Annotated in this window: 61 protein-coding genes and 1 tRNA gene (2 of these 62 cut by a window edge); 53 read left to right on the top strand and 9 right to left on the bottom strand. The window is 37.9% G+C overall.

What is annotated here, in order from left to right; all coding sequences use genetic code 11:
• The 4 genes in view from mutS to hfq are tightly spaced (at most 41 nt apart) and all read left to right on the top strand, a layout consistent with a single transcriptional unit that may run on beyond the window.
• Positions 1-910 carry the 3' end of a DNA mismatch repair protein MutS gene (mutS, locus tag KUV80_RS05080; protein WP_222461578.1) on the top strand. Its footprint begins 1,685 nt before the window's first position, so the window shows 910 of its 2,595 coding nt (coding positions 1,686-2,595); its start codon lies off the left edge, out of view; its stop codon occupies positions 908-910.
• Positions 911-925: 15 nt separating this feature from the next.
• Positions 926-2,782 carry a DNA mismatch repair endonuclease MutL gene (gene mutL / locus KUV80_RS05075; RefSeq protein WP_222461577.1) on the top strand — a complete coding sequence of 619 codons (1,857 nt, stop codon included), beginning with the start codon at positions 926-928 and terminating at the stop codon, positions 2,780-2,782.
• A gap of 9 nt (positions 2,783-2,791) precedes the next feature.
• Positions 2,792-3,733: a tRNA (adenosine(37)-N6)-dimethylallyltransferase MiaA gene (miaA, locus tag KUV80_RS05070; protein WP_222461576.1), complete on the top strand. Its 942-nt coding sequence runs from the start codon at positions 2,792-2,794 to the stop codon at positions 3,731-3,733.
• Between the two features lie 41 nt (positions 3,734-3,774).
• On the top strand, positions 3,775-4,011 hold the full coding sequence (gene hfq / locus KUV80_RS05065) for an RNA chaperone Hfq (protein ID WP_066289634.1): 237 nt from the start codon (positions 3,775-3,777) through the stop codon (positions 4,009-4,011).
• A 48-nt stretch (positions 4,012-4,059) separates the two neighbouring features.
• On the opposite strand, the gene KUV80_RS05060 is transcribed toward hfq, so the two are convergent.
• Positions 4,060-5,034 carry a tyrosine-type recombinase/integrase gene (locus tag KUV80_RS05060; protein ID WP_222461575.1) on the bottom strand — a complete coding sequence of 325 codons (975 nt, stop codon included), beginning with the start codon at positions 5,032-5,034 and terminating at the stop codon, positions 4,060-4,062.
• Between the two features lie 101 nt (positions 5,035-5,135).
• On the opposite strand from KUV80_RS05060, the gene KUV80_RS05055 reads away from it, so the two are divergent.
• The gene (locus KUV80_RS05055; protein WP_222461574.1) at positions 5,136-5,714 is read left to right on the top strand and encodes a YhcN/YlaJ family sporulation lipoprotein; all 579 of its coding nucleotides are present in this window, start codon (positions 5,136-5,138) and stop codon (positions 5,712-5,714) included.
• A gap of 118 nt (positions 5,715-5,832) precedes the next feature.
• Here the strand turns inward: KUV80_RS05055 and KUV80_RS05050 are convergent, their stop codons facing one another.
• Positions 5,833-6,459: a YitT family protein gene (locus tag KUV80_RS05050; protein WP_222461573.1), complete on the bottom strand. Its 627-nt coding sequence runs from the start codon at positions 6,457-6,459 to the stop codon at positions 5,833-5,835.
• Positions 6,460-6,733: 274 nt separating this feature from the next.
• On the opposite strand from KUV80_RS05050, the gene spoVK reads away from it, so the two are divergent.
• From spoVK to KUV80_RS04995, 11 genes are all read left to right on the top strand, one after another.
• Positions 6,734-7,681 carry a stage V sporulation protein K gene (gene spoVK / locus KUV80_RS05045; protein WP_222461572.1) on the top strand — a complete coding sequence of 316 codons (948 nt, stop codon included), beginning with the start codon at positions 6,734-6,736 and terminating at the stop codon, positions 7,679-7,681.
• A 39-nt stretch (positions 7,682-7,720) separates the two neighbouring features.
• A complete protein-coding gene (gene hflX, locus KUV80_RS05040; protein ID WP_222461571.1) occupies positions 7,721-8,980 on the top strand; it encodes a GTPase HflX in 1,260 nt (419 codons plus the stop codon).
• A 1-nt stretch (position 8,981) separates the two neighbouring features.
• Positions 8,982-10,250: an aminotransferase class I/II-fold pyridoxal phosphate-dependent enzyme gene (locus tag KUV80_RS05035; protein WP_222461570.1), complete on the top strand. Its 1,269-nt coding sequence runs from the start codon at positions 8,982-8,984 to the stop codon at positions 10,248-10,250.
• 118 nt (positions 10,251-10,368) lie between these two features.
• Positions 10,369-10,761, top strand: coding sequence for a MerR family transcriptional regulator (locus tag KUV80_RS05030; protein ID WP_222461569.1), 393 nt, complete (start codon positions 10,369-10,371; stop codon positions 10,759-10,761).
• Between the two features lie 65 nt (positions 10,762-10,826).
• Complete coding sequence (gene glnA, locus KUV80_RS05025; RefSeq protein ID WP_222461568.1) at positions 10,827-12,161, top strand: type I glutamate--ammonia ligase; 1,335 nt, start codon at positions 10,827-10,829, stop codon at positions 12,159-12,161.
• Positions 12,162-12,637: 476 nt separating this feature from the next.
• Complete coding sequence (locus KUV80_RS05020) at positions 12,638-12,970, top strand: hypothetical protein (RefSeq protein WP_222461567.1); 333 nt, start codon at positions 12,638-12,640, stop codon at positions 12,968-12,970.
• 147 nt (positions 12,971-13,117) lie between these two features.
• Entirely contained in the window at positions 13,118-13,354 is a 237-nt protein-coding gene (locus KUV80_RS05015) for a hypothetical protein (protein WP_222461566.1), read from the top strand.
• Between the two features lie 230 nt (positions 13,355-13,584).
• Positions 13,585-14,907 carry an MATE family efflux transporter gene (locus KUV80_RS05010; protein WP_222461565.1) on the top strand — a complete coding sequence of 441 codons (1,323 nt, stop codon included), beginning with the start codon at positions 13,585-13,587 and terminating at the stop codon, positions 14,905-14,907.
• 336 nt (positions 14,908-15,243) lie between these two features.
• Complete coding sequence (locus KUV80_RS05005; protein WP_222461564.1) at positions 15,244-16,251, top strand: permease; 1,008 nt, start codon at positions 15,244-15,246, stop codon at positions 16,249-16,251.
• Between the two features lie 18 nt (positions 16,252-16,269).
• Entirely contained in the window at positions 16,270-17,217 is a 948-nt protein-coding gene (locus KUV80_RS05000; RefSeq protein ID WP_222461563.1) for a TIGR03943 family putative permease subunit, read from the top strand.
• 160 nt (positions 17,218-17,377) lie between these two features.
• A complete protein-coding gene (locus KUV80_RS04995) occupies positions 17,378-18,541 on the top strand; it encodes an NAD(P)-binding domain-containing protein (protein WP_222461562.1) in 1,164 nt (387 codons plus the stop codon).
• 69 nt (positions 18,542-18,610) lie between these two features.
• Here the strand turns inward: KUV80_RS04995 and KUV80_RS04990 are convergent, their stop codons facing one another.
• Entirely contained in the window at positions 18,611-19,792 is a 1,182-nt protein-coding gene (locus KUV80_RS04990) for a GTP-binding protein (RefSeq protein WP_222461561.1), read from the bottom strand.
• 420 nt (positions 19,793-20,212) lie between these two features.
• On the opposite strand from KUV80_RS04990, the gene KUV80_RS04985 reads away from it, so the two are divergent.
• The 16 genes from KUV80_RS04985 to KUV80_RS04910 all read left to right on the top strand — a co-directional run bounded on the left by KUV80_RS04985 (position 20,213) and on the right by KUV80_RS04910 (position 33,449).
• On the top strand, positions 20,213-20,797 hold the full coding sequence (locus tag KUV80_RS04985; RefSeq protein WP_222461560.1) for a GNAT family N-acetyltransferase: 585 nt from the start codon (positions 20,213-20,215) through the stop codon (positions 20,795-20,797).
• 177 nt (positions 20,798-20,974) lie between these two features.
• Positions 20,975-21,865: a class A beta-lactamase gene (gene bla, locus KUV80_RS04980; RefSeq protein ID WP_246625025.1), complete on the top strand. Its 891-nt coding sequence runs from the start codon at positions 20,975-20,977 to the stop codon at positions 21,863-21,865.
• 178 nt (positions 21,866-22,043) lie between these two features.
• Positions 22,044-22,430 (top strand): hypothetical protein, encoded by a 387-nt coding sequence (locus KUV80_RS04975; protein ID WP_222461558.1) that lies wholly within the window; start codon positions 22,044-22,046, stop codon positions 22,428-22,430.
• Between the two features lie 119 nt (positions 22,431-22,549).
• Positions 22,550-23,374, top strand: a complete 825-nt coding sequence (locus KUV80_RS04970; RefSeq protein WP_222461557.1) for an alpha/beta fold hydrolase — start codon at positions 22,550-22,552, stop codon at positions 23,372-23,374.
• 49 nt (positions 23,375-23,423) lie between these two features.
• On the top strand, positions 23,424-24,086 hold the full coding sequence (locus KUV80_RS04965; RefSeq protein ID WP_276516621.1) for a DUF998 domain-containing protein: 663 nt from the start codon (positions 23,424-23,426) through the stop codon (positions 24,084-24,086).
• 126 nt (positions 24,087-24,212) lie between these two features.
• Complete coding sequence (locus KUV80_RS04960; RefSeq protein ID WP_222461555.1) at positions 24,213-24,665, top strand: YciI family protein; 453 nt, start codon at positions 24,213-24,215, stop codon at positions 24,663-24,665.
• On the top strand, positions 24,643-25,908 hold the full coding sequence (locus tag KUV80_RS04955; protein WP_222461554.1) for an RNA polymerase sigma factor: 1,266 nt from the start codon (positions 24,643-24,645) through the stop codon (positions 25,906-25,908). Before KUV80_RS04960 ends, KUV80_RS04955 begins: the two co-directional genes overlap by 23 nt.
• A gap of 109 nt (positions 25,909-26,017) precedes the next feature.
• Positions 26,018-26,440, top strand: a complete 423-nt coding sequence (locus KUV80_RS04950) for a YciI family protein (protein WP_222461553.1) — start codon at positions 26,018-26,020, stop codon at positions 26,438-26,440.
• 85 nt (positions 26,441-26,525) lie between these two features.
• On the top strand, positions 26,526-26,867 hold the full coding sequence (locus KUV80_RS04945) for a DUF1801 domain-containing protein (RefSeq protein WP_222461552.1): 342 nt from the start codon (positions 26,526-26,528) through the stop codon (positions 26,865-26,867).
• Positions 26,868-27,114: 247 nt separating this feature from the next.
• Positions 27,115-27,585, top strand: coding sequence for a DinB family protein (locus tag KUV80_RS04940; RefSeq protein ID WP_222461551.1), 471 nt, complete (start codon positions 27,115-27,117; stop codon positions 27,583-27,585).
• 287 nt (positions 27,586-27,872) lie between these two features.
• Positions 27,873-28,412, top strand: coding sequence for a GNAT family N-acetyltransferase (locus KUV80_RS04935; protein WP_222461550.1), 540 nt, complete (start codon positions 27,873-27,875; stop codon positions 28,410-28,412).
• Positions 28,413-28,734: 322 nt separating this feature from the next.
• Positions 28,735-29,346 carry a uridine kinase family protein gene (locus KUV80_RS04930; RefSeq protein ID WP_425308227.1) on the top strand — a complete coding sequence of 204 codons (612 nt, stop codon included), beginning with the start codon at positions 28,735-28,737 and terminating at the stop codon, positions 29,344-29,346.
• Between the two features lie 42 nt (positions 29,347-29,388).
• Positions 29,389-30,315: a phosphotransferase enzyme family protein gene (locus tag KUV80_RS04925; RefSeq protein ID WP_222461549.1), complete on the top strand. Its 927-nt coding sequence runs from the start codon at positions 29,389-29,391 to the stop codon at positions 30,313-30,315.
• Between the two features lie 319 nt (positions 30,316-30,634).
• Entirely contained in the window at positions 30,635-31,312 is a 678-nt protein-coding gene (locus tag KUV80_RS04920) for a GNAT family N-acetyltransferase (protein WP_246625024.1), read from the top strand.
• A gap of 407 nt (positions 31,313-31,719) precedes the next feature.
• The gene (locus tag KUV80_RS04915) at positions 31,720-32,433 is read left to right on the top strand and encodes an alkylhydroperoxidase-related (seleno)protein (protein WP_222461548.1); all 714 of its coding nucleotides are present in this window, start codon (positions 31,720-31,722) and stop codon (positions 32,431-32,433) included.
• A gap of 512 nt (positions 32,434-32,945) precedes the next feature.
• Positions 32,946-33,449, top strand: coding sequence for a GNAT family N-acetyltransferase (locus KUV80_RS04910; protein ID WP_222461547.1), 504 nt, complete (start codon positions 32,946-32,948; stop codon positions 33,447-33,449).
• A gap of 18 nt (positions 33,450-33,467) precedes the next feature.
• On the opposite strand, the gene KUV80_RS04905 is transcribed toward KUV80_RS04910, so the two are convergent.
• Entirely contained in the window at positions 33,468-34,028 is a 561-nt protein-coding gene (locus KUV80_RS04905; RefSeq protein WP_222461546.1) for a hypothetical protein, read from the bottom strand.
• 269 nt (positions 34,029-34,297) lie between these two features.
• Between KUV80_RS04905 and KUV80_RS04900 the strand changes: the two genes are divergently transcribed.
• The 4 genes from KUV80_RS04900 (at position 34,298) to KUV80_RS04885 (ending at position 38,645) form a co-directional block, all read left to right on the top strand.
• A complete protein-coding gene (locus KUV80_RS04900; RefSeq protein ID WP_222461545.1) occupies positions 34,298-35,647 on the top strand; it encodes a S8 family peptidase in 1,350 nt (449 codons plus the stop codon).
• A gap of 173 nt (positions 35,648-35,820) precedes the next feature.
• The gene (locus KUV80_RS04895) at positions 35,821-36,444 is read left to right on the top strand and encodes a YdbC family protein (RefSeq protein WP_222461544.1); all 624 of its coding nucleotides are present in this window, start codon (positions 35,821-35,823) and stop codon (positions 36,442-36,444) included.
• Between the two features lie 33 nt (positions 36,445-36,477).
• On the top strand, positions 36,478-37,035 hold the full coding sequence (locus KUV80_RS04890; protein WP_222461543.1) for a GNAT family N-acetyltransferase: 558 nt from the start codon (positions 36,478-36,480) through the stop codon (positions 37,033-37,035).
• Between the two features lie 137 nt (positions 37,036-37,172).
• A complete protein-coding gene (locus tag KUV80_RS04885) occupies positions 37,173-38,645 on the top strand; it encodes a protein adenylyltransferase SelO (RefSeq protein WP_222461542.1) in 1,473 nt (490 codons plus the stop codon).
• A gap of 133 nt (positions 38,646-38,778) precedes the next feature.
• Here the strand turns inward: KUV80_RS04885 and KUV80_RS04880 are convergent, their stop codons facing one another.
• The 3 genes from KUV80_RS04880 to lexA all read right to left on the bottom strand — a co-directional run bounded on the left by KUV80_RS04880 (position 38,779) and on the right by lexA (position 40,700).
• A complete protein-coding gene (locus KUV80_RS04880) occupies positions 38,779-39,330 on the bottom strand; it encodes a cysteine hydrolase family protein (protein ID WP_222461541.1) in 552 nt (183 codons plus the stop codon).
• Between the two features lie 231 nt (positions 39,331-39,561).
• Positions 39,562-39,756 (bottom strand): hypothetical protein, encoded by a 195-nt coding sequence (locus KUV80_RS04875; RefSeq protein WP_222461540.1) that lies wholly within the window; start codon positions 39,754-39,756, stop codon positions 39,562-39,564.
• Positions 39,757-40,085: 329 nt separating this feature from the next.
• Positions 40,086-40,700: a transcriptional repressor LexA gene (gene lexA, locus KUV80_RS04870; protein ID WP_222461539.1), complete on the bottom strand. Its 615-nt coding sequence runs from the start codon at positions 40,698-40,700 to the stop codon at positions 40,086-40,088.
• A gap of 159 nt (positions 40,701-40,859) precedes the next feature.
• Here lexA and yneA point away from each other — a divergent pair, with 159 nt between their 5' ends.
• The 14 genes from yneA to KUV80_RS04800 all read left to right on the top strand — a co-directional run bounded on the left by yneA (position 40,860) and on the right by KUV80_RS04800 (position 53,122).
• Positions 40,860-41,126 (top strand): cell division suppressor protein YneA, encoded by a 267-nt coding sequence (gene yneA, locus KUV80_RS04865; protein WP_222461538.1) that lies wholly within the window; start codon positions 40,860-40,862, stop codon positions 41,124-41,126.
• A gap of 21 nt (positions 41,127-41,147) precedes the next feature.
• Positions 41,148-41,792, top strand: coding sequence for a YneB family resolvase-like protein (locus tag KUV80_RS04860; protein ID WP_222461537.1), 645 nt, complete (start codon positions 41,148-41,150; stop codon positions 41,790-41,792).
• A 62-nt stretch (positions 41,793-41,854) separates the two neighbouring features.
• The gene (locus KUV80_RS04855) at positions 41,855-42,094 is read left to right on the top strand and encodes a DUF896 domain-containing protein (protein ID WP_222461536.1); all 240 of its coding nucleotides are present in this window, start codon (positions 41,855-41,857) and stop codon (positions 42,092-42,094) included.
• Positions 42,095-42,209: 115 nt separating this feature from the next.
• Positions 42,210-42,494: a HesB/YadR/YfhF family protein gene (locus tag KUV80_RS04850; protein WP_222461535.1), complete on the top strand. Its 285-nt coding sequence runs from the start codon at positions 42,210-42,212 to the stop codon at positions 42,492-42,494.
• 166 nt (positions 42,495-42,660) lie between these two features.
• A complete protein-coding gene (gene tkt, locus KUV80_RS04845) occupies positions 42,661-44,664 on the top strand; it encodes a transketolase (RefSeq protein WP_425308220.1) in 2,004 nt (667 codons plus the stop codon).
• 152 nt (positions 44,665-44,816) lie between these two features.
• The gene (gene sirA, locus KUV80_RS04840) at positions 44,817-45,257 is read left to right on the top strand and encodes a sporulation inhibitor of replication protein SirA (RefSeq protein ID WP_222461533.1); all 441 of its coding nucleotides are present in this window, start codon (positions 44,817-44,819) and stop codon (positions 45,255-45,257) included.
• Between the two features lie 78 nt (positions 45,258-45,335).
• A complete protein-coding gene (locus KUV80_RS04835; protein ID WP_222461532.1) occupies positions 45,336-45,554 on the top strand; it encodes a YneF family protein in 219 nt (72 codons plus the stop codon).
• An 87-nt stretch (positions 45,555-45,641) separates the two neighbouring features.
• Positions 45,642-46,694, top strand: a complete 1,053-nt coding sequence (gene mnmH / locus KUV80_RS04830; RefSeq protein WP_222461531.1) for a tRNA 2-selenouridine(34) synthase MnmH — start codon at positions 45,642-45,644, stop codon at positions 46,692-46,694.
• Positions 46,695-46,811: 117 nt separating this feature from the next.
• Complete coding sequence (locus KUV80_RS04825) at positions 46,812-48,563, top strand: ABC transporter transmembrane domain-containing protein (RefSeq protein ID WP_222461530.1); 1,752 nt, start codon at positions 46,812-46,814, stop codon at positions 48,561-48,563.
• Positions 48,560-50,365 (top strand): ABC transporter transmembrane domain-containing protein, encoded by a 1,806-nt coding sequence (locus tag KUV80_RS04820; protein WP_222461529.1) that lies wholly within the window; start codon positions 48,560-48,562, stop codon positions 50,363-50,365. The genes KUV80_RS04825 and KUV80_RS04820 overlap by 4 nt, the downstream gene beginning before the upstream one ends.
• 141 nt (positions 50,366-50,506) lie before the next feature.
• Positions 50,507-51,355 (top strand): M15 family metallopeptidase, encoded by an 849-nt coding sequence (locus KUV80_RS04815; protein ID WP_246625023.1) that lies wholly within the window; start codon positions 50,507-50,509, stop codon positions 51,353-51,355.
• Positions 51,356-51,458: 103 nt separating this feature from the next.
• Entirely contained in the window at positions 51,459-52,169 is a 711-nt protein-coding gene (locus KUV80_RS04810) for a cytochrome c biogenesis CcdA family protein (protein ID WP_222461528.1), read from the top strand.
• A gap of 27 nt (positions 52,170-52,196) precedes the next feature.
• The gene (locus KUV80_RS04805) at positions 52,197-52,655 is read left to right on the top strand and encodes a Na(+)/H(+) antiporter subunit B (RefSeq protein ID WP_338083479.1); all 459 of its coding nucleotides are present in this window, start codon (positions 52,197-52,199) and stop codon (positions 52,653-52,655) included.
• A 2-nt stretch (positions 52,656-52,657) separates the two neighbouring features.
• Complete coding sequence (locus KUV80_RS04800) at positions 52,658-53,122, top strand: CcdC family protein (RefSeq protein ID WP_222461526.1); 465 nt, start codon at positions 52,658-52,660, stop codon at positions 53,120-53,122.
• Positions 53,123-53,695: 573 nt separating this feature from the next.
• Here the strand turns inward: KUV80_RS04800 and KUV80_RS04795 are convergent.
• Together KUV80_RS04795 and KUV80_RS04790 are read right to left on the bottom strand one after the other, a co-directional pair.
• Complete coding sequence (locus KUV80_RS04795) at positions 53,696-54,121, bottom strand: DUF2621 domain-containing protein (protein WP_222461525.1); 426 nt, start codon at positions 54,119-54,121, stop codon at positions 53,696-53,698.
• 25 nt (positions 54,122-54,146) lie between these two features.
• Positions 54,147-54,243 (bottom strand) — tRNA-Sec (locus KUV80_RS04790).
• A gap of 384 nt (positions 54,244-54,627) precedes the next feature.
• Here KUV80_RS04790 and selB point away from each other — a divergent pair.
• The 3 genes in view from selB to phnD are tightly spaced (at most 3 nt apart) and all read left to right on the top strand, a layout consistent with a single transcriptional unit that may run on beyond the window.
• Positions 54,628-56,517, top strand: coding sequence for a selenocysteine-specific translation elongation factor (gene selB, locus KUV80_RS04785; protein ID WP_222461524.1), 1,890 nt, complete (start codon positions 54,628-54,630; stop codon positions 56,515-56,517).
• A gap of 3 nt (positions 56,518-56,520) precedes the next feature.
• Positions 56,521-57,549 (top strand): glycosyltransferase, encoded by a 1,029-nt coding sequence (locus KUV80_RS04780; RefSeq protein ID WP_222461523.1) that lies wholly within the window; start codon positions 56,521-56,523, stop codon positions 57,547-57,549.
• A protein-coding gene (phnD, locus tag KUV80_RS04775) for a phosphate/phosphite/phosphonate ABC transporter substrate-binding protein (protein WP_222461522.1) crosses the window boundary here: on the top strand, positions 57,546-57,671 show its 5' portion. It continues 765 nt past the right edge of the window; only the first 126 of its 891 coding nucleotides appear in the window; it begins with the start codon at positions 57,546-57,548; its stop codon lies beyond the right edge, outside the window. The genes KUV80_RS04780 and phnD overlap by 4 nt, the downstream gene beginning before the upstream one ends.

Here is a 57,671-nt window from a genome sequence, read left to right as displayed (position 1 = left end):
AGTTTCTGAAAATGGGAACGTAAACATCGTAGGCGGCCGTCATCCTGTCGTTGAAAAAGTAATGGATGCACAAGAATATGTTCCGAACGATATCGTGTTGAACAGGGAAAGAAACATGCTGTTGATCACAGGACCAAACATGGCAGGAAAAAGTACGTATATGAGACAATTGGCTTTAACATCTGTCATGATGCAGATCGGTTGTTTTGTTCCAGCCGAAAAAGCGGAACTTCCATTATTTGATCAAATTTTCACCCGAATCGGAGCTGCTGATGATTTAGTCGGTGGTCAGAGTACGTTTATGGTTGAGATGTTGGAAACAAACTTTGCGCTGACGAGTGCGACACAAAACAGTCTTATCCTGCTAGATGAAATCGGACGAGGTACTTCCACGTACGATGGTATGGCTCTTGCTCAGTCCATCATTGAATTTATTCATGAGAATATCCAAGCGAAAACACTTTTTTCAACCCATTATCATGAACTGACTATACTTGAACATTCTCTATCCTCATTAAAAAATGTTTTTGTCAGTGCGGTAGAAGAGAACGGCAGCCTTGTCTTTTTGCATAAAGTGATTGATGGACAAGCTGATAAAAGCTTCGGAATTCAAGTGGCTGAACTTGCCGAACTACCGGAAGAGGTTATTAAAAGAGCGAAAACCATCCTGCAAACGTATGAAAAACAAGAAATGAAAGAATCATTACCTAATCTAGAAGTCGCTGCAGCAAAAGAAAAAGAGATCAATGAAAGCCAGCTAAGCTTATTCTCAGATAACGTTCCATCATCCAGAAAAAGAGATTCTAAAGAATGGGATGTCTTGAAGGAATTGAAGACCATAAATGTTCTAGAAATGACACCACTAGATGCCATGAATGCTTTATATAAGCTGCAGACTAAACTGAAATAAAAGGAGGCGATACAGATGGGCAGAATCATACAGCTGGATGAACATCTATCGAATAAAATTGCTGCTGGAGAAGTAGTGGAGCGCCCGGCCTCTGTTGTAAAAGAACTTGTTGAAAATTCAATAGATGCAAATGCGTCAAGAATTGAGATTGAAGTGGAAGAAGGGGGACTCTCCCTTATTCGAGTCTTAGATAATGGAGACGGTATTGAATCGGATGATTGTGTGCTTGCTTTTAACCGCCATGCTACCAGTAAGATCAAAAGTGAACAAGACCTTATTCAAATCCGAACGATGGGCTTTCGTGGGGAAGCCTTACCAAGTATTTCATCTGTATCGCAAGTCGAGTTAAAGTCTTCTACAGGAAATGGACCTGGTACGTATTTGTTCATTGAGAATGGAAAAATTCGTAAACAACAGCAGACGAATAGCAGAAAAGGTACAGATCTTACTGTCCGTAACTTGTTTTATAATACCCCTGCGCGTCTTAAGCACGTAAAAACAATACAGACTGAATTAGGTACAATCACGGATCTTGTTAATAGACTTGCGTTAGCTAATCCGAATGTTTCTTTTCGATTGAAACATAATGGCAAAGAATTGCTTCAAACATCTGGAAACGGTAATTTGCTGCAGATCATTGCTTCTGTTTATGGGATTCAGACGGCCAAGAACATGATTTCGGTTTCATGTACATCGCTGGATTATGAAGTTACTGGGTATGTCGCAAAACCTGAGTTGAACAGGGCATCTAGACAGTATATCTCGTTATTTATGAATGGCCGGTATATTAAAAACTTCGCTCTTTCAAAAGCGATCCAGAACGCTTACCATACCTTTTTACCGATTGGACGTTTCCCGATCGCGGTTCTCTCCGTTAAGATGGACCCAACGATCATAGATGTAAACGTACATCCCTCTAAACATGAAGCAAGGTTGAGTAAAGAAGCAGAACTTGTTCAACTCGTTGAAAACGAAGTACGGAAAACTTTGAAAGCTGAGCAATTGATTCCTGAAGTGAACTTTCAAAAAAAAGAACAAAAGCAAAAAGACATCGACGTCCAATCTGCGATTTCTTTTCAATATGGTCAAAAAGCAAAGGAATCATTTCCTGACGATAAAACCAAAACTCTATTCGATAAGCGTGAAGCAAGCCCAGTTGTAGCTGAAACGATTAATCAAAATGAGTCCGTTCACATAAAAGAAATGATGGATATTTTTTTGGAGGATCGAAATCAGTCTTCCTCAGCAACGGAAGAAGAAATGAAACACATAGAAGAAAAGAGTACAGAGAAGATACCCGTTTTGTACCCAATCGGACAGATGCATGGAACGTATATCCTTGCCCAAAACGAAAACGGCCTTTATATGATTGATCAACACGCTGCCCAAGAACGAATCAAATACGAATATTTTAAAAAGAAAGTCGGTGAAGTTGAAAGGGAAGTCCAGCTTTTAACCGTACCCTATACGTTTGAATATACAACCCAAGAAGCTCTTTTTATTCAAGAGAATCTGGACTTCTTTAGCAAGGTTGGACTTTTCCTGGAGCCGTTTGGACAGAATACGTTTATCGTCAGAGAGCATCCGCAATGGTTTCCTAATGGGTATGAAAAAGAAACGATTACGGATATTATCCAGCAAGTATTAGAACAAAAGAAAATTGATATCGAAAAATTAAGAGAAGAAGCTGCCATAATGATGTCATGTAAAGGATCGATTAAAGCAAACCACCATCTAAGAAATGATGAGATCTTTGCGTTATTAGAATCTCTTCGTTCTTCAGAAGATCCTTATACATGTCCTCATGGCAGACCCATTACGATTCACCTATCAACTTATGAACTCGAAAAAATGTTTAAGCGGGTCATGTAGGAGTTAACTATGAGAGAAAAACTAGTCGTGATTGTAGGGCCGACAGCAGTTGGGAAGACAAAAACAAGTATTGAACTTGCCAAAGCCATCAATGGTGAAATTATTAGTGGCGACTCCATGCAGGTGTACCAGGGATTAGATATTGGTACTGCCAAAATAACCGAAGAAGAGAAACAAGGAATTCCGCACCATTTGATCAATATTAAGCATCCCTCTGAGCCATTTTCTGTAGCGGAATTTCAAACACGTGCAAAAGAGCTGATCAGCGAAATCAACCAACGAGGAAAAATTCCAATTATTGTTGGGGGAACAGGGCTATATATTCGAGCGGTTACGCATCATTATGATTTTTCAGAAGCTAAAAGAAACAGCGAATTAAGAGAACAATTGCAAAAAAGAGCGGATGACGAAGGTTCGGAGGCTTTGCATCGTGAACTTCGATTGGTTGATCCGGTGCGTGCGGCTGAAATCCACCCGAATAATGTTCCTCGGGTTATAAGAGCGCTTGAAATTTATCACGAAACAGGTAACATTCCTTCCAACGAACAGAAAAACGTTGCCGGAGTTGAAGAATCTGATTATAACCTGGCTTTAGTAGGTTTGACCATGAATCGTGAACGTTTGTATGAGCGTATAAATACACGTGTTGATTTAATGATGGAGCACGGAGTTTTGGAAGAAGCAAAATGGTTGCTGACGATGGATGTTGAAAAAAGTCTTGCCGCTAAAGCTATCGGATACAAAGAGCTTTTTCCATACCTTTTGGGAGAATGTACGCTAGAAGAAGCCGTATCTTTGTTGAAACGAAATTCCCGCAGATACGCAAAAAGACAGTTCACCTGGTTCTATAACCAAATGGATGTGACATGGTTTTCAATGGATGAGGGGCCATTTCAGAAAAAATTTAAAGAAATTCATCACTTTGTTGAAGGGAAATTAAAAATTTCCTAGAATCTATATTAGGTAATGCCCAAAGAGGAGGATCTGTTCACATGAAGCAATCAATCAATTTACAGGATCATTACTTAAACCAGCTACGGCGCGAAAATATTTATGTGACCGTATACTTGCTGAATGGCTTTCAGCTCAAAGGTTTAGTAAAGGGGTTTGACAACTTTACGGTAGTACTTGAGGCAGAAGGGAAACAGCACCTCATATATAAGCATGCCATTTCAACGTTTACCCCACACCGAAATGTAGATTTATCTTCTGCAAATATGAATGAATAACAAATACTCCCTGTAACCAAATGCGGTTGCAGGGAGTTTTTAATTTTCTTAAATCATTTGCTTTTCTTTTATGTAAGCTTCATACCTTTGAACCGTTAGCTGAGATTTTAAACCAAACCATTCTTGGACTTCTTCTTCCGTTTTTCCATCACTTACAAAGTTTAATATTGCTGTTCGTCTGAGATGGTGCGAGCTTATTCCATTTCGAATCCCTGAACGCCTAATTTCCTGACGCAGCACTTTTTGAATGGCAATTACCGTAAGTGGCTTCGGTTCATAGTTTTTATAATCAAATCGAAACGTACCTCTTTGGTAATCAAAAGCGATGAAAAAGCGATCAGAGGAATACAAGCGCGGCCGGATCGGATCAGGGATAGTTTCTTTATACTCATACAATAAGTGTTGTATGGAGTCGTCGAGAGGCAATCGTCTTGTTTCATCTTTGTTGATTACGGTTAACTGCTTTTGAGTAAAATGAACATGTTTCATTTCGATCGCTGTTAATTCCTGCAGAGTTAAGCCATAGCGATACAAAAGTGAAACGATGGCTTGATTTCTTTTAATCAACAGGTGTCTGTACTTTTGTTGTTTCTCAGTAAGTCCTTCATAAGAAGACAGCATCTGAAAAAACTGTTGAAATTCTTCATCAGTAATAAAATCCTCTTCATGAAAATGGGTGTCTTCTCTTAAGTTTTGTTCCATCCCCAAAAAGGGATTAACGTTGATTATTTTCTTGAAATGAAGAAATTGAAACAAACTTTTAATTACGGTATATACCCTTTTACTTGTTGCTATGCTGTACTCACGCTGCTTTGATAAGAATAAGAAATATTCGTTTAAGAGTGAAGCATCCACGTTTTGAATGATATGGATATCATCCTCTTTTTTCATAACACGTAGCCAAGCAAAGAAATCCATCAGGTCATAATAGTATCGTTTAATCGTACTTTTTTTTCTGCCTTTTTTTTCGATATGGGAGATAAATGATTGGGCATATTCGGGTAAGTGTGGATACTCTTCCATAATTGCCTCCTATAACCTCTTTTTTCCATTATATCAAAGGCTCGGTTTTTTGCATATTTCATGCAAATCCTAACAACACTATTTAAAAAAGGATGATGAAAATGCAAAAGGTAACGGTGCTTTTTATGTGTCTTGTGTTCATTCTTGGCGCTTGCTCTGGAAAAAGCGGGTCTGGTGATGAGGGTCTCGATACAAAGCAGGTAAAATTCAGAACGTCAGAACGGCTTCCAAACTCCCAGATTGATTCACCCCTTGTGGAAGAAAAAAGTGACGAAGTTCATCAATCCAAAGACTTGGTGCAGCTTGCAGAAAAAGTTGAAGGAGTAGATAAAGCTTATGTGATCGTAAGCGGAATCTACACATTAGTTGGAATCGTACCAACACAAAGAGTAGCGCCAGGAGAAGAAAATGATGCGCTAAGAAAAGAAGTTTATAACGTTATTAAAGGGAATGCGCATGGCCGAAACGCAGCCATAACAACAGATCCGGAAAAGATTAAACAAATAAAAGGTTTAGGAAAAAAAGTAGAGCAAAGTAAGAATGATCTTCAAGGCGGGGTTTATAATGAGCTGGGTATTCTTATTGGGAAGATTAGACCTTTGAGTGGGCAATATAAATCAACAGAAAGACAAGACATGCATGAAGAGATGGACCATACGAGAGATGATCTATATGAATAGCTGATATTAATATTTCCTAAGGAAGCGCATGATTTGACACATTTGGACAGTGGTAAGTAACATAACAAACATTACGTAAACAAGAAAAAGCATTTCCTTTTTAAAAAGGGAAATGCTTTTAGTTATTCCTAACAGGTTCTGCTGATTCATTTGGGATATAAACAGAAATTGCATGCTTTGTTTTCATTTTTAATTTACCTGCTATATAAGAGGCGATCGTAATAGATATGATCGAAACTAGAGCATTCTTAAATCCAACGATAACTACCACAGAAGACACAATGATGAAATCCGTTACAAATAGGGACAAGCCTCGGTTGATATCCGATTTCTGCTCTAAATATATAGCTAAAATATGAATTCCACCTAAAGAGGCACCAGAGTTAAGAACAAAACTAACACCGACTCCAATGAGCGTCCCAGCAATTATGGAGGCAAGGACTGGTGCAATCGTTGGGACATGTATATAATCCATTAAATCCGAAACAACGGAAATAAGCAGTATACACAAAAACGTGGAAAGAGAGAACGTCCACCCCAGTTTTCTTATGGAAAGAATAAAGAAAGGCAAGTTAACGATTAAGAACAAAATTCCCCATGACCAATCACTCACAAAAGAACCTAATGTTGCAATCCCTGCTGTTCCACCAAACGTTAAGCTATTTACGGTTAATACTTTCATACCAGCAGCTGTTAAAAATAAGCCGATTAAGATTGTTATAATTTTTTGATATTTAATAGACATGTTTTCCTACTTCCGTTTACTAAACATAGTTATTTCTTTTCTTAACATATCATGGAAACATTGCATACTTGAGTATTTTTATTCGTCTGAAAATAGAAACCGCTTACAACGTCTTCATATTTATTCATTTTAAAAAACAGAGCTTGTCATTGTGGTAGATAAAGTGCCGCTGTCATAAATTGATAACAGTGGTCAACAAAAAATATAGGCATTTGTCACAGGTATGATCTGAGAAACGTATAATGATTCGACTGGTAAAGAGAGGTGGTACCGCTTGAATGAACCAATCGCGATAAAAAAACAACGGCAGATCAATATCGTTTTAAACCAAGGAAATGATAAACCAAAAACAGATGAAAGCCTTTCACAAGGAAAAGAAAAAGCGATGGAACAGCATCTTCCATTAATAAAAATGGAGCAAGAGTTAAATCGTCTCGTAGGGATGGAAGACTTAAAATATCACGTTAAGGAAATTTATGCATGGCTTCATATTAATAAGTGTCGACAAGAAATGGGTATGAAAGCTGAAAAACAAGCTCTTCATATGCTGTTTAAAGGAAATCCAGGAACGGGAAAAACAACAGTTGCCCGTAAGCTAGGTACTCTTTTTCATGAAATGAAGGTTTTATCCAAAGGTCACCTGATCGAAGCCGAGAGGGCAGATCTAGTGGGAGAATATATTGGGCATACTGCTCAAAAGACGAGAGAGTTATTAAAAAAAGCACATGGAGGCATTTTATTTATCGATGAAGCTTATTCATTAGGGAGGGGCGGAGAAAAAGACTTCGGAAAAGAAGCCATCGACACGCTCGTTAAAGCGATGGAAGATCAGCAGCATGAATTTATTCTCATATTGGCAGGCTACCCAAAGGAGATGGATCGCTTCCTAAAGCTGAATCCCGGTCTTCCTTCAAGGTTTCCAGTGATCATCTCGTTTCCGGATTACTCCGTTGAGGAGCTGATGGAAATATCAAAAAGGATGCTGGCTGAAAGAGAATATGTGTTAACAAAAGATTGTGAGTGGAAAATGAAGCAGCATATAGACAGAGTAAGGAACTCCGAAAATAGCTCATTTTCAAACGGAAGATACATTCGAAATATGATCGAAAAAGCAGTGAGAAGACAATCCGTTCGATTACTGAATGATTTCAGACAAGACAGGAAAGCACTCATGACGATTCAAAGTGATGACCTAGTGCTAGAAGAACGCGATTTGATTTGATATGATGGAGGGAGACTACGGAAAGCAGGGATCGCAAATTTGAACAGACATAACGATTCAGTTCAGGAAAAAGCGATTCTCGTCGGCTGTCAGCTTCCGCGGCAGAACGACGAGCGTTTTTTTTATTCAATGGAAGAATTAAAATCACTTACAAAAACGGCTAAAGGTACGGTTTGTGCAGAAGTTTCTCAAAAGAGAGACCGCTATGATTCTGCTACTTTTATCGGTAAGGGTAAAGTGGAAGAAATCATTGCGCTAGAAGAAGAACTAGAAGCGGAACTTATCATTTTTAACAGTGAATTGTCTCCGTCTCAAGTCCGGAATCTGTCCAACCATTTTAGTGCCAGAATCATAGATCGAACTCAATTGATTCTTGATATATTCGCTCAGCGTGCAAAAACGAGAGAAGGTAAGCTCCAAGTAGAACTTGCTCAGCTCGAATATCTTTTACCTAGGCTATCGGGACTTGGTAAGAGTCTATCAAGACTAGGTGGGGGAATCGGAACAAGAGGTCCTGGTGAAACCAAGCTTGAAAAAGACAGACGTCACATCAGGCTGCGTATTCATGAATTAAAGCAGCAAATTAACCAGGTCGTCAGTCACCGTGAACGGTATCGTGAACGGCGGAGACACCAGGGCGTTTTTCAAGCTGCACTTGTTGGTTATACAAATGCCGGGAAATCAACGATCTTCAATAAGTTAACAGAAGCAGACAGCTATGAGGAAGATCAGCTTTTTGCGACATTAGACCCTTTAACTAGAAAAGTAAAGCTCGGTAGCGGTTTTGGGATGCTGCTTACAGACACGGTTGGGTTTATTCAAGACCTGCCAACTTCTCTTATCGCAGCATTCAGATCAACGTTAGAAGAGGCGGCTGAAGCCAATCTGCTGATTCATGTGATCGATGGGTCGAGCGATGACAGAGCTCAACATGCGAATACGGTAAAACGTATATTAAATGAGTTGAATGCCAGTCACATACCCATGTTAACGGTCTACAACAAAAAGGATCAGTTTGGTGAAGATTTTATACCGGAGAGTCCATCGATTTCAATTTCGGCCTTGTCTGAACAAGACATATGTTCGTTAAAAGATACAATTGAAAAAGAAGTGACGAAACAATTAACCTATTATCATATCAGTGTGCCGGCTCACGATGGGAAGCAGCTGTCAAGGCTTCGATCGGAAACCATCTTAATTGAACAAGAGTTCAACAAAGAAAAGCTTGTTTATGATTGTAAGGGCTATGCACTTTCATCATCATCCATTCAGTCCATCAGCAGCAATAAAGGAGAATAACATGTATTCACAGTTTCAAAACGAAGAAGTTCTAGAGAAAACCACACATATCGTCTCAGACAGAATTAAAGACGTGCACGAATCAATTGATACGGTCTCCCAGTTTAATCAGCTTAAAGTATTAAAAGCTTTTCAAAAAAATAATGTAGGCGATCATCATTTTCATCCCTCAACCGGATACGGTTATGATGATGCTGGACGAGATACATTAGAGAACGTATATGCTCATGTCTTTAAAGCAGAATCGGCCATCGTTAGACCACAAATCATATCAGGTACACACGCTATCTCGTTATCTCTATTTGGCGTTCTTCGTCCAGGAGATGAATTGCTTTATATCACTGGAAAACCATACGATACTCTTGAAGAAATCGTGGGAATAAGAGGAACGGGTGAAGGTTCTTTAAAAGAATATAACATCAGTTATCAGCATGTGGAATTAACAGAGCACGGCGGTGTAGACTTTGAGGCAGTTAGTAAAGCCATGACTTCAAAAACAAAAATGATTGGCATCCAACGATCAAAAGGGTACGCCGATCGTCCATCTTTTACGATTAGTGAAATTGAAGAGATGATTTCATTTGTAAAAGAAATCAATCCCGATAGTATCGTCTTTGTGGATAACTGTTATGGAGAATTCGTAGAAACTCAAGAGCCAATTGAGGTTGGTGCAGATATTATCGCAGGCTCGTTAATTAAGAATCCTGGAGGCGGACTTGCAAAAACCGGTGGATACATTGCTGGCAAAGAAGTGCTCATCAACAGGATTGCCTATAGACTGACTTCACCTGGTATTGGAAGAGAAGCGGGGGCTTCCTTATACAGTCTGCAGGAAATGTATCAAGGGTTCTTTTTAGCACCTCATGTTACGGCTCAAGCATTAAAAGGTGCTGTGTTCACTGCAGCTTTCTTAGAGGAATTAGGTATGGAAACGCGTCCTGCTTGGAACGCAAAAAGAACAGACCTCATTCAATCTGTAATTTTTAATGATCGGGAAAGAATGATTATGTTTTGTCAAGCTATCCAAAAAGCTTCTCCCATCAACTCATACGCCGTTCCTTATCCAGATTACATGCCTGGCTATGAAGATGATGTAATTATGGCTGCAGGGACATTTATTCAAGGAGCGAGCATTGAACTTACTGCAGATGGCCCGATCCGCCCCCCATATATCGCATTTGTGCAGGGTGGTCTAACGTTTGAACATGTAAAAATCGCGGTAATTTCAGCAGTAGATGACCTTTTGACACATGGTTTAATTGAAATATGAGCATTTTAAAAAGGCTAAGGCCTTTTTTTATTTTGATGTTAATTTTTCTGACATTAGGATTGACATGTTAGGTTTTCTGACATAAGATATAAAAAGAAGTTGAAAGGAGGTAGACAAAATGAACGATATGAACCGTAGGAACTTACCGTTGTTTCCCATTAGTATTGTTATGCAGCTAACAGAGTTATCGGCAAGACAGATTCGCTACTATGAGGAGAACGATTTGATACATCCTGCTAGAACTGAAGGTAATCGTCGTTTGTTTTCTTTCAACGATGTAGATAAACTTCTTGAGATTAAGTCTTTACTAGAGCAAGGTGTGAACTTAGCAGGTATTAAGCGTGTCTTTGAACTGAACGAGCAAGCGGCTGAATTTATTAAAAAACAGCAAAATGTTCAAGAAATTTCTGAATCAGCGCTTCATCGCCGCCTAAAACGGGAACTGATTCATGCAGGCAGACACGGAAAAACATCTTTGATTCAAGGAGAACTTTCCAGGTTTTTTCATTAAAAATAATACTTAACATGTGAACAATCGCCCTAAAACGGCGTTTTAAATTAAAGGAGGAGAAAGATTTGTCTAAGTATACTAAACAAGACATTATGAGATTGGTAAAAGAGGAAAATGTAAGATTTATTCGATTGCAGTTTACTGATTTATTGGGAGTAATTAAAAACGTAGAGATCCCAATCGGACAGCTTGAAAAAGCATTAGACAATAAAATGATGTTTGATGGTTCTTCCATTGAAGGTTTTGTAAGAATTGAAGAATCTGATATGTATTTGTTCCCTGATTTAGATACTTGGGTAATCTTCCCTTGGACTTCCGAAAAAGGAAAAGTGGCACGCTTAATTTGTGATATCTTTAGCCCTGATGGAACTCCATTTGATGGAGACCCGCGTGGAATCTTAAAACGTGTATTAAAAGATATGGAAGACCTAGGATTCACTGATTTTAACATCGGACCAGAGCCTGAATTCTTCTTATTCAAAAATGACGAAAAAGGAGAACCTACTCTAGAGCTGAATGATAAAGGCGGATATTTTGATCTTGCTCCTACTGATCTTGGAGAAAACTGCCGTCGTGATATCGTTTTAGAGCTTGAAGACATGGGCTTTGAAATTGAAGCATCTCACCATGAGGTAGCACCAGGGCAGCATGAAATTGATTTCAAATATGCTGATGCCGTAAGTACTTGTGATAACATTCAAACGTTTAAGCTAGCAGTTAAAACCATTGCACGCAAACATGGACTACACGCTACATTTATGGCTAAACCACTGTTTGGAGTAAACGGATCTGGAATGCACGCTAACATGTCTTTATTTAAAGACGGAGAGAACGTATTCTATGATGATAAGTCTGAAACAGGCTTAAGTGAAACAGCGATGCATTTCCTAGCGGGGATCTTAAAGCATGCTCAAGACTTTACAGCGGTTACAAACCCAACGGTAAACTCTTATAAGCGTCTAGTACCTGGCTATGAAGCACCATGTTATGTAGCTTGGTCGATGCAAAACAGAAGTCCATTAATCCGTATTCCAGCATCACGCGGAATTAGCACTCGTATTGAAGTTCGTAGTGTTGACCCAACAGCTAACCCATACCTTGCAATGGCAGTATTGCTTGCAGCAGGTCTTGACGGAATCAAGAACAAGCTAAACGCTCCAAAACCAATCGACAGAAACATCTATGTGATGGATAAAGATGAGCGCGAAGCGGAAGGCATTAAAGATCTTCCTGCAACACTAAAAGAGGCACTAGTTCTTCTTAGCAAAAATGAAGTATTAACGAAAGCACTCGGTGGGCACGCTACTGAACACTTTATTGAAGCGAAAGAAATCGAGTGGGATATGTTCCGCACACAAGTTCACCCTTGGGAACGCGAACAATATATGAGCATGTACTAAAATTCAAAACCCTTGATGCTTTTAGCGTCAAGGGTTTTTTTGCAAGAAAAATCACATAGGCTTTTGAAATAACTCTAAAAAGAAGCGGGACGTGATTTGGCAAACATCCTAATTGTTCAAGCGTTAAACCCGGAATCCTTAAAGGCACACCTAGAACATTACAAAGTTCAGATGAAAAGACAAGAACTATCCTAGAATACGCAGTAAAGCGCACGAAAAGTCCGAACAGCATCAAACAAAAAGACATTGAAAACCTTAAATAAATAGAGTGCTCTGATTGGGGAAGCCTCGATATCTGTCAGATTGTTTCTCACTTTAACTTTGTCATTCGTAGGGACTGATGGTCTAGGAGTGGAGCTTTAAGCGTCGTTTCAAAAATATGAATTTTAGTCTTAGTGCCACATTCTTTCCTCATATTATGCTTTAATTTTGGAAACCATACAAAGGTAGTATTATGTATGAGGAGGAAAGATTGCATGGAACATCATATCCACAATGGAGAGCATAAACATCAACACAGCATGGCATGTGGCCATACAAAGATTAGGCATGATGATCATATCGATTTCGTTCATGATGGACATCTTCACCGCGAGCATGAAGGACATTGGGATGAGTGTAATATCCCTGTTAATGACAAGAACCCTGATCAATGCAAGCCTATCGATTGCAGCTGCAATCATAGTGAAGATTGTGGACACGAGATGGTTCCACATGGAGACCACATGGACTATCTTGTGAATGGCAGGCTTCATCATGTTCATGACGGTCATTGTGATGATCATGGACCAGTTGAAATCATTCAATAATTCTATATACACTCATGGGTGTTTAACGAATCTTCTTACGGAGTAAAAAACATCATCCAGTAAAGCAATTAGCCATCTTATTCATTTTTGAGTTCGATGGTTTTTTTTTGAAGTCATTACTCAAACAAGGTCAGGGGAATTAACGAAATGAATAAAATTACACCTATCTACTCGGGAATGGGTGTAAGGAAAGTTGCGACTTTTGTAAAGATATATAAATTTTTTTTCAACATACGAGTGCTGTTAATAAATACACAGTTAAAAACCGATCTGGAGACACATCTGGTCGGTTTTGTTGTTGTTTACGCCTCTACTATAACCTCTGCCGCCTTTTTCCAATTTATTGAACCAAGGATTGACGGGGTTATCGTTCGAGTGATATGATTCTTTTTGTAAATCGTAATGGTTACGTTTAACTTAGAGTTAAGAGGTTAACACGATTCTTTAAAGCCTAATATGCAGCAAAGGAATTCTATTCAATGAACTCTCTTCCACGTCTCATCATCTCTATACAAAAATGCTGGTAGAGATGAGTATGGAACAGAATTTTGAATAGGAGAGAACTGACACTTGTAAGAAGTGCTCGTTTTATGTTTTTAGGAGGATGAACTTCATTGAATCATTCGAAATATCTTAGATTAGCACTTCCGCTGATTCTCACAACCATCACGACTCCTCTACTTGGCGCAGTAGATACAGCAGTTGTTGGGCAATTGGATGATTCCTCTTATATAGCTGGAGTAGCAGTGGGCACGATTATCTTTAACACGATGTATTGGCTGTTTGGATTCTTGAGGGTAAGTACATCTGGGTTCGCTGCACAAGCTCAAGGAATGAAAAATGAGGAAGACATATTACGTTCTATTAGTCGACCGTTGCTCCTAGCATTGAGTATTAGTGCTTGTTTGATAGCACTTCAATATCCAATAAAATATCATTTCTTACCACTTTTGACCTCAGATCCTTACGTCCAATCTCTAGCATCAGATTATTTCGTTATACGTATATGGGGTGTACCTTTCGGGCTGCTGAATTATGTGATCATAGGATGGTTGATGGGACTGGCTATGATTAAGAAAACCTTGTTTCTTCAAATGTACATGAATCTAACGAACATTGTACTAGATATTCTATTTGTTAAAGTCTTCTCATGGAGTGTTGCAGGGGTTGCGGCGGCTACTTTAATATCTGAGGTTTCCACTTTTTTGATCGGTTTTCTTATCGTATGGAAAGCTATTCCAGCTAAGCAACTACAAAAGATTTTTCAAATAAAATCAATTGATCTATCTTCTTATAAAAAAATGATGAAGGTAAACAGGGATCTATTTATCCGGACATTGTGCCTGTTAATCGTATTTAATGTGTTTACAGCGACGGGGGCAACGTACGGTACAGAAATACTTGCTGCGAATGCTATTCTGATTCAAATCCATTACATCATGGCATATATGTATGACGGTTTTGCGAATGCATCGAGTATCTTGACCGGTAGAGCCATTGGCTCAAAAGATGAGACACTCTTTAGGATTACGATCCGACGGAGCTTTCAATGGGCTTTATTATCCTCATTATTTATATCAGGAATTTACTACCTCTTTCATGATCAGATTCATTTGGTATTTACTACGATACCGGGAGTTATTGAAGCCTTAACAATCTATCAGCCTTGGATTCTATGTTATCCGCTTGTAGCCAGTTTCGGGGTCGTACTTCACGGCATCTTCGTAGGAGCGACAGAAGCTGCTCCATTACGAAACGCGATGATCATAGCCCTAATCATATTCTTAGTGTCGCTTTATCTTGCAGCTCCGATTCTTAGTAACCATGGATTGTGGTTAGCCTTTATATTATTCAGCACGGCACGATCATTGTTTTTAATCCTAGGCTTACCGAGGTTGCAAAAAACCACCTTTTCCTCAATATCCATTCAAAATTAGATTATAATCTTTACAAAAGTGCTGAAGATAAAAGGATGAGATTTTAGGAGAGTAATGGATAGTCGATCGCATTAAATCATTAAATGCTGAACCAATATAAAGATAAGAAGATGTCTTGTTCATAGAGACATCTTTTTTATTATTCAACAAACGGCGTAGATTGTGGGAATATCTCACGTAGTAGACGAGTTAATAACGCCTGCTTATTTTAGACTTTACAAATCGTAATAATTTCGATTTAATGTTAGAGATGAGTTTTGATTACTAGATTCCAATCATAAAAATACTAGTTTCTACATAAAATTATGAAATAGGAAAGAATGGGGAGCCGAAATCATGAGTAATTTAGTTACGAGAGATAGTGTAAGAAAAGAGATGATCGGACTTTTATTGTTATCGATTTTTATTATTGCTTTTCTGTTTATGGAAGAAATCAAGAACGACTCCGTATTTGAAAACCTTCCGAATTCTATCATGCATGTGAATACAGTATTTTTAAGTATTCTAATAGAGGCAGTTCCTTTTATTTTGTTAGGTGTATTCGTTTCTGCACTTATTCAAACTTTTATAACAGAGAATCATATCCGGAAATTAATACCGAAAAATCCTTATGCAGGCATTGGGGCTGTAATGTTTTTAGGAATCATTTTTCCGGTTTGCGAATGTGCGATTATACCGGTTGTAAGACGTTTAATTAAAAAGGGGATGCCGCTACACTTAGGTGTTGTATTTCTATTAACGGTTCCGATTGTAAACCCAGTAGTTATTTTATCAACGTTTTATGCATTTCGGACCAATTTAACTGTTGTGTACGGTCGAGTTGGACTTGCTCTGGCAGTGGCTGTTGTGATAGGAATTATTATCTATATGCTGTTTCGTAATCAAAATCAACTAAAATCCGAAATTCAGCACGGTGCACATGATCATATACAAGGAATGCCGGTGAGCCGATGGAAACAAACGGTATACCATGCAACAGACGAATTTTTTGATACGGGTAAGTTTCTCATAATGGGTGCTTTTTTGGCGAGTATGTTCCAGGTGCTCTTAGACCGAAAAGATTTGCTCGCTCTTGGAAGCAATGAATGGATGTCAACTGGACTAATGATGGGGCTCGCTTTTCTCTTGTCGATCTGTTCAGAGGCCGACGCATTTATTGCCGCTTCATTCGGAAGTGCGTTTACTGTAGGCTCAATCATTGCATTCTTAGTGTACGGACCGATGCTAGATGTGAAAAACATGTTTATGATGTTTGCGTATTTTAAAACACGCTTCGTTTTTGTTTTAATGGGCTTAATAACGGTTATGGTGTTCGCAGCTACAATGGTGTTTCAGTACTTTTAGACAGGAGAGAAGCTGGATATGAAAAAAGAGAACCTAGATTTTCACATTTATTTGAGAGGCATTATTATGATTGGGTTTATGCTGTTGCTAATCGGACTGATTACATCCGGAAAGCTAAGCTTTTATGTAGCTCCCAAAATGCATATTTTTGTGTATTTCGCAATTGTGATTTTTGGAATATTAGGAGTTATGCAGTTTTTTAGAAGATCCCAGCATCAACATGATGACAATTGTGGATGTGGAGTGGAACATGCGCCAAAGGGTTCACCGCTTAAACACTTTTTAATCTATATGCTTTTCGTTATACCCCTGTTGACAGGGTTTATGATGCCCGAAAAAGCAATGGACAGTTCTGTAGCTGAAAAGCGTGGGATCCGGTATGGTAATGGGTTATATGCAAAACCTGCTCAAAAAACTGATGACGGGAAAGTAGTTGCAACAGAGGAAATCGATGTTGAAGCCTACCTGGAAGATCCTGAGGGATACATTGAAAAAATGGAAGAGAACGTTAAAGAAGAAAATCCGGTAGAAATATATGATGTTACAGAGTACTATGAGAAACTCGGTAAAAAGCTATTAAAAGAAGATAAAGTAAAAGTTACATCAGAACACTACTTAGACACAATGAGCGTACTCGATATTTATCTAGATCAGTTTAAAGGCAAAGAAATAGAAACGACAGGATTTGTTTATCGAGAAGATGGGATGGAGGAGAACCAGGTCGTTATTGCCCGCTTTTCCATGAATTGCTGCAGTGCAGATGCGGTTGTTTACGGAACAATTATTGAAGGAGATCAGGTTTCAAAGCTTGAAACGGACACATGGTATACGGTGACAGGTATAATTGATGAAACAGAATACACTAATATTCGGCTGCCTCTTGTAAAAGTGGAATCTTTGAAAAAAATTGAACCTTTAAAAGATCCATATGTGTATCCTAGTGCGGAGAGTTTAGGAGCCAATTAGAGTAAGAAAAAATGTTTAGGGTATCTATTAACGGGTACTGCTGCTCTTAATACATTATTTTTCGTATTAATCCAATTGAACAAAAACTCTATTATTAACTTTACAAATCGTAATCGTTACGATTTAATTATAGTATCATTTGCAATAAGGAGTTTTAAGAATGGGAAAATTAATCATTATCGGTGGTGGAATTCAAGGCTGCACATTAGCGGTACATCTATTAAAAATGAAAAAGATAAAGAAAAAAGATTTAATGATTATGGATAAAAATGACAAACCATTACAAAATTGGACAAGGTGTACGGAAACAATAGCAATGCCTTTTTTACGTTCACCATCTGTACACCATCTAGATGTGAATCCGTTTAGTTTAGAAAAATTTTTAAAGAAAGAAGACTATAACAAAGGTCATTTCTATGGTTATTATGACCGGCCATCCTTAGAAATGTTTAACCACCACTGTCAGTCGTTAATTGATGAAGTGGAGCTAATGGACTGTTGGCAGCAAAGTTCTGTGAACGGATTGGAAAGAAATGGTGATGGCTGGATTGTTCATACAGATAAAGGTGATTCTTATAATAGTGAAAAAGTTGTTCTGGCGATAGGGTTAAGTGAACATCCTTTTTGGCCGGAATGGGCTCATAAAGCAAAGGTTAAGAAAGCTAAAGTACATCACGTTTTTCAGAAGGATTTCCCCGATTTTGATGAACTGATCCCCCCAGTAACTGTGGTTGGAGGAGGGATAACAGCTGCTCATTTGACATTAAAGTTAATGAATTTGTTTCCTGGAGAAGTTACTATGATCTACCGAAGAGAATTACAAGTCCATTCCTTTGATTCTGACCCTGGATGGCAAGGACCCATGTATATGGATAACTTTCAGAAAAACAAAGACTATCAAAGCCGAAGGAAAATGATTTTTGATGCGAGGCATAAAGGTTCTATAACTAAAGAACTTTATCTTCGTCTGAAGAAAGCTGAAAGGGAAGGTAGGATTAAATTAGTGAAAGATGAAGTAACATCCTTCTCGGTAGATACAAACACGCTGCACTGTCAGTCGGGCTTAACACAAAATACAGGAACTATCATACTAGCAACAGGTTTTCATTCTGCGCCTCCTGGAATTGAATGGTTAAAGAATACGATCAATCAGGAAAGACTTCATTGTGCAGAATGCGGATATCCAATCGTGAGCCCAGCTACATTAGAATGGGGAGAGGAACTCTTCGTAATGGGGCCACTTGCTGAGCTTGAAATTGGACCGGTGGCAAGAAATATAGCAGGGGCGAGGAGAGCAGCGGCACGAATTCTCCAAGCGATGTAACTGTATAAAGAATATAGGATACAAAGAAAAAAGAACAGAAAAGCTCTGTTCTTTTTTGCTTTATTAAGTTCAAACTACTGTTTCGAATGAAGGAATCGGATCTGACAGTAAAGACCAATCCCCCTTCATTTCAGTGTCTGTCAAAAGACAAGAATCCAAGTTCTCTTCAATCTCATTTTGATTCACATCAATACCGATCATTACAATTTCCGTCATTCGGTCACCGTGAATGTCATCCCATTTATCTAGTAATTCGGGTTCTACTTTTAATGTTCGCTGCAACTCTTCTTCAGGATAGGCAGCAACCCATTCACCAGCGGCCTGAATGATGATAGAGGATCCGGCTTGTGAGATAAGCCCTGTTGTATCGTTACGTGAAGCGAGCCAAAAGAAACCTTTTGCCCGAACAACATCTACTGGCCAGTTCTCTAGCCATGTCATCAGACGTTCCGGATGAAAAGGACGTCTCTTTCTATAAACGAAAGAAGAGATGCCATACTCTTCTGTTTCAGGAATATGCTCGTTATTTAACTCTTTTATCCATCCTGCGCTCTGGCTTGATTTTTCAAAATCAAACAGCTTCGTATACATGATTTCCTCAAGGGGAATACGTCCATAACTTGCTTCAACGATACGTGCTTCAGGATTGAGTTTTATGAGAACGTCTCTTAATTCGTGAACATCATGCTGTTCTACTAAGTCAGTTTTGTTTAATACGATAACGTTTGCAAACTCGATTTGATCGATGAGTAAATCGACTACCTCTCTTGTGTCTGTCTCATCTGTTGCTTCTTTGCGGTCAAGTAAGCTTTCTCCCGATGCAAAATCGTGCCAGAATCGATTCGCATCAACAACAGTCACCATTGTATCAAGGGTAGAAAATGCAGATAAATCTATACCCAGTTCCTCGTCCACATATGTAAAGGTCTGTGCAACAGGTACGGGCTCACTAATCCCTGTTGACTCAATCACGATGTAATCAATATCACCGGAATGAGCGAGTTTTTCAACTTCTTTAATAAGATCTTCTCGAAGAGTACAGCAAATACAACCGTTCTGCATTTCAACAAGCTTCTCATTGGTTCGTGTAAAGCCTCCTTTTTTGATCAATGATGCATCAATGTTAATTTCGCCCATATCGTTAACGATAACAGCTACTTTTCGATCCTCTTTATTCGCTAAAATATGATTCAATAATGTTGTTTTTCCAGATCCCAAGTATCCACTTAAGACAGTAACCGGTATTTTCATATTATTCACTCTCCAGTCTAATACGTAATGATTACGTTTTATAAAATACATTTTAACTATACACATGCATTTGTGCAAGTTTTGGAGGTGGGAATTCGTAGATTATGTTACCTTATTGCTGAACTTTATATTTCATGATTTCTCATTTAAAGATTAACCTGAAGAAAGCTATACATATAGTCAATTAATTCGCATTGAAATGAATTGGCTTATTTTTGTTGGAATAATAACGATTAAAATGCTTTTTAAAAGGATTTTTATTAAATAGAGAGGAATAAGTAGTGAGGTTATTTTAGTATTGTAATTCGTAAATAATAGATAAAATCATATTTATTTAATCTAGTGAATAGAAGTATAGATGAGATAGGATAGTTCATCAAATTAGGTAGAATACATAAATCAATAAATGGGGGAATTACGTTGAAGAACATTATTGTTCGTCCATTTTCTATTGAAGATTGTGAACAACGATTAAATTTGCATATAGAAAACCAAGCTCATTTTCAAGAGTGGTCTCCATATAAACGAAGTGAAGAATTCTTTACCTTACAAGGACAAGTAGAGAGTATAAACAATTTAATTGCAAAGCGTGCCGATGATAGTAGGTACGATTTTGCTATTTATCTAGATGATAATTCTTCGCATACTTTAATCGGTGAAGTTCAGTTTACCTCTGTAGTACGTGGACCACTACAAAGCTCCTTCCTAGGTTATATGATTGGAAAGAGATTCAACGGACTAGGATATATGACTAAGTCTTTGAAGATTGCTTTAAAAATAGCTTTTGAAGAGTTGAATTTTCATAGAGTAACCGCAGAAGTTAACCCAGATAATATTGCATCTCTAAGGGTACTAGATAAGGTTGGTTTTGTTAGGGAAGGTTTCGCCAGAAAAAACGTAAAAGTTGGTGACGAATGGCGAGACCACATATGCTTAGCTATGCTAGAAGAGGATTATTTTAAACTAAAAAACATTCAAGATAGTGAGAACAAAAGTATTAGTTAGCTGTGATTCTTTTAATTCACATAGAGGAAGTATGAATTACCTATATTATACCTTGTCTAAAACAGTTCAATGGATACAAAGCAAACAGGCAGATTGGACGACGAATTCCAACTCAGATTATTATAAACTAGTAAAAAATAAAATCCTACAATCAATAAAAAATGAATGGAGGATTCGATGATATTTTTTAAAATGAAGAAGGCAGCTGTAACGCTCGGAGTAGGAGCTTTGCTTCTTGTAGGCTGTTCCAATTACGAGAGCGAGAAAAACCCAAAAAAGGAACAAGAAACAAAAATCAGTTTCCAGGAGCTCGAGAAGGAATATGATGCAAGACTTGGTGTATATGCACTTGATACGGGTAGCAAGCGAACGATATCTTATCGTGCCGATGAGCGCTTCGCCTATGCATCTACACACAAGGTACTGGCTGTGGGAGTACTTCTAATGAACAGATCAATTGATGATCTGAATGAAAGAATTCATTATACGAAGGAGGATTTGGTTAACTATAACCCAGTTACGGAAAAGCATGTGGATAAGGGAATGACCTTAAAGGAGTTAAGTGATGCCTCTATCCGATACAGTGATAATACTGCAGGAAATCTTATCCTTGAAGCCATCGACGGTCCAAAAGGATTCAAGGAATCCCTTCGAAAAATAGGTGATTATGTTACAGAGCCTGAAAGAATTGAACCGGACTTGAATGATGTAAAGCCTGGAGAAACGAGAGATACAAGCACCCCTAAAGCACTAGCTGAAAGCTTACAAGCAATCACGCTAGACAGTGTTCTTCCAGAGGACAAGAGGAATCTGTTACTTGACTGGTTGAAACGTAACACAACAGGTGATGCTTTAATTCGTGCAGGTGTCCCTGAAGGCTGGATAGTGGGAGACAAAACCGGTGGCGCAAACGGCACTCGCAATGATATCGCTGTCTTATGGCCGCCAGATGGTGCCCCAATTATCCTCGCCGTACTCTCCAGTCATGAAAATGCCAACTCCGAGTATGTTGATAAACTCATTGCTAAAGCTACAGAAGAGGCAATTAGACAGCTGCAAGAAAAATAATCTACCATTCCTTTAGTCCCTAGTCAGAATCCTGTACTTCACGTATAGGATTCTTTGCTTTGAAGGAGAAAAAATGTACTGGAAGGTGCTGAGGATTATGGGTAGCCTCAAAAATTTTGAAAACTAACAGAATTCATTGGATATATAGAAGGGACTAATATAAACAGAAGGTGATAAAGTGAAGCCATATATATTTACAAAGACTTTAGGTGTTATTGCTGGGCTGTTAACCGTTTTTCTAGGATTAGGATTTGGAATATTGTCTTGGATCGGAATGGGTCTATCAGAGACATTGCACTCAGAACATGATATGTCCAATATGATCCCAATGATACTTTTGCCAGTTTCTCTAGTTCTTGGCGGTATTACGGTATTTGGTGTTTTCAAACTTAACAACAAAATTTGGTCTACTATTTTTGTATCCGTTTACATAATACTTGGCGTTACAATGATTGGGTTCTTTTTGATTTCTTTTGGATCGCTTGGTATTAGATATGAAATATTTATTTTATGTGTTGGAATTATTTATATGGGGCTAGGTTATTCAGCTTTAAGAAAAAAGTAATTCCAGGAGAAAAATTTTTTTGAGGATGTGTCGATTGTGTCAAGATCGGTTCGTCGTCTTAGTAAGAAACAAATTCAGAGTTAAAAATGTAATCTGTCATAAGACAAAGGAGAGATACCATGAACACTGTAATTTCAAAAGACGGAACAAGAATAGTGTATGACAAAGTTGGTCAAGGACCCGCACTCGTCCTGGTAGCAGGTGCGTTTAGCTACCGAAAATTTTCGGAAGTGGTGAAGCTGGCAAATCTATTGTCCGAACAGTTTACGGTCTACAACTATGATCGCCGTGGCCGTGGGGATAGCGGAGACACTCAAGAATATGCAATAGCACGAGAGATTGAAGATCTTCAAGCAATTATTGATGCAGCAGGCGGCTCAGCATATGTTTGGGGATTATCATCGGGGGCGGTTCTTGCCCTGCAGGCAGCCGCCAATGGAGCAAACATAACGAAATTAGCGCTGCACGAACCTCCATTTGTTGTTAATGATGAGGGTCACAAGCCGCCAAAAGATTTTAAACAGCACGTTCATAAGTTAATAAAAGATAATCGCAGAGCTGAGGCCATTAAGTACTTTATGACAAAGGGCATGGGTGCACCTTCTTTCATTGTTAGCTTAATGCGCATGATGCCAGGTGTGTGGTCTAACCTGATGGCTGTTGCTCACACACTTCCTTATGATGCTGCTTTGTTGGATGGATATATGGACGGAAAACCATTACCTGCCAAATTGTGGAGTTCAGTCACGATGCCTACGCTCGTGCTTGAAGGCATTGAAAGCCCCACGGGTCTGCGTCATGGTGCGCAAGAACTTGCTAAAGTGCTGCCCAATGCGAAACTGTTGAGTAAAAAGGGGCTTGGGCATACAAAGAAATTGAATACAACAATCATTTCATCGGAGCTTTCAGCATTCTTTATGAACAAACACTACGTTGAAGTGTAAGGAGTTATGTTTTTGCTTAACTTCTAAAAACAAGAAAGGATGGATAAATATGCAAATCGCTTATGTCAAAAAGAAAAATGAAAGTTTTATTAAACGGCTTCTAATATGTGGGGTAGTTTCTGCACCGCTGTTCTACGTATTGGCCATCGTTCAAGCGTTTACACGTACAGGATACGATATAAAGCGCCACGCTATCAGTACCTTAACGTTAGGTGATCTAGGCTGGATTCAAAGCGCAAATTTCATCATTACCGGGTTGCTTGCAGTGATAGCGGCTATTGGATTTCGTAAATTATTACGAGGCAGTAGAGGTGGCACATGGGGGGCTTTACTCATCGGAATTTATGGGGTTGGTATGATTGTCGCTGGATTATTTCGCCCAGATCCCGGTCTTGGTTTTCCAGAAGGTGCGCCTGCTCATATGCCTACATCCATGAGTGGCCATGCGGCTCTCCACTCCATGGCTTTCTTTATCGCCTTTATCTCCCTAATTGTGGCAACCTTTATCTTTGCACGTCGGTTTTCATCACAGGGACTTCATGGCTGGAAGATCTATTGTATAACAACGGGTATCCTTTCACCTTTGCTGATTGTTTTGGGAATGGCAATAAACAGTTGGATTGGAGTCATCATGGGATGTGCTGGAATGGTTGCTTTTGGGTGGGTCTCCGCTCTTGCAGGCAGATTGCGTACTGAAGTGTCTAACGACTGAGCCAGAGGAATTTTAATTACAGGCGACGAAAATATTAAAGTGAATGCTGTAGGTTAGTTAGTAATCTATGGACTTAATATACTTTTTGGATACAGTACTCAAAAAAAACATTAGGAGGTCAACAAAATGAGATTCATGATGATTGTGAAAGCTTCAACCGATTCAGAAGCGGGTGTTATGCCAAACAAGGAACTTATTGATGCCATGCAGAAATATAACGAAGAATTGGTAAAAGCAGGTGTATTACTTGCAGCCGATGGTCTGCAGCCGAGCTCCAACGGTATTCGAATTTCCTATCCAGAGCCTGGAGAAAAACCAAAGGTGATGGATGGTCCGTTTACGGAAGCAAAGGAACTAATCGCAGGATACACACTGATTGAAGTTAAGTCTAGGGAAGAAGCCATTGAATGGGCGATGAGGATGCCTGATCCTCATGGATTTGGGCAGGGTGAAATTGAACTCAGACAGGTTTTTGAACCAGAGGACTTAATGGGAAATTCCGAATTTCTGGTAAAAGAAACAACACTTCGAAAACAGATTGAGGAGAAAAAAAAACGTGACATTGTCTCAAACACATAGAACCATTGATGCGATATGGAGGATGGAGTCGGCAAAAATAATTGCTAGCTTAACCCGAATGGTACGGGACGTTGGTCTTGCAGAGGATCTTGCTCAAGAGGCATTGATAATCGCATTAGAACGTTGGCCGGAGATCGGAATTCCAGATAATCCTGGTGCATGGCTGATGACAACGGCAAAGCGGCGCGGGATTGATTTTATTCGAAGATTGAAGTTGCGCGATCAGAAGTATGTTGAGATGGCCCGCAGTATGGAGCTATATACAGAGGAAGAAGCAGATCGTGCTTTGGACGAGGAGATTGGTGACGATCTCCTTCGTTTAATTTTCATGACGTGTCATCCAGTGTTATCCCAAGATTCACGAGTTGCTCTTACGCTCCGCCTATTATGCGGACTAACGACAAATGAAATTGCCCGCTCTTTCCTGGTTGGCGAGACCACGATCGCTCAGCGAATTGTTAGGGCAAAAAGAACACTGAAGGCTGAAAAAGTTCCTTTTGATGTACCAACAGGAGAAGAACGTAATGAACGACTGTCTGCAGTACTCGAAGTCATTTACCTGATGTTCAATGAAGGGTATTCAGCTACGATTGGGGATCACTGGATTCGGCCACTTCTATGTCAGGAGGCACTCAGACTTGGTCGCGTACTTGCAGAGATTGCACCTCAAGAATCTGAAGTTCACGGACTGGTTGCTTTAATGGAAATACAATCTTCACGTCTTAAAACTCGGGTTAGTGCTACAGGTGAACCCGTGCTTCTCATGGACCAAAACCGCGCCCAGTGGGATCACCTCTTGATTCGCCGCGGATTAGCAGCACTTGAGCGATGCCAGAAACTTGGACGTGCGCTCGGACCATACGCATTGCAGGCTGCGATTTCTGCCTGTCATGCAAAAGCTCCTACTGCAGATGCAACCGATTGGATCCGCATTGCAGCTCTTTACGAAGCACTGTCTAGAGTAACTCCATCACCGATCGTCGAGTTAAATCGGGCGGTTGCCATATCCATGGCGTTTGGACCCTCCTTTGGACTACAAATCGTCGATGAACTGAAAGACGAACCTTTATTAAAGGAATATCATCTGTTGCCTAGTGTTCGAGGTGATCTACTCATCAAGCTAGAGCGGTTCGATGAAGCACGCGCAGAATTTGAACGTGCGTCGTTGATGACCCGTAATGACCGTGAGAAGGAACTTTTACTAAACCGGGCAATAGCATGTAAATCTAAAATTTCAACTTAATTTTTCGATGATTGTCGATGACAGAGGTTTCCGTTCGTCGTCATAGTAGGAAGGGTAATAGCAGTCCAGCTGCTGTCAAAGTTATCTTCCTATAAGGAGGAAAACAAAAATGAGATATATGTTAATAGTTAAAGCAACAGGTTATACAGAGGCGGGTGTAAAATATAGCCCGGAATATGACAATGCCGTAAAAGCGTATAAGAAGACATTAGCCAGAGCTGGAGTGTTGCTTGGTGCAGAGAAGCTCCACCCTAGCTCCTCTGGGGTCAAGATCGTATATCCATCACATGGTGGAAAGCCTGAAGTGAACGCCGGCCCTTTCTCAACAGAACAAGAGATGATTGCATCATTTACTCTGATAGAAGTAAGTTCAGAGGTTGAAGCAGCAGAATGGGCACTACAGATGCCGGTTCCAAAAGGAATGGGGTTGTTTGAAATCGAGATACGGAAGCTGGAAGAGGAAACGGAACCTATACATGACCCAATGAAAGCTCATTTAGAAGAACAGTTCAACCTGTTAAAAAACTTATAAATTTTTTACACCGTTTACTCGTTGCTTTAGTAAAAAGACGAAACGTACTTACAAAACACTATGAAGGTAAAGGAGAGTAATGAAAATGAATCAGGAAGTAACGGATTTTATTAAAACACTAAAAGATCCATGGCAAGGTGAACTGTCTACGAATCTGCGAAAGGTTGTTCATCAGGCTATACCAGATGTGAAGGAAAGAATTCAATATAAAAAACCTCATTTTTTGAAAAACGGAAAATATGCTGCGGTTATCTCGACATCAAAAGACGCGGTCAGCTTTACCATCTTTAATGCTGCTGCGCTTGAGCTGCCAGAAGATATGTTCAATGGTCCACCAGAAAGAAAAACACTGAAGTTGCGTAAAGGGGATACGTTTAATTCAGACCAGCTAGTGTCATTGGTCAGCCAGGCTTCAAGTTCTCTTTAATCTATAAAGCATTTTTTTAAGACATAGCGTTATCATATGAACCAGTGACTATTAAGTTAGCTGGTTTTTCAACATGTAGAATTTATAGAATTGCTGAAAGCTATATTTATTTAAGTTCTTCTAGCAAGTTGTATCTCTAGCAGGAACGCGTTCATTTAATGGAATATACAATTTGATAGATAATAGGCGAACGGAGACTGAATGGTGAAGAAGGTATATTAAATAAATATTGAAGGAGAAGATCAACTTGGAACGAACTAATTTCCTCATAGAAGTACTAGATTCGACTTTCGATAAAGAGAGTTGGTATGCACCGTTTAAACATGCCGTAGAAGGACTTACAGCAGAACAGGCCATGTGGAAACCAGCGGGAGAAACAACTAAGAATATATGGGAAAACGTTAATCATCTCATTTATTACAAGGAGAGACTTACTGCAAACCTGGAAGACCGTGAGTGGACACATCACCTCGATGGGGATCAAACCTTTTATCTTATCCAACCATCCAGTGACGAAAAGGAATGGAAGGACGTTGTTGAACGTGCCAATAACGCTCAACGTAATTTAAGACAGACACTAAGTACACTTTCCGACCGTGAACTAGATCAAAATTTACTTGATAGAAAACTCCTAGACATCATGCTTCATGATGCATATCATACAGGTCAGATTATGCAATTAAGAAAAATGCAAGGTTCGTGGCCTTCAACTCGTTAATGAAAGTAATAGACAGAAGAGAGAAAATTAATAAGATTCAAAACTAAATGATTCAAGACTATTAATGAAAAAACTAAAAAACCTCAGTTTCGTAAAGGTATTGCTAAGAATTTGGGCTTTACAATCTTTAACCATCTATACATAAATGAACAATATTTTTATACTTCTCAATCCCGTTTGCTGCATAGGCAATCATAACGCAACAAACATAGCGGGAATAGTGAAAGGGTAATTATCAAATTGTTGAAGAATTTGTACTATTATAAGTAAAAAAAGGAGATATTACGATGATTAAGGGGAAATCTCTATATTTAAGATCTGTAAAAGATGAAGATATAGAAAGCATTTTTAAGTCGTGTCAGAATGAAGAGTTTCTATATATGACTGGCACTCGTAGGTCATTTACTAGGGATGAAATTATCAAAAGTTATAAACAGTTTAATGAAGACCCCGCACGTTATGATTTTGTCATTTGTTTATTGGAGAATAATGAAGTTATAGGTGAATTAGCTGTAGTAGATATAGATCAAGGCAACAAAAAGGCAGGTTTTAGAATATCGCTTCATAATAAAAACATGATTAACAAAGGTTATGGTACTGAAGCAACTAAACTTGCACAAAAATTTACTTTTGAAGAACTAAAGCTTAATCGATTGGAATTAGAGGTATATTCTCATAACATTCGAGGTATTAAAGCATATGAAAAAGCAGGATTCAAAAAAGAAGGGGTATTGAGGCAATCCCTTTATATGAACAATACATACTCTGATGAAATTCTTATGGGAATGCTTCAAGAAGAATATAATACAATAACGAGGACTAAGTGAAGAATGGCTAAAAAATATCTCAATTTTAAGGGTGCTATAAGGAAAAGGTTATGAGGATATAAATGAATAATTTAAGGATCGGGACAAGAGGTTGTTAATGAATTGTTAAATGTATTAATACGGACTAAGTTCGTGCAAATGTGTCATTAAAGAATTGGTTGTAAGTTTTCTTTTTCAATTAAAGAATGTATTTCTGGTGCGTTTCGAGACAATGGAACGCATCTTTTTTTTAGATATATATATTGAGTTCATTTAAAAAATTTGAAATAATTGGTATTAAAGAAGCGGGCAGAAAATGTTGAAGAGGAATGGGGGATTAGTGATGAGTGACTTTAACATAATGAAGGGGCAACCTAATTCTATTCAACAGTGCGTAAATGTTATTAACGACAAATCTAAAAAGCAATCTACTTTGCTGATTGGAATAGATGGATGTGGAGGTTCTGGTAAAAGTACATTCGCTTACAAGTTAAAAGAAAATCTATCTACTATAACTATTGTTCACATGGATGATTTTTATCGTCCTTCTTCTAACATTATAAATACACATCCTTCAAAAAAACCTATCGGTGCTGATTTTGATTGGAAGCGTCTTCTAAAACAGGTACTAGAACCAATAAAACAAGGAAGAGATGGACATTATCAACGGTATGATTGGGAAACTGATAAACTAGAAGAATGGCATACTGTTTCTGTTGGTGGCATTGTGATAATCGAAGGGATTTATGCCATCCGACAAGAATTAGAAGATAAATATGACATCAAAATTTGGGTAGATTGTCCACGAGAAATCAGACTTTCAAGAGGTCTTGCAAGGGACGGAGAAGATGCACGTGCAATGTGGGAAGGTAATTGGATGATTTCAGAAGACATTTATGTAGAGTCGCATAAACCGTTTTTAAGAGCTGACCTCGTTATTTGTGGAACTTTATAAGATATGGGCGCAATTGATCAAATATAGACAGGGGATACAACAATGACAGTTAATGGTTTAATTCAAATTCCAGAGCAATGGGGTCTTGAAGTCGAGGAATGGACAGAGCTATCTCCACGGGTTTCGTTAATCAAGACCAAAAAAAGTAAATACATCATAAAGAAAAAAGAAAATGTCCAAAAAGCCCACACAGAACTTTCACTGTTAAAAGAATTAGATAGTGAACAATTTAAAGTCCAGATGCCTGTCCTAAGCCCAACTGGAGACTATACTTTTACACATAATCAAGATCTCCACGTTATCTATGAATATATAGACGGAGACATCATACAAGCTAAAGATGGTTTGGAAACTTCTTTCATACCCAATTCTCTTGGTGAGACAATCGGCTTTCTACATAAAAGTTTAAAAAGAGTTTCATTAGAATTAGCGGATAAATTTCCAGATCGAGATCTGCATCAAATCGTTTACGATTGGGCTTTCAAGGAAGTAATGAAAGTACATGAAGATCACCATTTAAAAAACATCTTCCTGTCATTAGAGTCAGACATTGAGAAGATGGCTAAAGAATTACCTAAGCAACTCATTCATCGAGATGCTCATGTTTCCAATTTTGTTTTTAAAGACGAAAAAATAACAGGGGTACTTGATTTTGAAATTGCAGAGGTTAACGTAAGAATCTTTGATATTTGTTATTGCTCAACAAGTGTACTTAGTGAAGTTTTTAGCGACGATAAACTCAGACAGACATGGTACAAGTTTATTGCTCAAGTAGTAAGAGGATATTCAAAAGCAAATCCGTTGAGCACCTTTGAAGTCCATTCAATGTGGCATGTAATGCTTTGTATTCAAAGTATATTTATGGCTTTTTTCTGTAAGGATTCATCCCTTTTTAATACAAATAAACAAATGTTTCTATGGATTTACGAGAATCGTGAAAAAATTGAAGAAGCATTAGAAATAAAATAATTGATCTACGAACGGGGTGCTGCAACTCGTATAGGATCGTTCGTCTGAGGTTTGATGAACTTATGAAAGTTCTAGGACGGGAGTGCCGAACAAAGATTCGTTATGAGGACATGTATGATACACAAACCAATTTGAGAAATACAGTGAAAAAGTTGAGCTTACAAAATGGGATGAATTAAATGTCGCTAAAGTATTAGGCGCGGATAAAGCTACTGTATATACGGCTATGCCAGAAAAATATCCAGTTCCAAACAAACTTTATGAATCAGTAGGGTTTAATTTAGTTGGAAAAAATTACGTATGGAAAGCAAGAAAATAATTGAAAATTCATCGTGTTGACCTCCGTGTGCTGGAATATAACAAACGAGCAATTGCCTGTTATAAAAAATGCGGCTTCCAGATTGAAGGAAGAATCCGGGAAGGCGCTCTTATAGAAGATAAGTGGGAAACCGATCTCATGATGAGTATTTTAAAAGGCGAATATAGAAGCAATAAATGGAATGAATGTATTTTAATCAGAAATATGCAGCGCGAGGACTACCCAATTATGCATAAATGGCTGAACGATCCACTTGTTTTAAAATATTACGAAGAGCCCCCTTCAAGTCTAGATGCAATTCGGCTTAAATTTAATCAAAGAATCGAAGGGAACCATTACGTTAGACCCTTCATCATCGATTATGAAGATAAAGCTATCGGTTATATTCAATTCTATGAAATTCAAGAGGAAAAACGTATAGAATATGGTTTTGATGAAGAACGAAACATGTATGGTATTGATCAGTTTATTGGAGAAACAAAAATGTGGGGTTTAGGCATCGGAACTTATATGATTTTGAAAATGCTTGAACTTCTTAAAAGGGAGAGATCAGCAAGCCGCGTTCTTCTAGAAGTGAAGAAAACCAATATGAGAGCAATTGCCTGTTATAAAAAGTGTGGGTTTGTGATTGTGAAAGAACTAACGCCGGAAATGCTTTTGATGCAGCGTGTTCTCTAAATAGGAGGTATTGATTGACTCTTAGAGAATTAACAAGTTCCAATCAGCATTTCTATAGTATTTACCATAGAAAAAAGACGCCCAGACGGACGTCTTTTGTGCGTTTGCTGCGAGAGACAGCACTCCACATAGTGCATTGCCTAAAAAGGCGCGTCAATCTCGTCTTATGCAAAATTAGCTCATCGCTAGATTAGTATACCACTGTTCATATTGAAAGAGAAGTGGAAATGATAAGGGTTCTATGAACTGTCCTACTGTTTTGGGTTTACATCTTCAACCGTTAAATTATTGTTTTAGTGATTGATGTTTTTCATTTCGTTTTGCTCGCAAAAACATGACTTTTACTAATGTTTTTTGAACTTTCAAAAAACAGATTGTATAATCAAATAAAAAGGCGGTGATTATGTTTGTTACAAACAAATTTGCCCATCAATAAAGGACTTTTAAATGCATTTAAAAGCGAATGGGATCGTTTAAGCCGACCGGGTTATTGGTGGACAGGAAGTGAGCGGGTAGAAATAGCAAGGGAAGTACGATTTGCACCCACTTGTGAACTTTGCCAAATGAGAAGCGATGCAATCTCGCCAGGTGCACTTAAAGGGGAACATCAAAGTACAACTGATCTACCGGTTAATGTTATTGAAGTAATACACCGTGTCGTGAACGACAGTGGAAGATTATCTGAAAAATGGTTTCAATCTATCCGGGAAATGGGTCTAAGTGACGCGGCTTACGTGGAGATTATAGGTGTAATTGCAACGACGATTACAATTGATACATACACGAAAGCACTAACCCTTTCACAATTACCATTGCCACAACCACAAGTTGGTGAACCATCTAAATTGTTGCCAATTGGGTTAGCCGTACACTCTGCATGGGTGCCGACCATTGTTCCTGAGAAGGGCACCGATCAAGCTATTGAACAGCATTATCAGAAAATGCTTAATCTCTCAGGTCTCGTCGCAAACATCATGAGGGCAATGACCATAGTCCCTGCAGAACAAATTGGATTCGTTTCATTAATGGATAATCTATATCACACGGAACATACCTTGAACAAATTGCAAATTGAGCAGGTTGCAACAGAAGTTTCAGTACTAAATGAATGCTTTTACTGAACGAATTATCACGAAATCCGCCTCCGGGAGAGCGCGGCCAAGTTACCGGGCTATACAGGTTCCAAGATTGATATAGAACATAAAGAAGAATTACTAGAGTACACACGCAATGTAATTAGGGGATCATCCTCACAAATCAAACGATCAAAAGAGCAGTTACTAAACAAAGTCGGGATAGAAGGACTATTAAGTACTGCAGGTATTATTGCATTCTTTAACGCGATAAATCGAGTTGCAGATGCCACAGGAACTGAACTCGATACACAAGTGAAAAATTCTATATTCTTTACTCAACCTTTTTATAAATGACTCTAGAGGTTTGTATACTATTACAAACCTTTTTGTTTGGTCTCAAACTAGATCATATTTTTTTCGACAGGTAGGAATTTGAAATGGGTAATTTACGGTCTCTTCTCTTTACCTCTTAGGTAGCATTCCTGAATGAAAATAAATGTAATCTAGGGTATTTTATTTTCTAATACTACTCATTTTTTTCAAAGAGAGGATTAATCATGAATATTAAAGTAGAAAAAGCATCTATTGAGCAGAAAACGGTTTTACGGAACTTATTAGAATTGTACAAATACGATTTCACTGAATTTGATCCTGAAGATGTAAATGATGAAGGAGTATATGGGTATAAGTACTTTGATCATTATTGGATTGAACCAGAGCGTTTTCCTTTTTTAATAAGGGTGAATGAGAAGTATGCTGGTTTTGCGCTTGTTAGGAAAATGTCACTAGACGAGATAAGTATGGAGTCACATTATTCAATGGCGGAATTTTTTGTAATGAAAAAATATCGAAAATGTGGTCTCGGTAAAAAAGCAGCATTCTATCTTTTCGATTTGTTCCCAGGAAAATGGGAGGTGGCACAAATGGAAGAAAATATCCCTGCTCAACAATTTTGGATGAAAGTAATTTCTAATTATACAAATGAAAATTTTACAGAATTACGTAAAAAGGATTGGGAAGGACCTATTCAAACCTTTTATTCATGCAAGAATATGGCCTAACTTAAAGAGATGTTATACTCAAATGTCACTGTTTTCCACATCAAGCGAGTATGCTTTCGATATACAGTGTGCAACTTTTCTAGGTGAGCAGAATTTGTCATTCTTACTAAATATAGTAAGCCCAACCTCGTATACATCAATAAATGTATCAACCTTTTCAAAATCAAGGTGTTTAAATTCAATAGGCTTGTCCCAGTTTCTTGATGGAACTAAATTCTCTTCAGAAAGTCCTTGCCCAAAGAAAATAAACACGTTTAATCCATTTAAAACTAAATCGACCGTAATATTACATATCATTTCTAGTGTGTCAACCGAATCAATATTGATAATCATTCCTTCAGAAGCAAATTTATAGTAAGGTATATTATTTTCCGAAATAGTCTTTTCATTATGTTTAAAAATCACAGATTCCAGCACAAAGAATACAGACAATCCGAATATATTTTGAACCAACGTAAAAAGAAAGTCGGTTTCTATCTTTCTAATTCCAACATCCACTGATTTAAACATATCTTTTGGAAGGGCATAATCATTTATTATACTAATGTCTGAGTATTGCACAAAATATTGGGTTTTCAATTTCTTCTCTCCTAGTTAGGTTATTACCATACATAACGATAATCTTAATTTATCATAAATAGAATTAGAGCTATCAATAACCATTTTTCCTTACTGATACAATAGAATTTCACTCATCCTAAAATGCAAGTAAAAGAATGGATACCATATTCATGGCAGTTTAATATTTTCTTAAAATATTAAATTTTAATAATATTCTAAAAACTAATTGTAAATATATGAAAAATAACTATAATTATTAATAGAATACAAAGGAGGAATTTAAAAACATGAAAAATAAATTTGTAACAACCGCACTTGCACTTACCCTCGGAGCATCAGTGGCTTTTAGCGGTAGCCCTTTTTCTGTTAACGCTGAACTCGGCCAAGAAAAGAAATACATAGTAATTTTTAAGGATCAAGACAAGTTGCCTGCAGGATACGGAAGTGAAATATCAAAAGCTGGCGGTCAGATCGAATCTAAATTAGACAAGCTAGGGGCTGTAGAGGTTGTTTCTCATAATCCAAACTTCCTTTCTGATATCAAGAAATCGAATACAGTTTTAGAAGCAGGTGTTCAAAATATTGTGCAACCGGACATGGCAGCCGTAGAGGAAACGGCTATAGTGAGCCAATATGGACAGGGTGCAGATTTATATAACACCTCCCAATGGGATATTAAACAAGTTACGAATAACGGAGAATCTTGGAATCTTCCTGGGGGAACTGGTAAATCGGTAGATGGAAATGATATCGTTGTAGCGGTTATTGATACAGGAATTGATTATAATCACCCCGATTTAAAGGATAACTATGCATACGGTAAGTCATTTGTTCCCGGTTATCCTGATGCAATGGACGAGAACTCACACGGAACACATGTAGCCGGATCTATTGCTGCTAAAGGTCGTGTCATGGGTGTTGGTCCAGATTTGAAAGTGGCAGCTTACCGTGTATTTGGTCCAACAGGTGGAGCGGAAACTTCTCATATTGCAGACGCACTAATGACGGCTGCAGATGATAACGTTGATGTCGTTAACATGTCGCTAGGCGGATACGATTGGTTCCAGGATCCTGATTATGCAACAAAAGAAGTCGTAGCAGATGTTCGCTTGTTTAATAGAGCCATTCAATATGCGATTAAAAAAGGGGTAACAGTAGTCGGTTCTGCTGGAAATAATGGAGTCGATATCAGCTCTCCTGGTAAACTATCTGGTGATGACAAAGGAGCAACACACCGTAGTCCAAGCAGCCAGACTATGATCAGAGTTTCTGCAGGTGGTCAATTGAAGAACCTAGCTTTCTATTCTAATTATGGAGTTGGGAAAATTGATGTGATGGCTCCTGGTGGCGACCTTGGACCTAATTATGATCCTGTAACAAGAACAGGAAGAGATGTCACATACCTTTGCTTGAGCACTATTCCGGGCGGAAAGTATGGCTATAAGGGTGGTACATCTATGGCTGCTCCAAAAACAGCTGCACTCGCAGGTGTGATTATTGCACAGCATGGTAAAGATAAACTTTCACCATCACAAGTGAAGCATTTAATTCAAGCTTCTTCTGAAGATATTTTTAAACGAGGTTATGATGGTGAATCAGGTTTTGGTTTGATTAATGCTGTTAACGCCTTGAATTAATTCAATGTGAAGCGGGTGCTATTGCCATAGCCCTGCTTTTTTTTGTCATTTAAACTAGCATTTAAGAGCATTTAAGGTCATATGAATAATTACCCCATGGACACTAGTAATTAGTATTTATAGGAAAGTTTTGCATTTAGACGGTTTTAAAAAAATAAAAAATAGGTGACGTAATGCTAATAAAATGGATTAATTGTGAAGTGCCAGAACATAAAAGAATAGCTTTTTCTTATGCTCAAGAGCAATGGAAACTACTAAGCAATATTGATGGATTTTTAGGTCAAGTTGGCGGTTGGGACATAGATCGGCCATCAAAAGCAGGAATTATCTCTTTTTGGAGGGATCTACCTTCATATCAATTTTTTATGGACTTTAAGCATGATAGGATTTTCAACGAAAATAATCAAAAGAATACATATGATAGTATATCAGTAGAGATATTTGAAAAGAAATTTAATTGCAATGAGAACAATGTGATACAGATGTTAAAATATACAAAAATGATGCGAATAGGATTATGCATAGTCAAAAAGGATAGACGAAAGCATTTTGAAGATATGCAGAAAGAAATTTGGAATGAAGGAATGTCTGCACACCAAGACATGTTAGCAGGTGTGTTTTGTGAAAATAATCAACAAAATAATCTAGTGGTTTCTTTATGGAGAAATAAAAATTCACATCAAAACTATATGGATCATACACTGCCATATTTGATGAAACTATCAAATGTAAAAGATGACGTTATTGAAATCCAAGGATCAGTATTAAAGCTAAATGAAACTTGGAGTGTTTTATAGAGAATTCTTCCCTACAGAAAAGAGTGTGTCAACGTGAAAGTGATTCAAAAAGATTTAATCATTCGTAATCTACGTTATGTTGTTAGATCTGCAGTAGAAATAGATGCAAAAAGCTTGTCAGAAGCACGATTGCAAATAGATGGCGAGACAGAAAATTTAGATAAAGAAAAGGGAGAGGCATTCCTAAGGGAATCCGATTTTATACAGATCATTAAAGAGGATACAGAAAATCCGAATAACCTCTTCTTAGTTGCTGAAGTTAATAAAAACATCGTAGGTTTTTCTAGATGTGAAGGCAACAAGTTAAAAAGAAGTTCTCATAAGGTCGAATTTGGAGTCTGTGTATTAAAAGAATATTGGGGTAATGGGATAGGGGAAAACCTTTTAAGAGAATCTGTTCATTGGGCAGATTCAAATGGAATTAACAAAATAACTTTAAATGTTCTTGAGACCAATGATAAAGCCATTAAGCTATATAAAAAATATGGATTTGAAGTAGAAGGTATTTTAGAACAAGATAAAAAATTATCTGACGGAAATTACTACAATACCGTAATAATGGGAAGGTTTCTTAATAGGCATAGAGGATAATGCAGTTAAAACATCAGGCGAATTGTCGATTAACACTTAATAATACATAATGAGTGCTATCTTTATGTGAAAAGGGAATAATAAATTAGACAAGTAGAAGATAAATTTTGACACTACAAAAAGTAAAGGAAGATTGGATGACTAAGAGAGAAGAAATTATTGAAACAGGATGGAATTTAGAAAGCAGTTATGCGAGTCTGCCGAAAACATTTTTTACTCATCTCAACCCAAACCCAGTACAATCACCAACGTTAATTATACTTAATGAACCGGTAGCCAAATCACTTGGGTTGAACATGAATGTGCTCCAAAGTGAAGCGGGTATAAAGGTGCTCTCAGGCAATGAGACTCCTGAAGGTGTTTTGCCGCTCGCTCAAGCATACGCGGGCCATCAATTCGGATATTTTAATAGGTTAGGGGACGGAAGGGCTATGCTGATTGGCGAGCAGATAACTCCCCAAGGTGAACAAGTTGACATACAGCTTAAAGGATCAGGTAGAACTCCATATTCGCGTGGAGGTGATGGCCGAGCTGCACTAGGACCTATGCTACGAGAATATATAATTAGCGAAGCTATGCATGCGCTTGGCATTCCGACGACTCGCAGTTTAGCAGTAGTAACAACCGGTGAGTCCATCATTCGAGAAACAGAGTTGCCAGGAGCAATTTTAACTCGTATTGCTTCAAGTCATCTCCGTGTTGGGACCTTTGAATATGCTGCGCAATTTGGAACAGTGGATGAACTTAAAGCGTTGGCGAATTATGCTATAAAGCGTCATTATCCAGATGTAAAAGAGGATGACAACCGTTATCTTAACTTGTTTAAAGAGGTAATCAAAAGACAGGCTAGTCTGCTGGCAAAATGGCAACTTGTTGGGTTTATCCATGGGGTGATGAATACAGACAACATGACGATCAGTGGAGAAACAATTGATTATGGTCCTTGCGCTTTCATGGATGCGTACGATCCGGCAACGGTTTTTAGTTCGATTGATACTAAGGGCCGATATGCTTATGGCAACCAGCCGAGCATTGCTGGTTGGAATCTCGCTCGATTTGCAGAAACCCTATTACCTCTCTTTGATGAAAATCAAGAAAAGGCTGTTGAAATGGCACAGGATGCAATTTCTAATTTTGGCAAGTTGTTTCATATCCATTGGTTCACAGGAATGAGAGCAAAACTGGGCTTATTTAATGAAGAGAAAGAGGATGAATCCCTAATTGGCGATCTTCTTGAGATAATGAAAAAGTATCGTACAGATTATACGAATACATTTCTAGCATTAACTTTTGATAACAGGAAGGATACCAAATTGTTTAATAGCGAGGAATTTGCCCAATGGAATGAAAAGTGGCAGGCAAGACGAGGAAGACAAGAGGAATCGAAATCGATGTCACATCAATTGATGCGAAACAGCAATCCTGCTGTAATCCCTCGAAACCATAGGGTAGAAGAAGCCCTTGAAGCAGCCGTAAAGGAAGGAGACTACAGTGTAATGATGAGACTCCTTGAAGTTCTCTCAAATCCTTACGCTCATTCTCCCGAACAAGTTAATTACTCAACGTTGCCCACTTCAACTAGTCCTTATCGAACATTTTGTGGGACATGATTTAAGCGAAATGCTTTTTTGTCCTTTAGGTAAAAGAATGCTGTCTTCTCATAAAGCGGCATTCTTTTACTTTATAATTAATTCCTATAGAGTTCCAAAGGGTCTCGGAAAAAGAAAATTCAAGATATCACTGTTATTGACGAAACAACTCTATAAATTTTGTTGAGTCCATAACCGTAATTCCTTTATTATTTAGAAACTTTAATGCTTTCTCTCTTTTTGCATCATTCGAACTTGCAACTGCATCTCTTACTACTGTTACAGTAAAATTCCTTCTGATGGAGTCAAGTGCTGTGGAGGCTACACAAGCCTCTGTAAATAAGCCGACAATTACTATATGCTTAATCTCATTAGAAATTAAATATGAAACAAGTTCTAAATTACTCAATGCACTCCCTTTGTTTTTTGAAAAATATAAATCATTCACCCTTAGCAATCTATCATCTAATTCAGCTCCTTCACTTCCTTTTAATGCTGAATTTTTGGTTAAGAAATTCACAATAAATTGGTTAGATTCATATTCATTACCTATATATACAACTGGAATATCTTGACTATCAGCTTTTTCTACAATTTCATTAACCCTTTCTAACATTGGTTCTATTTGATGTTTTGCTACTGGCATCCGAGCTTTATCACCAATAAATCCCTTTTGAATATCAAGTACAAGTAGAGCTATACTCATATCGTTATCCCCTTATAATTAAGAAAGTCTCTTACCTTATATCAATTCTGTTTTCTATATTTTAACATTTTATATTCTTCATAAATCAAAAATACCATTTAAAAGAGAACAAACTTTACGAAAAGAGCGAAGATTAAGATGAATTAATGAAAGAAATTGATTCAAATACCATATCCTATTGCTCTGATCTTTTTTTAGAAAGTCCTCTTTAATGAATTAGATGAGATATCGTTACGCCCTATACCGTTCTTTTTTTATTTGCTTAAGCGTTATCATCAAACCAGTAAATCCCGCAATAAAGGAAGGCGGAATACTCCATGCAAGATAACCCCACTGCCCTGTATACATCGATATGAAGAGAAAAAGAATTGGAAAACCTACTAATACTATAAAAGAAACAAATAGTGCAATTTTGTTGTTTTTCATAGCTAACCTCACTCAGGTACTAAATTTTCATTAAACCGCCAGTATCTGATAAATTATCTATATATGTAAACATTAACATAAATTACTTATTATTACATTTTTTTGTTACAGATAAATCACATCTGAGATAACGAAGCGACAATAGCAACTGATTATTGGATTAATGGAATTTTTTAAGAAGAATATAACCTTTGAGTTTTTATTCTTGAAATTCTTATTGTTTCTCTAATGTTAATTGAACCATTTATTTATTGCAGGTTCTTTTTTTGAGAGAAAAAAGAAGCAGCTACATTTAATGGAGCTGCTTCTTTACCGTACGATTGATTAAATTAGTGAATGCTTCTATAAACTCCAATAACTTTGCCTAAGATGGTACAGCTTTGCAGAATGATAGGTTCCATAGAGGAATTCTCAGGCTGAAGTCGGATATGATTCTTCTCTTTAAAGAAGCGTTTAACGGTTGCTTCATCCTCATCCGTCATAGCTACGATAATGTCTCCATTATTAGCAGTCGGCTGCTGTTTTACAACAACTAAGTCGCGATTAAAAATACCGGCTTCAATCATACTGTCTCCAACTACAGTAAGCATGAACACATTCTCATCGCCTACAATATGTTCAGGCAGTGGGAAATACTCCTCAACATTTTCTACCGCACTAATCGGAAGACCAGCTGTTACTTTACCGATAACCGGTATTGAAACGGATCTAACAGAAGGTAAATTATCCTCTAGACCTAATACTTCGATTGCTCTTGGTTTTGTCGGATCTCTTCGGATGAGTCCTTTTTTTTCTAATCTTGCTAAATGTCCGTGCACAGTTGAGCTTGAAGCAAGTCCAACTGCTTCCCCAATTTCTCTTACTGAGGGGGGATATCCTTTTTGGGAAACTTCTTCTTTTATAAAAGCCAGGATATCCAATTGACGTCTGGATAACTTAGTCATTTTAAGCACCTCACCAGTAGTTTTATCTATAAAAAGTATAGCATGGCTATTCTCCAGATACAAACATAAGTTCGAAAAAATAGTTGACACCGAACAAACGTTCCAGTTATGATATAAGCAGAAGATACGAACAAATGTTTGTTGGAAGGGGAAATGGACATGAAACAAGGAACATTGCATGTTATAGTATTTTTAAGTTTAATTGGTGGAATCTTTTTTACATTATCAAATCTTGCATCACAAGATACACAATATATAGAAGTTACGATTGAAGAAGGAGATTCCCTTTGGAGTCTTTCAGAAGAATATAATGCAAAACATCATTACTCAAACTGGGAGTTTATCAAGTGGGTCGAGAAAAAAAACAGTGTAAATGCTTCTGCTGTTTTTCCGGGTCAAAAGGTAGTCATTCCGGTAAATAAATAAGAACAAAGCAGGTTAACATCTATGAAAGCAATCATTTATTGTAGAGTGAGTACAGAAAAGGAAGAACAAACTACATCTATTGAAAGACAGCAATCTGAACTTGAAAAGTTAGCCCTTCAATATGGAATGGAAGTAATCGATTGTTTCGCTGAAAAGGCGAGCGGCTATTCATTAGACAGGGATGAATTATTAAATATCCTCGATATGGCTAGAGAAGGAAAATTTCAATCCCTTCTCATTCAAGATGATACTCGTTTAGGCAGAGGTAAGGCTAAGATGGCGATCCTTCATCAGCTTATAAAAAACAACATAAAAGTGTTTACTCTTTCAAATAACGGAGAATATTCATTAACGGAAGCAGATGAAATGGTTCTGGATATTGTATCAACGGTAGAAGAATATCAGCGGAAACTACATAATATGAAAATCAAACGCGGTATGAGAAAAGCGGTTCAAGCCGGCTACAGACCTCAAAAAAACCTCAAACATATTACAGGGGGAGGCCGTGATAAAAAGGAATTACCCATTTCTGAAATTGTCCGGTTGAAAGCTATGAAGCTGACCTTTTATGATATTGCCTTAACGTTAAGAGGTCTAGGGTATGATGTATCTAAAGCCACAGTGCACCGAAGGTATAGGGAATATATGGAAAATACGGATAACTAGAAATTCCTTTACTACTCATGTAGGATAGTATGAAAGAGTAATTTTTAAAGGAGTTTTTACACATGTTATCAAAGGATAAAATGCAACGAATCAATGAACTTTCTAGAAAATCAAAAGAAACTAATTTAACTCAAGCTGAAAAAATAGAGCAAAAAAAACTCAGAGAAGAATATTTACAAGTCTTTCGGAAATCTTTTGTCCAAGACTTACATGGAGTGACGTTTGTGGATCCAAACGGAGATGATGTAACTCCAGAAAAACTAAAGAAAAGCAAGATGAATAAAAACAACCTTAAACAGTAATACACACTCATACAAAATGCCTATCTGCAAAACTGCAAATAGGCATTTTTTTCTGTTGCAATCTTTTATTAATCGTATATACTGTTATATAACAACCTTGAAAGGGGAGAATATTTTGACTTTTTCAATCTCAAGTGCCGCGGCCAACCTTTATAAAGACATTGAGTTGGGGGCTAAAGAAGGTTTGCGTTTATTTGTAAAATATGCAGGAAGTGGAGATTCTGGTGGTTTTTCACTAGGAGTTACTCCTGCTATACCTCATGAAAATGATTATATTCAGGAAGTAGAAGGTGTTCCATTCTTTGTCCGATCTGAAGAAAAATGGTTTGCTGAAAATATGAAACTTGATTATGATGAAAAAACAGATTATTTTTCATGCCACATACCTGGCTTAGCATAGTCCATAATCGACCGCCTGTACTATAACAACGACTTCGTTGGGATGGTTTCAGGCGGTTTTTGTATGAATTGAAGAGGGTAATGGTAAAATAACGAAGTGTATATCTTGTCTAAATGAACGTGAACGTTTATTATGAAAGTCAAAACTGTTTAGTACATATGAAGGGATGATTTTTTTGTCACGTAATATTGATGAATTAGCAATTAATACAATCCGTACACTTTCAATTGACAGCATAGAAAAGGCGAATTCAGGCCATCCAGGTATGCCAATGGGTGCTGCTCCAATGGCATACAGTCTTTGGACAAAATTCATGAACCATAATCCATCAAATCCCGAGTGGTTCAATCGAGACCGCTTTGTATTATCAGCTGGACACGGTTCGATGCTATTGTATAGCTTACTTCACTTGAGTGGCTATGGATTAACGATTGAAGACTTACAGCAATTTAGACAATGGGGAAGCAAAACCCCAGGTCATCCAGAATACGGTCATACGGTTGGGGTAGAAGCTACTACTGGACCGCTTGGACAAGGTATTGCGATGGCAGTAGGTATGGCTATGGCTGAACGTCACTTGGCTGCAAAATTCAACAAAGAACAATTTGATATTATTGATCATTTCACGTATTCCATTTGTGGCGATGGTGATTTAATGGAAGGTGTTTCATCAGAAGCAGCCTCACTTGCAGCCCATCTCGGTCTAGGGAGAATGATCGTGTTATACGATTCTAACGATATTTCTTTAGATGGTGATCTTCATCACTCCTTCTCTGAAGATATCCAAAAACGATTTGAAGCATATGGATGGCAAGTTCTATATGTAGAAGATGGTACAAACTTAGAAGAAATTGAAAAAGCATTAGCTGAGGCTCGAGAAGAATTAAATAAGCCAACTCTTATTGAAGTGAAAACGGTTATTGGACATGGGTCACCGAATAAATCAGGTAAATCTGCTTCACACGGTGCACCACTAGGTAAAGATGAGATTTTATTAACGAAAGAAGCGTACAAATGGACTTTTGAAAATGATTTCCATGTACCAGAAGAAGTAAAAGCTCATTTTGAGCAGCTTAAAAAAGAAGGTCAATCGAAAGAAGAAGAATGGAACAATACGTATAAAGCTTATTCAGAAAAATATCCTGAATTAGCTCAAGAACTGAATCTTGCAATCAAAGGCGATTTACCTGAAAACTGGGATCAAAATATGCCAGAATTTGATAAAGCGATTGCGACTCGTTCTTCTGCAGGTAAAGCCCTAAATGTACTTGCTAAGAACGTTCCTGCAATCTTTGGAGGGTCTGCAGATTTAGCAGGTTCCAACAAAACCTTGCTTGAAGGTGAAATGAATTTTAGCAGAAATGATTATAGCGGAAGAAACATTTGGTTTGGTGTGCGTGAGTTCGCAATGGGAGCAGCACTTAACGGAATGGCCCTTCATGGCGGGCTGAAAGTTTATGGAGGAACTTTCTTTGTTTTCTCTGATTACGTACGACCGGCCATTCGATTGTCTGCTTTAATGGGTCTTCCTGTAACGTATGTGTTAACACATGACAGTGTAATGGTCGGAGAGGATGGCCCAACTCATGAGCCAGTTGAGCAGCTTGCTTCATTGCGTGCTCTTCCAAATCTCAATCTGATTCGTCCTGCTGACGGATATGAATCAAATGCAGCATGGAAGATTGCTGTTGAAAGTAAAAATCAACCAACGGCATTGGTATTAAGCCGTCAAGATCTTCCTATCTTAAAACATACAAAAGAAAAAGCATATGAAGGTGTTAAACGCGGGGCATATGTCGTTTCTCCATCTGAGTCTGAAGCAGAAGTTCTCCTTCTTTCCGCTGGATCAGAAGTACATGTAGCCATTGAAGCTCAAGAATTACTGAAGAATGAAGGCATTCATGCATCAGTTGTATCAATGCCATCTTGGGAAAGCTTTGATAAGCAAGATGAAGCTTACAAAGAATCCGTACTGCCTAAACATATTACAAAACGTTTAGCGATTGAGATGGGTGCATCTCTTGGCTGGCATAAGTATGTCGGTCTAGATGGTGATACACTTGCCATCGATACATTTGGTGCATCAGCTCCTGGTGAAGTGATCATGAAAGAATATGGATTTACACCTGAAAATGTTGTGAAACGTGTAAAGAAACTGCTAAATAAATAAGAATAGTGAAGATTTAAAGGAGGTTTTCGATGGAAAACCTTCTTTTTTATGTTTTTCGACAAAAATAGTGATGTTTTACTTTGTTTTTTAGACAAGTTTTTCTCCTCGTTTTGTATATACTTTCAGCAAAGCAGTTTGAGAGGAGCTTTACTATGAGAGAGTTTTTTATTTATCTGATCACAAAAGAAGTTGCTCATTGCTATTATGGGAAGGAAAATAAACTGTTTCAATTATTTTTTGAAGAACAGCGAACTTCCGGGATTTCTAAAAACATATTGCAAAAACAGATCAGCTACATAACTTCATTATTGTCTGTCTCTCAATTAGAAGAACATTTTTTTCAACAATTTAGTGGAACCTATGAATGGCGTTATGAAGGTCATTCATACACGCTGCAATGTAAAAATAGCTCAGCTCGTATCGAACTTACGAAAAATCATCTGCATGTATACAGTATCGGGAATTTTGAAGCGGAAACGATCATTTTTGAAGCATTAAGGCATTTTGAGCCTTATTTTTTAGCGATGGATTATGGGGATAGAAAATTTGGATGGCTGTCTCCTTTTAAATTGAATAGAGTATATGCTACATAAATAACTTTCCATTCTTGTATGTGACCTATAACTTGTAGTAAACTAGTTCTAGACAACACGAAGGAGGAAGTTTTAACAATGGGTACTGGTATGATAATCCTTGTGGCTGCTTTATCACTGATTGCCGGAGTTGCGATCGGATTTTTTATTGCCCGCAAGTATATGATGAGTTATTTACAAAAAAATCCACCGATTAATGAAAATATGTTGCGTGTGATGATGATGCAGATGGGTCAGAAGCCTTCGCAAAAGAAAATTAACCAAATGATGCAGGCTATGAACAAACAAATGAAGTAAGTGTACAAGCACCCTCGGCAAAACCGGGTGCTTGTTTTCGTTCTTACTAACGAAATGATTGCATCAATAAAAGGGATGATGATGGTTTTGAACACGGATATACAAATTATCACGTTAGATGAAATAGATGCAGAGTCACATTTGCTTTTTGATGTCAGGTCTCCGAAAGAACATGAAGAATACCATATACCTGGAGCCGAGCGTTTAAGTATTTTTTCTAATGAGGAAAGAGCAGAGATCGGTACGATATATAAACAGGTCAGTAAAGAAAAAGCAATGGAACGGGGACTTGAGATCGTATCACCGAAGCTGCCCCATTTCTTTAAACGTATAAAAGAAAAAATAGAACAGAACCCTGATAAGCAAGTCGTTATCTATTGCGCCAGGGGTGGTATGCGCTCTAAAAGTATCGCTCAAACCATGAATATGATGGGGATTAAGTGCTTGCAGCTAGAGGGCGGTATTCGTTCATACAGAAAACGTGTTGAGGAACTGTTGGAACGATTTGAGCAATTCCCAAAACAGATTATTGTTATTGAAGGCTATACGGGCACAATGAAAACCAAAATTCTCGACAGACTAGAGAGTGAAGGTTACCCCGTTGTTAACCTTGAAAAAATGGCAGGCCATAAAGGATCCATTTTTGGTAGGATTGGAGAAGACCCTGCTTCTCAAAAAAAATTCGAATCGTTGCTCTATGAGCGATTACAACAACTTCAAACTTCAGCTACCTTAATTATTGAATCAGAGAGTAAAAGAATTGGCAGAGTTGTAGTTCCTGATTTTTTGTTAGAAGGTAAGTATTCAGGTACACGAATTCACGTTACTATTCCGTTTCCAATGAGAGTGAAATACATCTGTGATGTGTACGATCCTCATCTATATAAAGAAGAGATTAAAGAAGCGATCACGAAGCTTACGAAAAGAATTCATCCTGAAATCATGACGGGAATACATGAAGCTCTTAGTCAATCAGATTATGAAGAAGTCGTTTCCTTTTTACTCGAAAATTATTATGATCCGAAGTATAATTTTGCAGAACAAAAATACGATAGTGAATGTCTGCACGTGCAAGGTGAGTCATTTGATCATCTTTACAATCAAATAAAAATAAAAGTAAATACATTGCTTTTCCAATAAAATCAGTGAGGCCTTTTATAATAAAGAGGCCTCTTTTTTTAAACTTTTTCTTTTCTGAATTTTCATATATTGGTAAACTATACTTGTTTTTGATACGCATACAAGGGGGAACAGCAATTGAAAGTCTTTATACAATTAATGTGGTACTTCAAACAAGAAAAATGGCGATATTTAGGTGGTATCGTAATGCTAGCCTTTGTTTCACTTGGGCTATTAGTGCCCCCAAAAATTGTCGGTTTAATCGTTGACCATATTAAAGAAGGGTCATTGACGGATGAGCTGCTATGGCAGTTTGGAGGTTTGCTTATTGGAATCGCCATAGGAATCTATGTCCTTCGCTATATTTGGAGAATCTTAATATTCGGTGCTGCTGTAAAGCTTTCAATGCTTCTCCGGAATAGATTATATAAACACTTTACAAAAAAATCACAGGAATTTTATCAAAAACGCCGAGTGGGAGACCTGATGGCGCATTCAACCAATGATCTCCAAGCCATTCAGCAAACTGCTGGGGATGGAGTGCTAACTTTAGTCGATTCCTTAATGATGGGCGGTTTTACATTGATCGCGATGGCATCGACGATTAGCTGGAAGCTGACTTTGGTTAGCTTGTTGCCATTGCCTGTCATGGCTTGGGCAACGAATAAATACGGAACACTTCTACATAAAAGATTTCACCGTGCACAAGAAGCTTTTTCGACCTTGAATGATAAGGTGCAGGAGAGTATATCAGGAACACGTGTAATAAAGGCATTTGGACAAGAAGAGGACGATATTAATAGTTTTACATCTCTTTCTCAAGACGCTGTAAAAAAGAATATGGCTGTAGCTCGAATTGATTCATTATTTGACCCAACCATCTCTCTTATTATCGGAATCTCTTTTTTCTTGGCTGTCAGTTATGGATCCGTCCTTGTAATTCGCAACGAACTGACGATAGGACAGCTTGTTTCGTTCACTAGCTATCTCGGATTGTTGATCTGGCCGATGTTAGCATTTGGATGGCTGTTCAACATTGTTGAAAGAGGGAGAGCCTCCTATGATCGAGTGGAAGCATTGCTCGCAGTAAACGAAGAGATCGAGGATAAAGGATCGGTGAATGTTCCTCCTAACGGAGACATATCTTTTCACTTAGAAGAATTTTGCTATGTGGAAAATACACCAGTACTGTCAACTATTCATTTTACGTTAGAGAAAGGGCAGACGCTTGGAATTGTCGGAAAAACGGGCAGCGGAAAAACAACATTATGCCGACTGCTTTTACGGGAATTTAACTTAAATCGAGATGACATCATCCTAAACGGAATGGATATTAGTGATTATAAGTTAGATCAATTAAGAGCAGCAATAGGTTATGTTCCTCAAGATCATTTTCTGTTCTCCGCAACGATCGCAGAAAATATCGCGTTTGCTAGGATTGATTCTCCTTTTTCAGAGATAAAAGAAGCTGCACAACTGGCGTCCATCCATCAGGATATTTCTCAGTTCAAATATGGCTATGAAACCGTTGTAGGGGAGAGGGGTGTTACGTTATCAGGAGGTCAAAAACAAAGAATCTCAATCGCTAGAGCTCTTATTACGAACCCTGAGATTCTAATATTAGACGACTCTCTTTCCGCAGTAGATGCTAAAACAGAAGAAGACATTCTTCAAAACTTAAAGAAAAAAAGACAAAATAAAACAACAATCATTACCGCTCATCGACTTTCCTCTATTGCCCATTGCGATTTGATTATCGTATTAGAAAACGGAACGATCGCACAAAGAGGTACACATCATTCTTTATTAGGGGTTGAAGGCTGGTATAAAGAGACGTATGAAAGGCAAGCTCTTGAAACACTGATCGCGCAAGGGGGTGAAAAAGGATGAATCAATCAGATAACCTGCAAACAAAAGAAGAATTGCTGCAGATGAATCAATGGGCTGTTTTTAAGAGGCTCATGTCTTATATCAAAATGCACAAAAAACGGTTAACTCTTGCTTTTATTCTTTTAATCTTTGCTACAGTTGCTGAACTAACAGGACCGATTTTGGTGAAAACATTCATAGACGATTATTTAACACCGAGAATTTTTGATCAAAAGGCTTTATTGCTGCTTGCGATAAGTTATTTGTCTCTCATTTTCGTTTCAGCAGGAATCAATTATGTTCAGTTTGTTCTTTTTCAATCTGTAGCTTTAGATATAATCCAAACGTTAAGGATACAGATCTTCTCAAAAGTCCACTCCTTAGGGTTAAAGTTCTTCGATCGAACACCAGTCGGAAGTCTCGTTTCAAGAATTACAAACGATACGGAGGCTGTTAAAGATTTATATGTAAGTGTTCTTTCAACATTTGTGCAAAACATTGTTTTTCTGTTCGGTATTTTCGGATTTATGTTCTACTTAAACGTTAGACTGGCTTTGTTTTGTTTAGGGATTTTACCAATCATTGTGTGTATTATGTGGTTATATCGAAAATACAGTTCAAAATCGTTTTATGAGATGAGAGAAAAGCTTAGCCAGTTAAATGCGAAGTTGAATGAATCACTACAGGGGATGTCCATTGTCCAAGTGTTTAATCAGCAAAAGCGTTTACGTAACGAATTTGCGGCCATTAATAAAGAGCATAACGATGCACAGATGCGCAATATAAAATATAACGGGTTGCTGCTTCGCCCTGCTGTTGATCTTGTCTATATGTTTGCTCTTCTGTTAATACTTTCTTTTTTTGGGATTAAATCATTTGATTCTGCCGTAGAGATCGGTGTGATATACGCTTTTATTAATTACTTGGATCGTTTCTTTGAACCAGTAAACATGATGATGATGCGGCTTTCTATCTTTCAGCAAGCAATCGTTTCGGCAGGAAGAGTTTTTACAATCATGGATGAAAAAGAAGCTGCACCCGTTAAAGCAGGCAATGCGAAACCCGTTATTAACCAAGGGAAAATCGAGTTTAATAATGTGTCCTTTTCCTATGATGGGGAACAAGAGGTATTGAAGAATATATCATTCACCGCACTTCCTGGGCAAACGGTGGCATTAGTTGGACATACGGGGAGCGGGAAAAGCTCTATCATCAATCTGCTAATGCGTTTTTATCATATTGAAAAAGGCGAAATCTTACTTGATGGAGTTTCTTTGACACAATACGAAAATAAAGAGTTACGTAAAAAGATTGGGCTCGTTCTGCAAGATCCCTTCTTGTTTGTTGGAGATATCAGGCAAAACATCAGATTGTATAATGATAAAATAACAGATGAAGAAGTAAAAGAATCGGCTAGGTTCGTTCAAGCTTCGACCTTTATTGAAAAATTACCCCAGCAGTATCACACTGAACTCGGGGAACGTGGGTCAACTTTTTCAAGTGGTCAAAGACAGTTAATCTCTTTTGCGCGAACGATGGCGTTTTCACCTCAAATCTTAATTTTAGATGAAGCGACAGCAAATATTGATACTGAAACAGAGGAAGAGATTCAGACCGCACTTCATAAAATGCGAAATGGAAGAACCACGATCGCAATCGCACATAGACTTTCAACGATACAAGATGCGGATTTGATATTGGTTCTTCATAAAGGGGAAATTGTAGAAAGAGGAACTCATCAGGAACTGCTTAGAGAAAGAGGACTTTATCATAAAATGTTCCTCTTACAGCATGGATCTGATTCTGTTGATGAGGTTAGCTAGGAGCCGGATTTTTTCGGTTCCTCTTTTTTGTATACCATAATTTTATAAAGGATGAAGATGTCCTTTTCCTCATTGACATATTTGCAAATTATCCTATGATAAGATAGCATACATACAAATGAAATAAAGGATGAGAATGCTTTGAAGAAATACGTCAAAACATCAATGATAATCGGCAGCGTAATAATCCTCTCTGCTTGCGAACCTCTTCAATGGGCACAAAACCAATGGGACTCTGCTTTTAACGATTCAAAAGAAACTACCCCTAAAAACAAAGAAACAAAAAAAGAGGACGAGACAAACCAAACTCCGTCTCAACCAGATGTAACTCATGGCAAGGACCATCCATCTCAAGAAGCCGATCTACCTTGGCTCGAAGAAACAGTGACGGTTTCAGGTGATGGAAAAGCAATTATTCAAAACTTAGATGATTTGTTGATTGTTGCAAATAAAGAAAGAAATCTGCCAGAAGATTACGAACCAAAAGATCTAGTCATTCCAAATGTGCCTTTTCCTTTCAAAGAGGACCTGCCTAAAAAGCAATTAAGAGAAGAAGCAGCACGTGCAGTGGAAGAACTCTTTAAAGATGCCCAAACGCAAGGATTACAGCTGCTTGCGCAGTCAGGTTATCGCTCATATGAGACACAAGTTTCCATTTTTGCTTATAATGCCAATCAATACGGAGAAGAACAAGCAAACCAAACGAGTGCACAGCCTGGACAGAGCGAACATCAGACTGGTCTATCGTTAGATGTAACTTCACCAGAAGTAAACTATGAATTAGTGGAGAAGTTCGGTGAAACGAAAGAAGGAAAATGGCTTGCTGAAAACGCTCATCAATATGGATTTATCATTAGATACCTCAAAGGTAAAGAGAACATAACTGGCTATGAGTATGAGCCTTGGCACTTAAGATATGTTGGAGTAAAGCATGCGAAAGAAATCCATAATAAAGGGATAACGCTGGAAGAATACCTGCAAAAACCATAATTTCTAAGACAGCTTTTATAGAAAGCTGTCTTTCTTTAAGATTGAACAAAAAGGCTGTACCCTTTAAGATAGAGAGAGAACAATTAAAGGAGTTTCTGCGAAGATGACTGATATCAATATTTGGCTTGCATTTGGAGCAGGGGTATTATCGTTTATTTCCCCGTGCTGTTTGCCACTTTACCCAGCCTTTTTATCCTATATTACGGGCATTTCTGTTCAAGAATTAAAAGAAGAACAAGGTATGCTTAGGAGAAGGGCGCTATTACATACCTCATTTTTCTTGTTAGGATTCTCGGTTATTTTTATCGTCCTTGGGCTATCTACAACATTTATCGGTGATATTTTTGTATCCTATCAATCTTTGTTAAGGCAGATCGGGGCAATTGTTATCGTCTTTTTCGGTCTTGTTGTAATGGGATTTATAGCACCTACTTTTTTAATGAAGGATAAGAAGCTTAAATTCCAGTCCAGACCTACTGGATATGTGGGGTCCGTATTAATTGGAATTGGATTTGCCGCAGGCTGGACGCCATGTATGGGACCCATTCTGGCAGGTGTTATCGCACTTGGTGTTTCAAACCCTGCTGCTTCATTAACGTATATGATCGCTTATGTTTTAGGATTTGCTGTTCCATTTTTTGTGTTAAGCTTCTTTTTGGACAAACTAAAACCAATTAAACGCTTTAACCGTCAATTTATGAAAATTGGTGGAGGTTTGATGGTAATAATGGGTGTTTTACTATATTTTAATTGGATGACTCAATTTACCTCTTTTTTAATAAACAGGGTTTTCGGAGGCTTTCAAGGTTTTTAAGCGCAACGAAGAAAGGAGAATCACATCATCATGCAATCAAGATCAAACGACCTAATCTTAAAAACGACGACCAACATTATCGTATTCGTTATTTTAGCTTTTTCAGTAAATATGTTATTTTCAGGACATAATGCTCCAGGTGGGGGATTTATAGGTGGTCTTATGGGAGCCGGAGCCTTTTTGTTGCTTTATGTTTCATATGGACTTAAACCAGTACATAGAATTTTACCAATCAACTTTAATTATATGATTGCAGCAGGTTTGCTCACGGCTGTAATAACTGGTGCGGGTTCTTTTGTTTTAGGCGTACCCTTTTTAAGCCATACTTTCGGTTATTTTTATTTGCCATTGTTAGGAAAAACCGAACTTGCTACGGCGATGTTGTTTGACTTAGGTGTATATTTAACGGTTATCGGAGTGACCATGACAATAATCCTTTCTATAGCAGAAGATAAAATAGAAAAAGTAGAAGAGGAAGGGAACTGACCGTGTTTTTTGTTGCGAGTACATGTTTTGCCATACTTATGGGTATCATCATTTTTAACTTTAGAATGAGAGAAACAAGAGAACCGGTTACGCTAAAAAAGATTATCCTTCCACCGCTTTTTATGAGTACCGGATTTCTCATGTTTGTAATTCCTTTTTTTCGAATCACATGGATCGAAGCAGGGGAGGCCTTTCTAGTCGGAATCATGTTCTCAATCTTTCTGATTATGACCAGTAAGTTTGAGATAAAGGGGGAGGATGTTTACTTAATACGATCAAAGGCGTTTATTTTCATTATTATTGGATTATTCGCCATCCGTTTAGCGTTAAAATGGTATGTCGGAACATCCATCTCCTATTTTGAAACGAGCTCTTTGTTTTTCGTTGTAGCCTTTGGAATGATCTTACCTTGGCGTTTAGCGATGCTATTTTTGTTCATTAAAAAAAGAAACGAAATCGCATTATAAAGAAAAACCCCTGAGACGAATTCGTGGCCACTGAAAAACCGGTTGAATTTCAACGGTTTTTCTTTTTAATCAGAAAAGAACAAGGGCTTCGCATGAAAATCACTTGCGAAGCCCTTGTTTTTTGACCTTTAACAACAAATATTTGAACGACTGGTTGGTATAATAGGTATCCTGTCGTTGTTATGACAATAATTGTCCTTTAGTTCATCATAGACAAACGAAAAATCTACAAGCTTATTCATGGGTGAGTCTTATTTTCTAGAAGCAAATTAAATCATAAAGACCATATAGGGACTGAAGAGCATTGAGACCAATATTTGTTTTTTTATTTTATAGAAAAAAGATCAACCCAACTCTAAGCTGGTTTGATCTTTTTTTATACTAACTTGTGGGGATTGTAGCAGAAGGGTACTGACTCCTGCGGGACGAGTGGGACAGGTGAGACCACTAAAGGCGCGAAGCGTCAGGGGGCTCACCGCCCGCCCCGCGGAAAGCATGTACCCTGAAGCGGAGATCCCCGCATTCAACATATTAATAGGGAGTTTTTCAGTGCCCTCTACCAATTCAGGGTTTTTACGCGAGTAAAGATTGATAAGGTTTAAGATCGATATTCTTCTTTTTTAATGTTTTGATCAGCCACTTATGATCACGCTTAGGGGTAGCTATAATGTACCCTCTTATAATCAAGTCCTCAGTCATTGCACTCGCATTTTCCTCTAAAGCAAGCTCACCGATCTTTCCAGCAATTTTTTCTTTTGCTACATCTCGGAATAATTCAGGAACAGGAGCGACTAATTCGTTTAATAATTTCTTCTGTTCGTCATTCCACAAGTGGATCGTTTCGTTTATATAATGTTCCTGCCAGTCCAAAATCGATTTTCCATCTTCTTTGGGAAGGCGTTTTAAAAATTTTCGAAACATAAAATAGCCGCCAATGGCAAACATGCTAAACAAAAAAACGGACCATAACACGATAAAGGTGATGAACCATCCAGACAATGCGTCCACCTCATATGTATAAATTTGGCGGGACCATGTGGGAATCGAACCCACCGGAGACGGCACGCGCCTCCCAAAAGGTTTTGAAGACCTAGGTAAGCACCAGCTACACAACTGGCCCCATAACTTTAATCACTCTTGACACATTATACATGATACAGGGTTCAAAGGACAAGGTATATCACTTATCGACAGGAAAAAGGCGAGATTTGTCGAAAAAGCCCTGACTGATACAGAAGGTAAAATACACTATAACAGGTTTTCGAATATAACAGTCTTTCATATTCACTATAACAGTGCAGGCTGTGGACAACTGTGCATAACTTTTATTGTGGATAACCTGTGGGTATACATTCCTGAATATTTATGCAGTGACGTATAAAGATTTGGGAAATAATGAGTTTAATTACGATTTTAAGAATCGCAAAAAATTCCAAGCTTAATTCTTGTAATTTACTAAAGCATTTCATAAAGTTGTATAGAGTATGTACATAGGTGGTTAAAAGATGACAGTTAACTATTATACAATCGGCATGGCAGGGCATATCGATCATGGGAAGACAACACTGACAAAAGCGTTAAGTGGAGTTGATACGGATACCCTTAAAGAAGAGAAAGCACGTAAGATTACAATCGAACCTGGTTTCGCTCCTTTTCCATTAACTAAGGAAATTCATACTTCAATCGTCGATGTTCCTGGACATGAAAAATTAATTCGCCAAATGATTGCAGGTGTAGCAGGTATCGATTTGGTATTACTCGTCATTGCTGCCGATGAAGGAGTTATGCCTCAAACGAGGGAACACTTTGAAATCTTGTCGTTTCTTGATATTCAAAACGGTATGATTATTGTTACAAAATCAGATTTAATCGATGAAGAAATGAAAATGCTCATTGAAGACGATATAACTGAGCTTACGAATGATTCCATCTTTCAAACGTTTCCGATACATTATGTAGATAGTCTTTCTTTAAATGGCATTGAAGAATTAAAGCAGAGAATGGCCGACCGATTAAAAGTTACAAAAACAAGATCGGCACTAGGTCCTTTCCGTATGCCAATCGATCATATTTTTACTGTAAAAGGACAAGGAACAGTTGTAAGAGGTACGGTTTATGAAGGTGAAGTTCATGAAGGAGACGAGCTGGAAATACAACCTGGGAATGAGTTAGTTAAGATTCGTAAGTTACAAGTCCATAAAGAAAGTGTCTCAACGGCAAAAGCGGGTCAGCGAGCTGCGATAAATCTTTCAGGCGGTTCTAAGGCTGATTGGAAAAGAGGACATGTACTAGTATCCCCGCAAGTTTTTTCAATTACCGATACGGTTGATCTTGTCCTTACTACAGGGAAGGATTGGTCAGGTAAGATTAAACAGCGCTCTCAAATTAAGTTTTACACAGGTACTTCAGAAGTTATGGGAAAACTCATTCTTTTTGATCGGAATGAACTTGAACGTTCAGTGGATCAGGTTTTTTGTCAAGTACGATTAAATGAACCTATTGTAACGAAACGTGGTGACCGTTTTATTATTAGACGTCCTTCTCCTGAAGAAACGATCGGTGGCGGCGAAGTAATTGATCCAAACGCATCTCATTATAAGTTCGGTTCAAGCACCGTAAACCTGTTAAGAGAGAAGTTTGAAGGCACTCCAGTAGAGAGAGTCTTGCAAGTGTTACAAAATGAGGGGACTTTAACCGATAAAGAAATCATGAAGTTAACGGGCATAGAAGATCAACAAATGAATGGCATACTGGAAGATCTGTTAAACTCTCATACTGTTCATCACATAAGTGGCTATTATGCGACAAACGTTACGATTCAATCTTTAGAGGAAGAATTAACAAGGAAGTTAAATGCTTTCCACGAGGAAAATCCCTTACGTCAAGGCATCCCGAAAGCAGAGATCGTGCAATCTTTAAAAGGAGCACTTCAACAGAAAGTGATTACCGGTTTGGTTGAGCGGTTGTTACAAAAATCTACTATTAGAATTACCGATCAATTTGTCCATTTGCCAGATTTTGTTCCTCATTATCCACAAAAATGGGAAAAACGGATGTCGCAGGCTGTAAATGAATTAGAAAGAATGGGATTTGAACCACTTGATTTTCTTTCGGTATATAAAAACCAGCAGCTACCAGATGAGTTGTATATGGATTTTAAATATTATCTAGTCAAAGATGGAATGGCAGAGGTTTTATTTGACGAGGTTCTAATTAGCAGCAATGTTTTTATAAACGGAGTTAAAATTTTGAAAAGTAAAACAAATGAAAGCTTTTCTGTTCAAGAAGCAAAAACTGCGCTTAATCTTTCAAGAAAGTTTCTGATTCCTATTTTGGAATGTATAGATTTAAAAGGGTATACTGTGAGGGATGCAAATTTGAGGAAATGGGTGTAATCTTTGGCAGACTCAACATTAAAAATCGTGTTTTTTACGCCTTATTACCATCAAAATCGCGGAAATTCAACAACAGCAAGACGCATTCATCATGGCTTATCCGAAAGAGACGTTTCAATCTCTGTTTTTGCATATGAGGAGGAACCTCTTACGCAAAAGATTTATGAGGATATGGAGAATGCTGATGTGCTGCATATCCTTCATTTTGCCCGTTTTGCGAAGTGGTCCGAAAAACATAAGGTTCATATTCAGAAACCATATATCATTACTTCGGGAGGAACCGATATCAATCACTCTTTAGAGGAGAATAAAGAAAGATATGCATCCCTTTTGAACCAGGCAAAAGCCATTACAGTTTTTACGGATGATGCAAAAGATTTTCTTGTCCAAAAGCATGGATTTAAAGACGATTTTATTCATGTTATTCCTCAGAGTGTGTATTTTCCTGAGAGTATTTCTTCAGAAAAGCTCTCATTGCCAACAGGATATCCAAAGCTGCTATTACCAGCAGGGTTGCGTCCAGTTAAAGATGTGTTATATGCACTCCCCCCCATTGAAAAATTAATCAATGATTATCCTGATACTGTATTTCTCATCTTGGGTGCAAATTTAGATGAAAAAGTTCATGAGCAATTAAAGTTGGCACAAAAAAAATATGATTGGCTAGAATACAGTCCTGAGATCGACCTCTCCAACATGAAACACGTCTACCAATGGGCAGATATTGTCCTGAATACTTCACTTTCAGAGGGACAGCCTACTTCTTTACTTGAAGCGATGAGTGAACATACACCTGTAGTAGCAAGATTTATTAGCGGTAATAAAAGTATCGTTCGTCATGAGTGGAACGGAATGTTATTTCAAACCGAGGATGAATTGTACGTTTCTCTTAAACAACTTGTATCAGATAAAGCTTTTTATCATACTATTAGTCAGAATGGGTACCAAAATGTAAAAGAGCACCACATGATTGAAAAAGAAATAAGAAAGTACATTAAATTGTATGAACAAAAAAAGGAGAGAAAGAAATGAAGAAAATAGGTTTATTGTTTATGATTCTAGCTCTATTTGTATCTGCATGCGGAACAAAAAATGAAGAAGATAAGGTGAAGAGCAGTAAAGACTCTACGTTCACGATTGGTGTAATTCCTGCC

Origin of the sequence: Fictibacillus nanhaiensis, from assembly GCF_019801215.1 — a bacterium.
Taxonomy (GTDB): Bacteria; Bacillota; Bacilli; order Bacillales; family Fictibacillaceae; genus Fictibacillus; species Fictibacillus nanhaiensis_C.
The sequence above is the reverse complement of the archived record's forward strand: the minus strand, read 5'-3'. Positions and strand labels throughout refer to the sequence as shown.

Coding starts and splice junctions, on each gene's coding strand:
- mutL (WP_222461577.1), top strand. CDS start 926: ATGGGCAGAATCATACAGCTGGATGAACATCTATCGAATAAAATTGCT.
- miaA (WP_222461576.1), top strand. CDS start 2,792: ATGAGAGAAAAACTAGTCGTGATTGTAGGGCCGACAGCAGTTGGGAAG.
- hfq (WP_066289634.1), top strand. CDS start 3,775: ATGAAGCAATCAATCAATTTACAGGATCATTACTTAAACCAGCTACGG.
- KUV80_RS05060 (WP_222461575.1), bottom strand. CDS start 5,034: ATGGAAGAGTATCCACACTTACCCGAATATGCCCAATCATTTATCTCC.
- KUV80_RS05055 (WP_222461574.1), top strand. CDS start 5,136: ATGCAAAAGGTAACGGTGCTTTTTATGTGTCTTGTGTTCATTCTTGGC.
- KUV80_RS05050 (WP_222461573.1), bottom strand. CDS start 6,459: ATGTCTATTAAATATCAAAAAATTATAACAATCTTAATCGGCTTATTT.
- KUV80_RS05035 (WP_222461570.1), top strand. CDS start 8,982: ATGTATTCACAGTTTCAAAACGAAGAAGTTCTAGAGAAAACCACACAT.
- KUV80_RS05030 (WP_222461569.1), top strand. CDS start 10,369: ATGAACGATATGAACCGTAGGAACTTACCGTTGTTTCCCATTAGTATT.
- KUV80_RS05020 (WP_222461567.1), top strand. CDS start 12,638: ATGGAACATCATATCCACAATGGAGAGCATAAACATCAACACAGCATG.
- KUV80_RS05015 (WP_222461566.1), top strand. CDS start 13,118: ATGAATAAAATTACACCTATCTACTCGGGAATGGGTGTAAGGAAAGTT.
- KUV80_RS05005 (WP_222461564.1), top strand. CDS start 15,244: ATGAGTAATTTAGTTACGAGAGATAGTGTAAGAAAAGAGATGATCGGA.
- KUV80_RS05000 (WP_222461563.1), top strand. CDS start 16,270: ATGAAAAAAGAGAACCTAGATTTTCACATTTATTTGAGAGGCATTATT.
- KUV80_RS04995 (WP_222461562.1), top strand. CDS start 17,378: ATGGGAAAATTAATCATTATCGGTGGTGGAATTCAAGGCTGCACATTA.
- KUV80_RS04990 (WP_222461561.1), bottom strand. CDS start 19,792: ATGAAAATACCGGTTACTGTCTTAAGTGGATACTTGGGATCTGGAAAA.
- bla (WP_246625025.1), top strand. CDS start 20,975: ATGATATTTTTTAAAATGAAGAAGGCAGCTGTAACGCTCGGAGTAGGA.
- KUV80_RS04970 (WP_222461557.1), top strand. CDS start 22,550: ATGAACACTGTAATTTCAAAAGACGGAACAAGAATAGTGTATGACAAA.
- KUV80_RS04965 (WP_276516621.1), top strand. CDS start 23,424: ATGCAAATCGCTTATGTCAAAAAGAAAAATGAAAGTTTTATTAAACGG.
- KUV80_RS04960 (WP_222461555.1), top strand. CDS start 24,213: ATGAGATTCATGATGATTGTGAAAGCTTCAACCGATTCAGAAGCGGGT.
- KUV80_RS04950 (WP_222461553.1), top strand. CDS start 26,018: ATGAGATATATGTTAATAGTTAAAGCAACAGGTTATACAGAGGCGGGT.
- KUV80_RS04945 (WP_222461552.1), top strand. CDS start 26,526: ATGAATCAGGAAGTAACGGATTTTATTAAAACACTAAAAGATCCATGG.
- KUV80_RS04935 (WP_222461550.1), top strand. CDS start 27,873: ATGATTAAGGGGAAATCTCTATATTTAAGATCTGTAAAAGATGAAGAT.
- KUV80_RS04930 (WP_425308227.1), top strand. CDS start 28,735: ATGAGTGACTTTAACATAATGAAGGGGCAACCTAATTCTATTCAACAG.
- KUV80_RS04925 (WP_222461549.1), top strand. CDS start 29,389: ATGACAGTTAATGGTTTAATTCAAATTCCAGAGCAATGGGGTCTTGAA.
- KUV80_RS04910 (WP_222461547.1), top strand. CDS start 32,946: ATGAATATTAAAGTAGAAAAAGCATCTATTGAGCAGAAAACGGTTTTA.
- KUV80_RS04900 (WP_222461545.1), top strand. CDS start 34,298: ATGAAAAATAAATTTGTAACAACCGCACTTGCACTTACCCTCGGAGCA.
- KUV80_RS04895 (WP_222461544.1), top strand. CDS start 35,821: ATGCTAATAAAATGGATTAATTGTGAAGTGCCAGAACATAAAAGAATA.
- KUV80_RS04885 (WP_222461542.1), top strand. CDS start 37,173: ATGACTAAGAGAGAAGAAATTATTGAAACAGGATGGAATTTAGAAAGC.
- KUV80_RS04880 (WP_222461541.1), bottom strand. CDS start 39,330: ATGAGTATAGCTCTACTTGTACTTGATATTCAAAAGGGATTTATTGGT.
- KUV80_RS04875 (WP_222461540.1), bottom strand. CDS start 39,756: ATGAAAAACAACAAAATTGCACTATTTGTTTCTTTTATAGTATTAGTA.
- lexA (WP_222461539.1), bottom strand. CDS start 40,700: ATGACTAAGTTATCCAGACGTCAATTGGATATCCTGGCTTTTATAAAA.
- yneA (WP_222461538.1), top strand. CDS start 40,860: ATGAAACAAGGAACATTGCATGTTATAGTATTTTTAAGTTTAATTGGT.
- KUV80_RS04860 (WP_222461537.1), top strand. CDS start 41,148: ATGAAAGCAATCATTTATTGTAGAGTGAGTACAGAAAAGGAAGAACAA.
- KUV80_RS04855 (WP_222461536.1), top strand. CDS start 41,855: ATGTTATCAAAGGATAAAATGCAACGAATCAATGAACTTTCTAGAAAA.
- tkt (WP_425308220.1), top strand. CDS start 42,661: ATGATTTTTTTGTCACGTAATATTGATGAATTAGCAATTAATACAATC.
- sirA (WP_222461533.1), top strand. CDS start 44,817: ATGAGAGAGTTTTTTATTTATCTGATCACAAAAGAAGTTGCTCATTGC.
- KUV80_RS04835 (WP_222461532.1), top strand. CDS start 45,336: ATGGGTACTGGTATGATAATCCTTGTGGCTGCTTTATCACTGATTGCC.
- KUV80_RS04820 (WP_222461529.1), top strand. CDS start 48,560: ATGAATCAATCAGATAACCTGCAAACAAAAGAAGAATTGCTGCAGATG.
- KUV80_RS04810 (WP_222461528.1), top strand. CDS start 51,459: ATGACTGATATCAATATTTGGCTTGCATTTGGAGCAGGGGTATTATCG.
- selB (WP_222461524.1), top strand. CDS start 54,628: ATGACAGTTAACTATTATACAATCGGCATGGCAGGGCATATCGATCAT.